This is a genomic window from Bhargavaea cecembensis, assembly GCF_001619585.1.
Taxonomy (GTDB): Bacteria; Bacillota; Bacilli; order Bacillales_A; family Planococcaceae; genus Bhargavaea; species Bhargavaea cecembensis_A.
Map to the genome: position 1 here is coordinate 690,332 of NZ_LQNT01000009.1, position 57,671 is coordinate 748,002.

At 54.6% G+C, this 57,671-nt stretch carries 53 protein-coding genes (2 of these 53 running past the window's edge); 18 read left to right on the plus strand and 35 right to left on the minus strand.

Annotation, left to right across the window (positions count from 1 at the left end; translation table 11 throughout):
- Positions 1-1,751: the 3' portion of a sigma-54 interaction domain-containing protein gene (locus AV656_RS07040; protein WP_197462216.1), read on the plus strand. Its footprint begins 232 nt before the window's first position; 1,751 of the gene's 1,983 nt are visible here — the last part of the coding sequence; its start codon lies beyond the left edge, outside the window; its stop codon occupies positions 1,749-1,751.
- A gap of 174 nt (positions 1,752-1,925) precedes the next feature.
- Here the strand turns inward: AV656_RS07040 and AV656_RS07045 are convergent, their stop codons facing one another.
- The 3 genes from AV656_RS07045 to AV656_RS07055 are packed head-to-tail and all read right to left on the minus strand — an operon-like array spanning position 1,926 to position 4,712.
- Complete coding sequence (locus AV656_RS07045) at positions 1,926-3,098, minus strand: bifunctional cystathionine gamma-lyase/homocysteine desulfhydrase (RefSeq protein ID WP_063180233.1); 1,173 nt, start codon at positions 3,096-3,098, stop codon at positions 1,926-1,928.
- Complete coding sequence (locus AV656_RS07050; RefSeq protein WP_063180235.1) at positions 3,061-4,023, minus strand: PLP-dependent cysteine synthase family protein; 963 nt, start codon at positions 4,021-4,023, stop codon at positions 3,061-3,063. Before AV656_RS07050 ends, AV656_RS07045 begins: the two co-directional genes overlap by 38 nt.
- A gap of 47 nt (positions 4,024-4,070) precedes the next feature.
- Positions 4,071-4,712, minus strand: coding sequence for a class I SAM-dependent DNA methyltransferase (locus AV656_RS07055; protein WP_063180237.1), 642 nt, complete (start codon positions 4,710-4,712; stop codon positions 4,071-4,073).
- Between the two features lie 175 nt (positions 4,713-4,887).
- On the opposite strand from AV656_RS07055, the gene AV656_RS07060 reads away from it, so the two are divergent.
- Positions 4,888-5,670: a 2-keto-4-pentenoate hydratase gene (locus AV656_RS07060; RefSeq protein ID WP_063180239.1), complete on the plus strand. Its 783-nt coding sequence runs from the start codon at positions 4,888-4,890 to the stop codon at positions 5,668-5,670.
- A gap of 108 nt (positions 5,671-5,778) precedes the next feature.
- On the opposite strand, the gene AV656_RS07065 is transcribed toward AV656_RS07060, so the two are convergent.
- Positions 5,779-6,222 carry a hypothetical protein gene (locus AV656_RS07065; RefSeq protein WP_063180241.1) on the minus strand — a complete coding sequence of 148 codons (444 nt, stop codon included), beginning with the start codon at positions 6,220-6,222 and terminating at the stop codon, positions 5,779-5,781.
- A gap of 118 nt (positions 6,223-6,340) precedes the next feature.
- On the opposite strand from AV656_RS07065, the gene hisC reads away from it, so the two are divergent.
- Positions 6,341-7,402, plus strand: a complete 1,062-nt coding sequence (gene hisC, locus AV656_RS07070; protein WP_063180243.1) for a histidinol-phosphate transaminase — start codon at positions 6,341-6,343, stop codon at positions 7,400-7,402.
- 40 nt (positions 7,403-7,442) lie between these two features.
- Here the strand turns inward: hisC and hisJ are convergent, their stop codons facing one another.
- Entirely contained in the window at positions 7,443-8,225 is a 783-nt protein-coding gene (gene hisJ / locus AV656_RS07075) for a histidinol-phosphatase HisJ (protein WP_063180245.1), read from the minus strand.
- A gap of 98 nt (positions 8,226-8,323) precedes the next feature.
- Between hisJ and AV656_RS07080 the strand changes: the two genes are divergently transcribed.
- The 12 genes from AV656_RS07080 to AV656_RS07135 all read left to right on the plus strand — a co-directional run bounded on the left by AV656_RS07080 (position 8,324) and on the right by AV656_RS07135 (position 19,535).
- Complete coding sequence (locus AV656_RS07080; RefSeq protein WP_063180247.1) at positions 8,324-9,148, plus strand: ATP phosphoribosyltransferase regulatory subunit; 825 nt, start codon at positions 8,324-8,326, stop codon at positions 9,146-9,148.
- Positions 9,149-9,208: 60 nt separating this feature from the next.
- Positions 9,209-9,811 (plus strand): ATP phosphoribosyltransferase, encoded by a 603-nt coding sequence (gene hisG, locus AV656_RS07085; protein WP_063180249.1) that lies wholly within the window; start codon positions 9,209-9,211, stop codon positions 9,809-9,811.
- Between the two features lies 1 nt (position 9,812).
- Positions 9,813-11,060 (plus strand): histidinol dehydrogenase, encoded by a 1,248-nt coding sequence (hisD, locus tag AV656_RS07090; protein ID WP_063180251.1) that lies wholly within the window; start codon positions 9,813-9,815, stop codon positions 11,058-11,060.
- The gene (hisB, locus tag AV656_RS07095) at positions 11,060-11,632 is read left to right on the plus strand and encodes an imidazoleglycerol-phosphate dehydratase HisB (protein ID WP_063180253.1); all 573 of its coding nucleotides are present in this window, start codon (positions 11,060-11,062) and stop codon (positions 11,630-11,632) included. The genes hisD and hisB overlap by 1 nt, the downstream gene beginning before the upstream one ends.
- Entirely contained in the window at positions 11,629-12,276 is a 648-nt protein-coding gene (gene hisH, locus AV656_RS07100; protein ID WP_063180255.1) for an imidazole glycerol phosphate synthase subunit HisH, read from the plus strand. Before hisB ends, hisH begins: the two co-directional genes overlap by 4 nt.
- Positions 12,273-12,977 carry a HisA/HisF-related TIM barrel protein gene (locus tag AV656_RS07105; protein WP_063180257.1) on the plus strand — a complete coding sequence of 235 codons (705 nt, stop codon included), beginning with the start codon at positions 12,273-12,275 and terminating at the stop codon, positions 12,975-12,977. The genes hisH and AV656_RS07105 overlap by 4 nt, the downstream gene beginning before the upstream one ends.
- A 78-nt stretch (positions 12,978-13,055) precedes the next feature.
- On the plus strand, positions 13,056-13,844 hold the full coding sequence (gene hisF / locus AV656_RS07110) for an imidazole glycerol phosphate synthase subunit HisF (RefSeq protein ID WP_063180260.1): 789 nt from the start codon (positions 13,056-13,058) through the stop codon (positions 13,842-13,844).
- A complete protein-coding gene (gene hisIE / locus AV656_RS07115) occupies positions 13,834-14,457 on the plus strand; it encodes a bifunctional phosphoribosyl-AMP cyclohydrolase/phosphoribosyl-ATP diphosphatase HisIE (protein ID WP_063180263.1) in 624 nt (207 codons plus the stop codon). The genes hisF and hisIE overlap by 11 nt, the downstream gene beginning before the upstream one ends.
- A gap of 138 nt (positions 14,458-14,595) precedes the next feature.
- Entirely contained in the window at positions 14,596-15,561 is a 966-nt protein-coding gene (locus tag AV656_RS07120) for an ABC transporter permease (protein WP_063180266.1), read from the plus strand.
- Positions 15,558-16,370 carry an ABC transporter permease gene (locus tag AV656_RS07125; RefSeq protein WP_063180270.1) on the plus strand — a complete coding sequence of 271 codons (813 nt, stop codon included), beginning with the start codon at positions 15,558-15,560 and terminating at the stop codon, positions 16,368-16,370. Before AV656_RS07120 ends, AV656_RS07125 begins: the two co-directional genes overlap by 4 nt.
- Positions 16,371-16,386: 16 nt before the next feature.
- On the plus strand, positions 16,387-17,961 hold the full coding sequence (locus AV656_RS07130; RefSeq protein ID WP_063180272.1) for an ATP-binding cassette domain-containing protein: 1,575 nt from the start codon (positions 16,387-16,389) through the stop codon (positions 17,959-17,961).
- The gene (locus AV656_RS07135) at positions 17,958-19,535 is read left to right on the plus strand and encodes an ABC transporter substrate-binding protein (RefSeq protein WP_063180274.1); all 1,578 of its coding nucleotides are present in this window, start codon (positions 17,958-17,960) and stop codon (positions 19,533-19,535) included. Before AV656_RS07130 ends, AV656_RS07135 begins: the two co-directional genes overlap by 4 nt.
- A gap of 152 nt (positions 19,536-19,687) precedes the next feature.
- Here AV656_RS07135 and AV656_RS07140 read toward each other — a convergent pair whose 3' ends face one another.
- From AV656_RS07140 to AV656_RS16675, 26 genes are all read right to left on the minus strand, one after another.
- Positions 19,688-20,182 (minus strand): hypothetical protein, encoded by a 495-nt coding sequence (locus AV656_RS07140; protein WP_063180276.1) that lies wholly within the window; start codon positions 20,180-20,182, stop codon positions 19,688-19,690.
- A 107-nt stretch (positions 20,183-20,289) separates the two neighbouring features.
- A complete protein-coding gene (locus tag AV656_RS07145; RefSeq protein WP_063180278.1) occupies positions 20,290-21,120 on the minus strand; it encodes an urease accessory protein UreD in 831 nt (276 codons plus the stop codon).
- Between the two features lie 2 nt (positions 21,121-21,122).
- Positions 21,123-21,734: an urease accessory protein UreG gene (gene ureG / locus AV656_RS07150; RefSeq protein ID WP_063180281.1), complete on the minus strand. Its 612-nt coding sequence runs from the start codon at positions 21,732-21,734 to the stop codon at positions 21,123-21,125.
- A 79-nt stretch (positions 21,735-21,813) separates the two neighbouring features.
- Entirely contained in the window at positions 21,814-22,500 is a 687-nt protein-coding gene (locus AV656_RS07155) for an urease accessory protein UreF (protein ID WP_063180283.1), read from the minus strand.
- A complete protein-coding gene (gene ureE, locus AV656_RS07160) occupies positions 22,493-22,948 on the minus strand; it encodes an urease accessory protein UreE (RefSeq protein WP_063180287.1) in 456 nt (151 codons plus the stop codon). Before ureE ends, AV656_RS07155 begins: the two co-directional genes overlap by 8 nt.
- 11 nt (positions 22,949-22,959) lie before the next feature.
- Positions 22,960-24,672 (minus strand): urease subunit alpha, encoded by a 1,713-nt coding sequence (ureC, locus tag AV656_RS07165; protein WP_063180289.1) that lies wholly within the window; start codon positions 24,670-24,672, stop codon positions 22,960-22,962.
- The gene (locus AV656_RS07170) at positions 24,669-24,992 is read right to left on the minus strand and encodes an urease subunit beta (RefSeq protein ID WP_063180292.1); all 324 of its coding nucleotides are present in this window, start codon (positions 24,990-24,992) and stop codon (positions 24,669-24,671) included. The genes ureC and AV656_RS07170 overlap by 4 nt, the downstream gene beginning before the upstream one ends.
- Before the next feature lie 22 nt (positions 24,993-25,014).
- Complete coding sequence (locus AV656_RS07175; RefSeq protein ID WP_008296439.1) at positions 25,015-25,317, minus strand: urease subunit gamma; 303 nt, start codon at positions 25,315-25,317, stop codon at positions 25,015-25,017.
- Positions 25,318-25,822: 505 nt separating this feature from the next.
- Positions 25,823-27,328, minus strand: coding sequence for a class I adenylate-forming enzyme family protein (locus tag AV656_RS07180; protein WP_063180294.1), 1,506 nt, complete (start codon positions 27,326-27,328; stop codon positions 25,823-25,825).
- Between the two features lie 154 nt (positions 27,329-27,482).
- Complete coding sequence (locus AV656_RS07185; RefSeq protein WP_063180296.1) at positions 27,483-28,559, minus strand: ABC transporter ATP-binding protein; 1,077 nt, start codon at positions 28,557-28,559, stop codon at positions 27,483-27,485.
- Positions 28,556-30,253 (minus strand): ABC transporter permease, encoded by a 1,698-nt coding sequence (locus AV656_RS07190; protein ID WP_063180298.1) that lies wholly within the window; start codon positions 30,251-30,253, stop codon positions 28,556-28,558. The genes AV656_RS07185 and AV656_RS07190 overlap by 4 nt, the downstream gene beginning before the upstream one ends.
- A gap of 13 nt (positions 30,254-30,266) precedes the next feature.
- Positions 30,267-31,298 carry an ABC transporter substrate-binding protein gene (locus tag AV656_RS07195; protein WP_156484812.1) on the minus strand — a complete coding sequence of 344 codons (1,032 nt, stop codon included), beginning with the start codon at positions 31,296-31,298 and terminating at the stop codon, positions 30,267-30,269.
- The gene (surE, locus tag AV656_RS07200) at positions 31,295-32,062 is read right to left on the minus strand and encodes a 5'/3'-nucleotidase SurE (RefSeq protein ID WP_063180300.1); all 768 of its coding nucleotides are present in this window, start codon (positions 32,060-32,062) and stop codon (positions 31,295-31,297) included. Before surE ends, AV656_RS07195 begins: the two co-directional genes overlap by 4 nt.
- On the minus strand, positions 32,040-32,861 hold the full coding sequence (locus AV656_RS07205) for a sugar phosphate isomerase/epimerase family protein (protein WP_063180302.1): 822 nt from the start codon (positions 32,859-32,861) through the stop codon (positions 32,040-32,042). Before AV656_RS07205 ends, surE begins: the two co-directional genes overlap by 23 nt.
- Complete coding sequence (locus AV656_RS07210) at positions 32,858-33,694, minus strand: PHP domain-containing protein (protein WP_063180305.1); 837 nt, start codon at positions 33,692-33,694, stop codon at positions 32,858-32,860. Before AV656_RS07210 ends, AV656_RS07205 begins: the two co-directional genes overlap by 4 nt.
- Positions 33,695-33,969: 275 nt before the next feature.
- Positions 33,970-35,481 carry an acyl-CoA synthetase gene (locus AV656_RS07215; RefSeq protein ID WP_063180308.1) on the minus strand — a complete coding sequence of 504 codons (1,512 nt, stop codon included), beginning with the start codon at positions 35,479-35,481 and terminating at the stop codon, positions 33,970-33,972.
- An 18-nt stretch (positions 35,482-35,499) separates the two neighbouring features.
- Positions 35,500-36,240, minus strand: coding sequence for a 3-oxoacyl-ACP reductase FabG (fabG, locus tag AV656_RS07220; protein WP_063180311.1), 741 nt, complete (start codon positions 36,238-36,240; stop codon positions 35,500-35,502).
- Positions 36,230-37,138, minus strand: coding sequence for an alpha/beta fold hydrolase (locus tag AV656_RS07225; RefSeq protein WP_063180315.1), 909 nt, complete (start codon positions 37,136-37,138; stop codon positions 36,230-36,232). Before AV656_RS07225 ends, fabG begins: the two co-directional genes overlap by 11 nt.
- Before the next feature lie 15 nt (positions 37,139-37,153).
- Positions 37,154-38,167 carry a 3-oxoacyl-ACP synthase gene (locus tag AV656_RS07230; RefSeq protein ID WP_063180317.1) on the minus strand — a complete coding sequence of 338 codons (1,014 nt, stop codon included), beginning with the start codon at positions 38,165-38,167 and terminating at the stop codon, positions 37,154-37,156.
- Positions 38,168-38,179: 12 nt separating this feature from the next.
- A complete protein-coding gene (locus AV656_RS07235) occupies positions 38,180-39,202 on the minus strand; it encodes a branched-chain amino acid ABC transporter permease (RefSeq protein WP_063180319.1) in 1,023 nt (340 codons plus the stop codon).
- A gap of 3 nt (positions 39,203-39,205) precedes the next feature.
- A complete protein-coding gene (locus AV656_RS07240; RefSeq protein WP_063180322.1) occupies positions 39,206-40,069 on the minus strand; it encodes a branched-chain amino acid ABC transporter permease in 864 nt (287 codons plus the stop codon).
- Between the two features lie 15 nt (positions 40,070-40,084).
- Entirely contained in the window at positions 40,085-40,792 is a 708-nt protein-coding gene (locus AV656_RS07245; protein WP_063180325.1) for an ABC transporter ATP-binding protein, read from the minus strand.
- Positions 40,770-41,543, minus strand: coding sequence for an ABC transporter ATP-binding protein (locus AV656_RS07250; protein ID WP_063180328.1), 774 nt, complete (start codon positions 41,541-41,543; stop codon positions 40,770-40,772). Before AV656_RS07250 ends, AV656_RS07245 begins: the two co-directional genes overlap by 23 nt.
- Positions 41,544-41,656: 113 nt before the next feature.
- Entirely contained in the window at positions 41,657-42,862 is a 1,206-nt protein-coding gene (locus AV656_RS07255) for a substrate-binding domain-containing protein (RefSeq protein WP_063180330.1), read from the minus strand.
- 522 nt (positions 42,863-43,384) lie between these two features.
- A complete protein-coding gene (locus tag AV656_RS07265; protein ID WP_063180336.1) occupies positions 43,385-46,600 on the minus strand; it encodes a BTAD domain-containing putative transcriptional regulator in 3,216 nt (1,071 codons plus the stop codon).
- A gap of 56 nt (positions 46,601-46,656) precedes the next feature.
- Positions 46,657-46,788 (minus strand): hypothetical protein, encoded by a 132-nt coding sequence (locus AV656_RS16675; RefSeq protein ID WP_269447381.1) that lies wholly within the window; start codon positions 46,786-46,788, stop codon positions 46,657-46,659.
- 187 nt (positions 46,789-46,975) lie between these two features.
- Here AV656_RS16675 and ggt point away from each other — a divergent pair, with 187 nt between their 5' ends.
- Entirely contained in the window at positions 46,976-48,718 is a 1,743-nt protein-coding gene (gene ggt, locus AV656_RS07270) for a gamma-glutamyltransferase (RefSeq protein ID WP_063181304.1), read from the plus strand.
- 57 nt (positions 48,719-48,775) lie between these two features.
- Here ggt and AV656_RS07275 read toward each other — a convergent pair whose 3' ends face one another.
- Both AV656_RS07275 and AV656_RS07280 read right to left on the minus strand, forming a co-directional pair.
- Positions 48,776-50,167: a YfcC family protein gene (locus tag AV656_RS07275; RefSeq protein WP_063180339.1), complete on the minus strand. Its 1,392-nt coding sequence runs from the start codon at positions 50,165-50,167 to the stop codon at positions 48,776-48,778.
- A gap of 155 nt (positions 50,168-50,322) precedes the next feature.
- Positions 50,323-51,243: a patatin-like phospholipase family protein gene (locus AV656_RS07280; RefSeq protein ID WP_063180342.1), complete on the minus strand. Its 921-nt coding sequence runs from the start codon at positions 51,241-51,243 to the stop codon at positions 50,323-50,325.
- Between the two features lie 141 nt (positions 51,244-51,384).
- Here AV656_RS07280 and AV656_RS07285 point away from each other — a divergent pair, with 141 nt between their 5' ends.
- Positions 51,385-51,861 (plus strand): GNAT family N-acetyltransferase, encoded by a 477-nt coding sequence (locus AV656_RS07285; protein ID WP_063180345.1) that lies wholly within the window; start codon positions 51,385-51,387, stop codon positions 51,859-51,861.
- Between the two features lie 71 nt (positions 51,862-51,932).
- On the opposite strand, the gene AV656_RS07290 is transcribed toward AV656_RS07285, so the two are convergent.
- The gene (locus AV656_RS07290; protein ID WP_197462217.1) at positions 51,933-54,200 is read right to left on the minus strand and encodes an SH3 domain-containing protein; all 2,268 of its coding nucleotides are present in this window, start codon (positions 54,198-54,200) and stop codon (positions 51,933-51,935) included.
- Between the two features lie 334 nt (positions 54,201-54,534).
- Between AV656_RS07290 and AV656_RS07295 the strand changes: the two genes are divergently transcribed.
- Positions 54,535-57,213, plus strand: a complete 2,679-nt coding sequence (locus AV656_RS07295) for a CDP-glycerol glycerophosphotransferase family protein (protein WP_063180350.1) — start codon at positions 54,535-54,537, stop codon at positions 57,211-57,213.
- 87 nt (positions 57,214-57,300) lie between these two features.
- Here the strand turns inward: AV656_RS07295 and AV656_RS07300 are convergent, their stop codons facing one another.
- Positions 57,301-57,671, minus strand: the 3' end of a protein-coding gene (locus AV656_RS07300; RefSeq protein WP_063180361.1) for an Ig-like domain-containing protein. The gene runs 1,105 nt beyond the window's last position; only the last 371 of its 1,476 coding nucleotides appear in the window; its start codon lies beyond the right edge, outside the window; it ends in the stop codon at positions 57,301-57,303.

Consider the following 57,671-nt stretch of genomic DNA (forward strand, 5'->3'; position numbering starts at 1 on the left):
CAGACTTTTCTGAAATTGATATGTATAATATCTTTGGAGTAATGAAGGGGGGATCAGTGGTGTTCGCACAAGCAATTGGATCATTAATTAGGAGTCTTGCAGATGGGGTTATTATCTTTGACAGTAGCCATTCCCTGTTATGGCATGATCTTTCTGAGCGGATACTAGTCAATGATGAAGCAGAAGAAGTGATATTGGATTTACTTTCGAATAGATCTGTTGCTTTTACCGACGGTGAGGAGTTTCTGTGGGAATTAAATGAAAGAAAGATTCTCGTTAGTATCAGAGAGTTGCCCGAACCCGAACCCTTGCTCCTTTTTTGCTTAAAATGTTGTCCTCTATCTTCAAAGGATGACAAATTGTACTGTCTGGAAAAGATTATTGAAACGATTGACGAAGGTGTAATGATGAGCAACGAAGAAGGACAAATCGTTCTATATAACGAAGCGCAAGAAAAAATGGAAGGCCTGCAGGCTAATGAAATATTAGGCAAACCATTATGGGAGGCATACAATTATAATCCCCAGTATTCCGAACACCGCCATGTATTCAATACTGGGAAGCCCATCTTTTCCCGCTATCGGGCCCATTCCAGAGTTGCGGGGGTGCCAAAATATGTGAGCTACTCCACCTTCCCAATTCAAAGGGACGGTAAGACAATTGGAGTTTTTTCAGTCAGTACAAACGAATCTAAGCTGAAGAATCAGTTATACGAAACCATTGAACTAAAGCGAAGTCTCACCCGACCAGAAGAAGAAAAGACTTTCGGGAAAAATGGCACCATATATACATTCTCAGACATTAAAGGACAGAGCACTTTGATCAAGGAGTTGCTCAAAGAGGCTCAGGCTGTTTCCGTCCACAACACGGATACTCTTATCGTAGGAGAAACAGGAACCGGCAAGGAACTTTTCGCGCAGAGCATGCACAATCACAGCTCCCGAAAAGACAAGCCATTTGTAGCAATCAATTGCGCGGCAATTCCTGAAAACCTGCTTGAAAGCACTCTATTCGGTACAGTCAAAGGAGCATATACAGGTGCTACAGATCAGATTGGGCTATTCGAATACGCACAAGCCGGGACATTGTTCCTGGATGAAATAAACTCGATGCCAATAGCCCTCCAAGCCAAACTGATGCGTGTCCTTCAGGAGCGGCTTGTCCGTAGGGTCGGCTCAAATGAAGTTACACCAGTCCGATGCACCGTAATCAGCGCTTCCAATGAAGATCCGGAGAAATTGATTAGAGAAGACAGAATGCGCCTCGACCTTTTCTATCGGATTGCAAATACAAGCCTTATCATTCCCCCTCTTCGGGATAGGCCAGATGATGTACTATACTTTATTGACCATTTTTTGGATTACTTCCAGGGAAGATTGGGAAAAGTGGTACCCCCTCTCTCTGCAACATTACGTGAGGCATTGCTTGCATATCAGTGGCCGGGAAATATTAGGGAATTGGAACATCTTATTCAGAATATCGTCATACGAGTTTCGGAAGATACCAATGAAATCACAGCAGATCATCTGCCTTCCTATATCAAAGGAAAACTACAAGTAGGCGTGTTCCAAGAACTCGATCATTCTAGGAGACGACCTCTAAAAAAAATGTTGAATCAATCTAAAAAGCATTTAATTGAATCAACTTTGGATAAAACAGACTGGAATATCTCGGCTGCCGCGAGGAAGCTAGGTATTACACGTCAGAGCTTGCAGTACCATATCAAAAAAAACGGGTTGTCTAGAACCTAATAACCTGTAAAAAATAGAAAGACAGACGGAGGTAGAATCACATCTCCATCTGTCTTTCTTTTTGCTTATCATTTTAGCAGTCAGATAACCCAGTCCTTATAAATGCATGAACTATACCTGCCCTCAGTAAATAAGGACCTCTCCCTAAAACAGGAAAGGTCCTTATTGTGCTATTTACTTGTCTAATTCGGCATTAATCCCAGCGAAAATTAAATTCGAAGTAAGTGCCTGCTCAAGATCTTCAATCAGATCCAGCGGGTCTTCCAGGCCTACAGAGATCCTGACAAGCCCGTCCTCGATGCCAAGCTCATGGCGGCGCTTCTCCGGAATCGAAGCATGCGTCATCAGGGCCGGGATGGATATCAGGCTTTCGACCGCACCCAGGCTTTCTGCAAGGGTGAAGTAACGGACTTTTTCGAGCAGTGACAGCGCCTTTTCCTGGTTCTTGACCGTGAACGAGACCATGCCGCCGAATCCGCCTGCCTGCTTTTGATGCACATCATGTCCCGGATGGTCCGCCAGCCCCGGATAGTACACTTTCCCGACGGCCTCATGTTCTGTCAGGAAACGGACAACCTGAGCTGTGTTCTGTTCGATTTCCTCCATTCGGATGCCAAGCGTTTTGATACCCCGGATGAGCAGCCAGCTGTCATTGGGTGCCAGCACCCCGCCCGTGGAGTTTTGGACAAAGTGCAGCTCTTCGCCAAGCTGCTCGTCTTTCGCTACGACCAGTCCTGCTACGACATCGCTGTGTCCGCCGAGATACTTGGTCGCGCTGTGCAGGACGATGTCTGCGCCGTGCGAGATTGGATTTTGCCAATATGGTGTGCTGAACGTGTTATCGACGATCAGCTTCAGCCCATGTTCTTTCGCGATTCCGGATACTGTCTCCAGATCGGTGACTTTCAGAAGCGGGTTGGTCGGCGTTTCTACAAAGATCGCCCTCGTTTCAGGACGAATCTCCTTCCGGATCGCTTCCGGATTGCTTGTATCAACGAACGATACCCCGATTCCGAACCGGCTGAAGATCTTGTCCATCACCCGGAATGTCCCGCCGTATACATCATCCGTCACAAGCAAGTGGTCCCCTGACTTAAACAGCTGGACTGTTGCCGTGATGGCGGCCATTCCCGATGCGAAAGCAAACCCACGTGCGCCGCCCTCGAGGTCCGCGATCAGCTGTTCCAGTGCTTCCCTTGTCGGATTACCCGTTCTTGCGTATTCGTATTTAAAGTTGCCGACTCCGTCCTGCTTGAACGTGCTGGCCTGATAAATCGGGATCGAGACTGCTCCGGTATACGGGTCACGGCTAACTCCGCCATGAATTAACTGTGTTTTCTTCCTCATGTTTAATCACCTCATCATAAATTCCGCTGCTGATATAGCGTTCGCTGCTGTCCGGGAAAATGGTGACGATATTCGTTCCGGGGCGGGCTATGGCCGCCTCTTTCAGGCTGGCGGCAAGAGCTGCGCCGGATGAACTGCCGACGAGAAGGCCTTCGTTTCTTGCGGCTTCCCTCAGACGGGCAAAAGCCTCGTCGTCCGAGATCGTATGGATGGCGTCAAACAGCCGTCTGTCGATGAACGGCGGAAGGAAATCCATCCCAATCCCTTCCGTCTTATGTGAATGCGACGGCCCCCCATTCAGAATGGAGCCTTCCGGTTCGACGATGACACATTTAACATCTTTCAGGCGGTCTTTCAGATACCGTGACGTGCCGGTGAACGTACCGCCGGATCCGGCACCCGCGACAAAAACATCGATTTTTCCGTCCAGGTCTTCCACCAGTTCCGGTCCGAGACTTTCGTAATACGTCTCAGGATTGGAGGCGTTTTGGAATTGTCCCGGACAATAGGATCCGGGAATTTCCCTCAGCAGTTCTTCGGTCTTGGCAATGGCTCCCTCCATCCCGAGCTCGGTGGGGGTATTGACCACTTCCGCCCCGAGTGCACGCATCAGCGTCTGCTTTTCCAGGCTGAACTTCTCGGGCACGACGAAGATGGCACGGACACCATACCGGATTGCGGCAATCGCGAGACCGATTCCGGTGTTTCCCGCGGTCGGTTCAATGACCGTTCCGCCCTTTTCCAGCTTTCCATCCCTGAAGGCCTGATGGAGCAGGAACTGTCCGAGGCGATCTTTGACGCTGCCGCCAGGATTCATGAATTCAAGCTTGGCAAACAGTCTCACCCCCTCCGGCAACGGGAACGAATTGATTTCTACCAGCGGGGTGTTCCCGATCAGATCATGAACATTTTTTGCAACGTTCATTGGAATCCTCCTTTCTCCAATGGCTCCTGCACATTATTTCGGACCCTTTAGCCCTTCTTTACCGCCTCAATCAGCCAGACAAAGTCATTTTTCCTGGTGAATTCAGCCTCAAAGCCAATTTCCTCGAAGAATTCCGTCAGGACCGGAATGGTCGTGTAGTATTCGGTCTTCAGGTCTTCGGCCAGGCGGTCGTAGTTCTTCTCCAGAGCATCTTGTATCATCTTTTCTTTAGCCTCTTTATTGGCAAATACCGTATCTGCAAACACAATCTTCCCCTGCGGACTCAGCAGTCCGTGATAGCGGGAGATTGCAACTTTCTTGTCCTCATCGGTCAGGTGATGGAATGCATAAGTGCTTACGATCGTATCGGGCGACCGTTCGGGAACCGGGAATTCAAGGAAGTCTCCATGGAAGAGTGTCAGTCCGGGCAGCTTCTTCGCTGCGATTTTCCGCATCTCCCCCGACGGCTCATAGCCGATCAGTTCCTTGCCCTGCCGGAGAATACGTTCCGTCAGATTGCCGGTCCCCACCCCGAATTCCAGGATCAGACCCTCTGCTTTATCCGCTACTGACTGCAGGATCTCTTCATAGTGGGCAAACACCTCCCGGTACTCCGGATCGGTGCCCGCCACTGTATCGTCATAGGTCTTGGACCAGTCATCAAACAGTTTGGTGAATTCGGATGCCATCCCCAAACCTCCTTTTCTGATTGTTTTACTCAGAATTATTGTATGGCAACAATTTAACCTTTGTTCCTGAAAATAGCAAGAGGTTGGAAAGATTTATTTGTTTGGACAATATCATCAGAGATGAAATTAATAGTCTGAATCGTGTATATTATTCGATAAAAGGAGGCTGTTCCAAATGACCAACGGCGGTACAACCATTGAAATTGCCGATCTGCTGCAGGAAGCCAGGGAACGCCAAGTACAGATTCCGTTTATCCGCCATGACCATGCCATCGACGAGGCTGCCGCCTATGCGGTGCAGGATGAACTCATCAGGCGGGCGGTGAACGCCGGTGAATGTTTTGCCGGCTACAAAGTGAGCATGACCAGTGCCGAAACCCAGGCAATTGCGGGCACGGATGAGCCGGCATATGGCACACTTCTCACTTCCCATCTGAAAAACTCCGGAACAGCGATTCCGCTGTCTACACTGTTCTCCCCGCTGATTGAGCCGGAAATCCTGTTCATCCTGGATGATGACCTATCACCCCGTGCGGATGCGGAGGAGATTCTCTCCAATAGCCGTATTGCGGCCGGCATCGAGATACCCGATGCCCGCTACAGGGACTGGTTTCCGAATTTCTCGCTGACCGACCTGATTTCGGACAACACTGCAACCGGCCTGGTTGTAACATCAGCCCCCGTCAAAGCCCCATCCTCGGATGAACTTGACAGGATTGAAATGGAACTTTTCCTGGACGGCCGGAAAGTCGGCATGGGCCTTTCCTCAGCTGTTCTCGGCAACCCGTTGAACGCCGTTGAATGGCTGTCCGATAAGCTCGCTCGCCGGAACCGGATTCTGAAGAAAGGCATGACGATTTCCTCCGGAACCTTTATTTCTCCGCTAGCTGCAAAGGAAGGACTTTGGGAAGCCCGTTTCATGGGCATCGGCAGTGTGAACGTGACATTGACCAAATGAAGGATCGAAGTGTGGAGGGAGAATTCGGGAACCGGAGCACAAAAAGCGGAGGCCGTTATTGGCCTCCGCTTTTGATAGATTTACGATTGGGAGTCTGGATGAGGCAACTCAGATCTTTGTCTCTCCGATCAGCCCTTCATCAGTGGAAATGATTTTTAGGAGTCCTTTGTTCTTGATCAGTACGGTTTTGTAGGCCGGCTGATCCCCGTCCATGAAGAGCAGCACCCGGTTCCCGGAATTGTCATTGGCGACCCGGACTTCATAATCATTCGGGATGAAGTGCTTCTTCGTATGCTCCAGTTCCTCATAGCCCGACGGATCGCTGACCGGTTGGGCATGCTCAACTTCCTGGGCATAGATTTTGTGTTTTCCCGGAACTTTGTCCTGATTCTCCGTGTTCTCCGTGCTGTCATCTGTTAGGCTCCTGACTTCGCCGTCTGCCGCCTTCTCTTCTGTGTAGTCCTGTACCGCAGCCTCTTCCGGGTTCTCCTGCCCGGTGCATCCCGAGAGCAACAAAGCCGCAGCACCGATGAGGAACAGATTCTTCTTCATCTTCAGGCATCCCCCTTTCACTAACTTATTTCCTTTACCCGGTTATGCCGTTGACAACACCATCAGTATCCGTTAACTTTATCGTAGTAAATCACTAAAGTGACAGGGAGCGATCGGTATGAGCAGATTCTGGAGTGAAATGGCTCGACGGACGGAACCTTATGTTCCCGGCGAGCAGTTGAACCGGATGGAAATCATTAAGCTGAATACAAATGAAAACCCCTACCCGCCGGCGCCGGGTGTCACGGAAGCAATCCGGGATGCGGCGGAGAACCTTCGCCTTTATCCGTCCCCCACTGCCGATTCTTTGAGGGAGGCTATCGCCGAAACAGAAAATTTAGTTCCGGACCAGGTCTTTGCGGCAAACGGTTCCGACGAAGTCCTGGCGTTTTCCTTTATGGCCTTTTTCAATCCCGGAAAAGTGATCCGCTTCCCCGACGTGTCCTACAGTTTCTACCCGGTCTATTCAAATCTGTTCGGCGTGCCGTTTGAAGAAGTGCCTCTCCGCGCGGATTTCACTTTGGATACGGAAGCTTTCTCGGAAGCCGAAGGCGGTGTTATCCTGCCGAACCCGAATGCCCCTACAGGCATTTACGAACCGCTTGACGGCATCCGCAGTATACTCGAAGGAAATCCCGACCGCGTCGTGATCATCGATGAAGCGTATATCGATTTTGCAGGCCCGTCGGCAGCCAAGCTGATCAGCGAATTCGATAATCTCCTCGTTATCAGGACGACCTCCAAATCACGGTCGCTCGCCGGCCTTCGTGTCGGCTACGCGCTCGGTCAGCCGGAACTGATCGAGGGGCTCGTCCGGATCAAGGACTCTTTTAATTCCTACACGACCGACCGGCTTGCACAAGCAGGCGCGGAAGCGGCTTTCAGGAATGTAGACTACTTTGAAGAGACAACCGGGAAAATCATCGCTGCGCGAGACCGCTCCGCGACGCACCTCGCAGAGCTTGGATTCACCGTTCTTCCTTCATCGGCGAACTTTCTTTTCTGCACACATCCGGAAGCGGACGCCGAACGGCTGTATACCGAGCTTAAGTCCCGCAACATTCTCGTCCGCCACTTCGGCAAGCCGAGGATCAAGGACTATCTCCGGATTACCGTCGGGACCGAAGAACAGATGGCCAAGCTGTTCGGGGCGCTGGAAGACATTCTGAATCAGAATTGACAAAAACGGCAAGGCCAGCTGGCCTTGCCGTTTTTCCATGTCATTCTGGTATAAATCCGCTGCCTACATCCTCCGGCGAATGGGCATCCGAGCCGGTCTGCAGCTTGAGCCCGAGCCGCTGCGCCTCCTCCACCATCCACGGTTCCGGATACGTCTCCCGGTATTCCGGCTTCCGGATACCGGCATGGTTAAAGTCGAGCACGTATCCGCTTTGTGCCGCCTTTTCCAGGATTGACGCCCAGTTGACCGGATCTGTCTCCGGCCGGATACGCCTCCTGAATTTGTGGATCAGATTGATGTGGCCGAGCACCGGCGGGTTCACCTCGCCAAACGGCTTTTCCGCAGCCTTCTCCATGGCCATGCCGTAGGCTTTGTACAGCTGATCCACACCGACTTCCCTTGCCTTTTCCTCGAAAGAATCAGCACTGTAATCGAGACAGAACCAGCTTCCTCCGGCCTTCACAAAATGCACGCTCAGGATGGAATGGGCGGCTGCCTCCCTGTGTTCCTCGAGAAAACGCCGTGTATCGTTTTCGAACCCTTCTATATAATCCACTTCAAATCCGCAGCGCACGTCCACCCGGCCGGCATACTTCTCCCGCAGCCTGGCGCCTTCATCCAGATAGGCCCTGACGTCTTCCCGCCTCATCGCACTGTCTTTTTCAGGCACCGGGTCTGTAAATCCCTCCGGCAGCGGCGCATGCTCTGTGAAGACAAGAGTGTTAATTCCCTTCCTCTCCGCTTCTTTTACATATTCCTCCATCGCCGCTCCCGTACCATGCGGGCAGTAAGGCGTATGGACATGTCCGTCGATGATTGTCATGCTCATCCCCCTATTGCAATTCTGAATTCTCTATGCTATTATTTCATCTATCTACTACTTTATCATGATAAAGCATTGAAGTGAAGAGGTGTTCAGGAATGACTTCATTCATCTATAATCCCGCATTGATCCGCCAAAAGCAGCTGGAAGTCGAGTTCCTGTCGTTTTTCCACGGACACGGCTTCGACATCATCGATCTGCCCGTTGTGGAAACGTTCGATTGGCAGGCCATGACGGAAGATGATCTCAAGCTCATGCCCCAGCGCGAATCCTGGGTGCAGAACGGCACCGTCCATGCACTACGCCATGATTGGACCAATGCGATTGTGCGCTATCTCCATAAATATAAGATTGACGCGGAGCGGGCAGTTTACTCCGGACCGGTGTTCCATTCCGGCTCAGAAACCCGCCAGCTCGGCATGGAAGTGTTTTCGGAAAGCACCGACCGGCAGCAGGAAGGCCTGTCACTCATGATCGGATTCATGAATGAGCGCATAGAGATGCCAAAGACCGCCGTCATCAGTCACTATGCACTTCTCCCGATGATCCTCGGGGAAGAAAAAGTTGCGGATCCTGCCATCCGCAGAGCGCTGTCCCAACGGAGCACATCAGCACTCCGGCAACTGCTCGGTGACCATCCTCTGCTTGACCTGATCGGCGATCAGCCGGAATCGCAGGTCCACAAGCTCCGTTCCGCCTTCCCGGAGATCCGGGAGGTACTGGGCGAACTGACCGGCTGGGAGGAAACCCTTCGCGAAGCCGGCATCGAGGCGGTCTATCCCGACATCACCGCCCTTCCGTCGCAGTCCTACTATGACGGCGTGTTCATCCGGCTCTATGGCTCGGGACGCACGACACCGGTCGCATCGGGCGGCCAGTACACCGCCCGCTCGAAAGCATTCGGAATGGGGATTTTCTATTAACTTCAAGGCTCGATCCGCAGAATCCTGCAGGAAGAAGCCGATCAGACAAAGGATGATTCCATGATTACAATCGCACTTTCAAAAGGCCGCCAATTAAAGGATTTTCTCGCTTACCTTGATGAAAATGGCCATCCCCGCTGGCACGGCGCACTAAAAGCGGCACAACGCGAACTGCTCGTCGAGACCAACGGCATCCGTTTCCTTCTTGTGAAGGGAGATGACGTGCCGATCTACGTTGAAGAAGGCATCGCAGACCTGGGTATCACGGGGAGCGATATCCTGGCCGAGTATGATGCAGACGTGAACGAGCTGCTGGAGCTGCCCTTCGGCTACTGTCACTTCGCGATTGCTTCAAAAGAAGAACTCCCGGAATACGGGACGATCGCCACAAAATACGTCAACTACTCGCGCTCCGTCTTTGAACGGTCCGAAAAACCCGTGAAGATCATCAAACTGAACGGATCGGTCGAACTCGCGGCCGTGATAGGCATGGCCGATGCAATCGTCGACATCGTCCAGTCCGGTGAAACCCTACGGATGAACGGCCTCAAAGAGCGAATCCGGCTCGATGAGATCAGTGCAAGACTGATTGCAAATAAGCACGCGTTCTTTACGAAATCAGCTGAGATCCGATCATTTATGAATGAATTGAAGGTGAACTGAGATGCAGACTGCACAGCAATTCAAACAATCCTACCGCCCCGCCGGCCAGGAAGACTATGACATTTCCGGCCGTGTCCTGGACATCATCCGGGACATCCGGAAAAACGGTGACGAGGCACTTTCCCGCTACACCAAGCAATTTGACGGTGAAGAGGCAGAAGTCCGGGAAATTCCGGCGCAGGAACTGAAAGCGGCATTTGAGTCCATCCCGGAAGAGCTCCGGAATGCCCTCATTGCCGCCAAGGAAAATATTGAAGCGTATCAGACCAAAATCAAATGGCAGCCGGCGGAACCCGAGGGCTTCTATCCCGTGCTTCACCCGATCGGCCGCGTCGGCATTTACGTGCCGGGCGGCAAGGCGAACTACCCGTCGACCGTCCTGATGACTGCGGTACCTGCCAGAGTCGCGGGCGTCCGGAGCATCACTGTCGTCACCCCCCCTCCGGGCAACCCGGCAACACTGGCCGCTTGCCACCTGTGCGGCATCAACCATGTCTACACGGTGGGGGGTGTCCAGGGCATTGCCGCTCTTGCCTACGGCACGGAAACGATCGAACGGGTCGACAAGATCTGCGGACCCGGGAATGCTTACGTCGCGATGGCCAAAAAGCTCGTATACGGTGACGTCGGCATTGATTCTGTCGCAGGACCGAGTGAACTCGCAATCGTCGTGGACAAAACGTCTAACGCTGAATGGGCGGCCCTCGACCTTCTCGCACAGGCCGAGCACGATGAACAGGCACGCACCTATCTGATTTCGCTGGACCGGGATAAGCTCGAAGAAGTCGGGCAGCTTGCCGCCCGCTTCGCCGAAGAGGCTCCCCGGAGCGGGATCATCAAAAAGAGCCTTGCGGACAACCACTGGGCAATCCTTGCGGAAAACCGGTCCGAATCGGTGGATCTTCTGAACTTTATCGCACCGGAGCATGCAGCCGTGCAGACCGAAGATGCCGAGAGCTATGCAGAAGACGTGACCAATGCCGGCGCCCTCTTTGTCGGCGGGTATTCCCCCGAGGCGGTCGGCGACTATTCCGCCGGGCCGAGCCACGTGCTCCCGACAGGCGGCAACGCCCGCTTCCAGTCTGGCCTGTCCGTGAACGATTTCCTGACGGCAAATGCAGTCATCCGTGTTGACCGGGAGGACTACCGCCATTATGCAGAAGCCGGCATCCCGATTGCCAAGGCCGAGGAACTGTATGCACATGCGGCTTCGATGGAAGCCCGACTGAACGGAGGAAATGATGACTGATGGCTAGTTATGAACGCAAGACCAAAGAAACCGAAATCCGCATGGAACTCAATAAAGGCACCGGTGATTCCAGCATCGCAACCGGCGTCGGGTTTCTCGACCATATGCTGACGCTGTTCGCTTTCCACTCCGGCCTTGAACTTGACGTAGAAGTAAACGGAGATATCCAGGTCGACGACCACCACACGACGGAAGACACGGGCATCGTGCTCGGTCAGCTGCTCCGGGAAGTGATGGGCGACAAAGCCGACATCCGCCGGTACGGCACGGCCTTTGTCCCAATGGACGAGACGCTCACCCGTACCGTCATCGATATCAGCGGACGCCCCTACCTGAGCTTTAATGCGGAAATCAGCCGTGAAAAAGTCGGCACATTCGATACCGAGCTGGCCGAAGAATTCTTCCGGGCACTCGTCATGAATGCCGGGCTCACCGTCCACATGGATCTGATCCGCGGCGGCAACGCCCACCACGAAATTGAGTCGTTCTTTAAATCGTTTGCCCGTGCACTCCGCGAAGCGATGCAGCCGGGCGACGGACGGCTCGCTTCGACGAAGGGACTCCTCGCATGAATACGCGGGAAACGGCGACTGCCGGCCTGACCGACGGACGGCGCATCGCCATCGTCGACTACGGCCTGGGCAATGTCGCAAACGTCCGCCGGGCACTGGAGTTTCTCGGCCACCGGGTGGAACTGACAAAGGATCCGCAGGTGCTTCGGAGAGCGGATGTCCTGATCCTTCCGGGTGTCGGCCACTTTGCCGATGCAATGAAGCGGCTGGAAGCAGACGGACTTGTCCCGCTGCTGAATGAACTCAAAGAAGAAAAGCCGCTTGTCGGCATTTGTCTCGGCATGCAGCTTTTGTTCGAGCACAGTGAGGAAGGCGATGCGGACGGACTAGGTTTCATCCCCGGTGCCATCACCCGGATTGAAACCCGCCTTCCCGTCCCCCACCTCGGCTGGAACGCCCTTGTAAGCGACAAGCCTGAGCTGGACGGCAAGGACATGTATTTTATCCATACCTATAAAGCGGCTCCCGGGCCGCACACAGTTGCAACCGCCGACTACGGCGGCGAGACCGTCACGGCGATTGTACAGCGCGGACAGCTGATCGGCATCCAGTTCCACCCCGAAAAAAGCGGGGATGCGGGACTCGTGCTGCTGCAGCAGGCCGTAACGAAAGGATTTTTGAATAACGAGGAGGCATCCGAATGATCGAAATCTGGCCGGCGATCGACATTATCGATTCACAGAACGTCCGCCTGACAGAAGGCGACTATGATACAAAAGCGGCAATGGGCCGCACCCCGCTTGAAGCGGTGGCCTTTTATTCCGAACAGCCGCATGTCGGACGCATCCATACAGTCGACCTGATCGGCGCAAAGGAGAAAAAGCCCGCAGAGATGAATCTGTTCCGGGACATCATCCAGGCAACGGAACTCCCCGTCGAAATCGGAGGCGGCATTCGTTCTGAAGAAACAATCCGCGATTATCTCGACATGGGCGCGGGTTATCTAATTATCGGCACCAAAGGTCTCACCGAACCGGACTGGCTGATGGAAATGAGCCGCAAATACCCGGGCAAACTGATGCTCGGACTGGACGCCCGCGGAGATAAAGTCGCCCTGAACGGCTGGCTTGAGACCGCCGAGACGACTGTCTTTGAAATGCTTGAACGCCTGGATGGCGCAGAGCTCGGCGGCGTCATCTATACTGACATTGCCCGGGATGGCCGCATGGAAGGACCAAATGTGGAAATGACCGGCAAGCTCGCGAAAGCCTCGAAATGGCCGGTCACCGCATCCGGCGGCGTCCGGAACGGCAGCGACCTTGCCGCGCTCGAAGCGGAAGGCGTCGCCGCGGCAATAGTCGGGAAAGCGGCGAATACCGATGAGTTCTGGGAAAGCATCCGGTGAATCCGGCCGGGCGAATGATGGAACCGGCTTCGAATCATTAAGGTATGTTCCAAAACACAGCTGAAAGGAGTGTCATACATGATCAAAAAGCGCATTATCCCCTGCCTGGACGTCAAAGACGGCCGGGTGGTGAAGGGAATCAACTTTAAGGGGCTCCGCGACATCGGCGATCCGGTGGAGCTTGCGGCACGATATAACGCAGCAGGCGCCGACGAACTCGTCTTCCTGGATGTCTCCGCAACAGACGAGGGCCACGACCTGATGCTCGACGTCATCAAGCGCACGGCGGAAGTACTGTTCATCCCACTAGCCATCGGCGGCGGCATCCGCACGGCGGACGATATCGGACGCCTGCTTAAGGCAGGCGCCGATAAAGTCAGCATCAACTCCGCGGCACTTGCCCGGCCGGAGCTGATCCGGGAAGCTGCAGAACGCTTCGGCAGCCAGTGCGTCTGCCTGTCCGTAGACGCCGGCTGGGACGAGGAAGCACAGGACTGGTTCTGCTTTACGCACGGCGGCAAGAAAAAGACAGATATCCGTGTCCTGGACTGGGTCACCGAAGGAGAAGAGCTCGGCGCCGGCGAAATTCTCCTGACGAGCATGGAAGCCGACGGCACAAAGGACGGTTTCGACTTCCCCCTTCTGAAAGCGGTGGAAAAAGCTGTTACTGTCCCGGTCATTGCGTCCGGCGGCGCCGGCAATGCAGATGACTTTGTCGAGCTGTTCCGTGAAACAGACGTTTCTGCAGGACTTGCCGCTTCCATCTTCCACAATGAAGAAACGACCGTCGGCGAGGTCAAAACCCTTCTCTCGGATGCCGGCATTCCGGTCCGCCTGACGGCCGGGGGTGTGCAGAATGAAGCCTGACTTTTCCAAGGGGCTCGTCCCGGCGGTGCTTCAGCACTGGACGGATCACACTGTCCTCATGCTCGGCTACATGAACGAGGAAGCCTATGAGAAAACACTTGAAGACGGCGTTGTCTGGTTCTACTCCCGCAGCAAAGAACGCCTTTGGAAAAAGGGCGAATCCAGCGGGCATGTCCAGCGCGTGAAAGGCCTTGCACTCGATTGCGACGAGGACACCCTCCTGATCCAAGTGGAGCCGGCGGGTCCTACCTGCCACACCGGGACGAAGAGCTGCTTCGGCGACGAATCCGCTTCCCCGCTTCTTTCGCTCGAAGCCATGATCCGCGACCGCCAGGCGGATGCCGATGAAGGATCGTATACCAACTATCTTCTCGGCAAGGGACTCGACAAGATAACGAAGAAATTCGGCGAAGAAAGCTTCGAAGTCGTCATCGCGGCGATGAAACGCGACCGCGAAGAGCTGAAAAACGAGACCGCCGACCTGCTCTATCACCTGTTCGTCCTGCTGCATGAACAGGGCATCGACTTCCGTGAAGTCGAGGAGGTTCTCCACGAACGCCACTCCAAGAAAAACAACTTCAAGGGAGAGCGGCAGGACGTGGAGAACTGGTGAGACGCTGACAAAATGCGATCCCATACCGATTAAAAAGGACCGGCAGCCGCCGGTCTTTTTCTTTGCGTCCCGGATGCCACCGGGTACCCCATATGGTAAAATAAATGAGTTACTTTTATTGTGGAAAGAAGGTCAGAAATGGCTTTGTTTTTATTAAAACGGGTGGCTGAATCGGTCCTAATGCTTGTCCTCGGAAGCCTGCTTTGCTTTGCATTTATCCGGCTGATCCCTGGCGATCCGGCGGCAGCCATGTACGGGGATCAGCTGCAGAAGCTGACCGAGGCCGACCGGCTGAGGATTTCCGAGAACCTTGGACTGGATGAGCAGCTGCCCGTTCAATATATCCATTGGGCTTCCCAGGTGCTTCAGGGCAACTGGGGAGCTTCCTATCTGACGGGGGAGCCTGCAGATGAAATCATTGTCCGCACTCTCATTCCCACCGCCGTTCTGCTTATGGCCTCCCAAGTCATCATGATCGGGCTGGCCCTGTTCTTCGGCCTGACATCAGCACTCCGGCGTAATGGCCTGTATGACCGGATTGTCCTTGCCGCTAGCGTCATGCTCATGGCAATCCCCCCTTTCTGGCTGGGGCTCATGATGATGCTGTTCTTCTCAATCCGACTGGGTGTCCTGCCGTCCTCCGGGATGGGTGAGGGACCTTTCTCCATCCCTCACCTTATCCTGCCTGCCCTTGTCATCGCACTGTCCCATGCCGGCTACTATATCCGGCTCTTCCGGAATCATTTCGCCGCTTCCTCTTCGGGTGGCCATCTTCTTGCACTACGCGCCCGCGGTGTCCCCCACCGCCGGATCATACTCGCCCATATCCTGCCCAACGCCGCTGCTCCGCTGATCGTTTATACCGGTGCATCGCTCGCCGTATCGCTGGCGGGCTCCGTTGTAGTGGAATCGATTTTCTCCTGGCCCGGACTGGGACGGCTCGCGCTGAAATCTGCACTTGCCCATGACTATCCGGTTCTGCTCGGAGTCATCCTTTTGAGCATGGCCTTTGTCATTCTGATCAACCTGCTTGCAAGCCTCCTGGCTGCTTGGACGGATCCGAGGCTTCGCGGATCCGGTGCAGAAGGGAGGGCCGGACGATGAAGATCAGACATGTGATTTTTTCTCCTGCTGCCTTGGGCCTATTCTTACTTGCCCTCCTTTCATCTGCCGCGCCGCTGCTTGCAGGTTCGGACCCGGCTGAAGTGAGGATGGATCAGATTCTCCAGCCTCCCGGCAGCGGACATCTGCTCGGCACGGACGAGCTCGGCCGGGATGTATGGTCGAGACTTCTCTACGGGGGCCGGGTCTCGCTTGCAGTCGGCTTCCTTGCAATGGTCCTTTCCATATCGGTCGGCGTAATCCTCGGCACAGTGAGCGCCCTCACCGGAGGGTTCGTCGACAGGCTAATCATGCGGACATCCGATATGCTGCTCAGTATCCCTTCGCTTCTCCTGATGATCGGACTGCAGGCCATCGCACCTGCCGGACTCTTGTCCGTGATCCTTGTTATCGGCCTTACCGGGTGGATGCTGATTGCCCGGGTCATCCGTACGGAAATGATGGCCACCCGCAATGAGACTTACGTACTTGCCGCGCAAAAGCTCGGGGCTGGTCCCGTGCGGCGTTTCATCAGCCACCTTCTCCCCCGCTGCATGCCGTCAATCATCGTGCTTGCCGCAGGCAGTGCAGGACATGCCATCCTTGCAGAAGCAACACTCAGCTTCCTCGGTCTCGGCATTCCACAGACCATCCCTTCATGGGGCAATATGCTGACCGGTGCGCAGGGTTACCTCATGTCAGGAGCATGGTGGCTCGCAGTTTTCCCTGGACTGTGCATCGCGCTGACCATCTACTTCATCCATGTTCTGGGAGACCGGCTTCAGGCTGCTCCCCGGCACCCATCGGCATGAAAGGAGCGTAATATGAATGGCCATTCTGGAACTTGACCGGCTCACGGTTGCCTGTAATCGGGGTGATATCCTCTCCGGCCTGACATTCAGCATCGAGGAAGGAGAAACCGCCGTCATAATCGGTGAGAGCGGATCAGGCAAAAGCATGACCGCACGAGCCGTGCTCGGCATTCTGCCCGATGGAATGCAGGCATCAGGAGCTGTCCGTTTTCGCGGAGAATCAGTCTTTCATATGCCGGCATCGCGGCGTCGGTCCTATCTCGGCCGCGATGCCGGAATTGTTTTCCAGGATTCATCCGGGACGTTCAATCCGATCCGGACGATCGGGCAGCATTTCACCGAACTGTTTTCCGTCCATTTCGGCCTCAAAGGAAAAGAGGCACACAGGCGTGCTCTGTACTGGATTGGCCGGGCAGGCATCACGGATCCGGCAAGGGTGGTCTCAGCTTTTCCGCACGAACTGTCTGGCGGAATGCGCCAACGGATCCAGATTGCGCTCGCAGCTTCACTGGAGCCTGAGCTGCTCATTGCAGATGAACCCACAACTGCGCTGGACCTGAACATTCAGGCAGCCATCCTCGGACTTCTGAAGGATTGGAAAAATGAAACTGGTGGCACGCTGCTCCTGATCACGCATGACCTCGGAGTGGCCAGAGAGATGGCGGACCGCATTCTCGTCATGGACAGCGGCAGGCTGGCGGAAGAAGGGCCTGCGCGCCAAATATTCACCGTCCCCCGCTCACGTGCGGCCATGCGGCTTGCGGATGACTGGCGGACGGTCGGATTAGCCCCGCCAGCCGAAAAACCGGGTACGCCACTCCCCCTGCTGGATGCATCCGGCCTGTCCATGTCCTACCGGACAGGCGGTCTGTTCAGAAAAAGAGAGGTTCAGGCACTGGATAAGGTGTCTCTCTCCATTGGTTCTGGGGAAATTGTCGGGCTGATCGGTGAGAGCGGTGGCGGGAAAAGCACGCTTGCCAGGCTGTTGACCGGCATCGAATCTCCACAGACCGGAACGATATCATGGCACGGTGCCAGCAATTTTCCAGAAGCAGTCCAATGGGTCCACCAGGATTCGGCCGCCTCTTTCAATCCTGGCTGGACGGCCGGTCGCCTGGTCGCAGAAGGACTGGAATATCGGGGAACCGGACGAACAGAACGGGAGCGGACGGCACGCCGTCTCTTATCAGAGGTTGGGCTCCCGCCCGAAGCCGCACATCAATATCCGGCCGAACTGTCCGGCGGCATGAACCAGCGGCTGGCACTGGCCAGGACCATCGCCGTCTCCGCTGAACTTGTTGTCCTCGACGAACCGTTTGCCAGCCTCGACATGAGCACCCAGGCTAAGATGATCCGCCTGCTCAGGTCACTCTGCGACCGGGAAGGCACTGCCTTCCTGTTCATCACCCATGATATCCGGGCCGCATTTGCGCTCTGCAGCAGAATTTATGTGATCCGGCAAGGGCGTATTGAGGACAGCGGATCACCTGAAGAACTGGCGGCATCCGAAAACTCCTACACGAAACGTCTACTCGAGCATGTACCGGGACGGGGAGTGGACTTGTGCAGCCATCAAGGAGGAGCACTATGAAGAAATACAAAATATCGTTCATCACCATGGCAGCCGTCATCATCGCCGGCCTGGCAGGCGCATGCAGTGCGGAAACTGCCGATTATGCCGCAGGTGGCAAGAAGCAGCTCATTTACGGTATGGAAGCCGAAATCGACCGGGTGAATCCGGTCCTTGATGAAAGCCAGGAAATCGATGCCCTGCTGTTCCGTGGCCTGACTAAGCCCGACGAACAAAACGAAGTGACCCCAGACCTCGCCGAGAGCTGGACAATCAGTGAAGACTTGCTCACCTATTCGTTCAAGCTGAGGGAAGATGCCGTCTGGCAGGACGGTGAACCGGTAACAGCCGATGATGTCGTCTTCACGCTTGATAAAATTCTGGACCCCAAGACCAACACCCCGATTACCGGGGAATTCCGCGAAATTGCGGATGTCCGGGCCGACGGCGATTATCAAGTCGAAATCAGGCTGCACCGCCCATATCCCCCGCTTCTCGACAAGCTGAAAGTCGGCATCGTGCCGGAACATATTCTCGATGGAGAAAATCTTGCGGAATCGGACTTCAACCGTAACCCTGTCGGAAATGGGCCGTTCCGCATGAAGGAATGGAAAGGCGACGGTACAATCGTGCTTCAACGGAATGAACAGTACTACGGAAAAAAACCGAAGTTGGATGAAGTCGTGTTCAAACCGGTGCCGGATGCCAACACCCGCCTCGTACAACTGAAGGCAGGCGAGATTGACCTGGCCCGTCTCACCCCGTCCCAGGTGAAGGCAGTGAACAAATCGGACCCCGTCAAAGTTCATGAGATGGACACGGCCGATTACCGCGCCATCATGTACAACTTTGACCATGAGATTTTCCGGGATCCGAAAGTCCGGCAGGCCATCAGCCTCGCTGTCGACCGTAAGGCAATGGTCGACGGGATTCTCGCGGGTAAAGGCGAACCGGCTTTCGGGCCGCTTCAGAAGTCATGGGCAGCGAACCCTGATGCAGGCCGCACAGAAAGTCCGGATTCCGGTCGCGCAGCGGAGCTGCTCGCAGTGGCCGGATGGGAGAAAAACGGCGACGGCATTCTTGAGAAGAACGGGAAACTTCTGAGCTTCGAGCTCGTCGCCCCTGCCCAGGACACGGTCCGTGTCGCACTCGCCAATGTAGTCTCCCAGCAGCTCAAACCCCTGGGCATTATTGCCGAGCCGAAGCCGGTCGACCAGAACGCGGTTAAATACGATGGTGAAGAAGCGCTCGTCATCGGCTGGGGAAGCGAGTTCGATCCCGACGACCATACGTACCGCCTGTTCCACAGCAGCGAAATCGGAGGCGGTCAATACAATTTCGGCAAGTACCGGAATGACGAGGTCGACCGCCTGCTGACCGAAGCCCGGACCGCAACGGTTCCGGATAAGCGGAAAGCGGCTTATGGCCGCTTCCAGGAAGTGCTGGCCGAAGACCCGCCTTATACCTTCCTTGTCTATCTGGACGCCTTGTACGGGGTGAATGAAAATGTCACCGGCATCAGTGACCGTACGCTCGGCCACCACGGATTCGGCATCCTCTGGAACATTGAGGACTGGGATAAGCAGGCGGACTGAACTTTGCCGTATTTGAGGCAGTTTGCCTTGGATAACAAAGATCTGACGAAACCTGGATAGAGTGAAAAACGGAAAACGGCATGACCGATCGCCAAAAAGGCGATGGCCATGCCGTTTTATTTATTTCTGCTGTAAATCCGTACTAGTGGCCTTCAGGCGTTGTCTCCGATTTCCGCTTGCGGTGTGCCGATTTCTTCATGCACGCGGTTTTCGAGTTCTTCCACATGCCCTTCTTCAAGCTTCTGATGGGGTTGCGGGTGGAACCACTGGATCTCCCCTTCATGAACCAGTCCCTTGAATTCTTCACCCTGCACCGTCAGGGCGAACTGGCGACGCTCATGCGGGCGGTCCTCAAAGGCAGGCTTAACCTCGATTTTCTCAATGTCACCGGCGGTATGACCGGCTTTGCTCATCAGCCTATGAATGACAATTTCAATCTCTGTCGCGGTTTCCTCACCGATGAGCTGCTTTGGATGGGGATGCATCCACTGAATTTCTTCCTTGTGGAAATGACCCTTGTACTCGTCCCCTTCTACCTTGAACGTGAACGCGAGACGTTCGTGCGGCCGGTCTTCAAACAGCGGCTCGACGGCGAATGTATCGACAACCTGTTCCTTTTGAGTTTTTCCCCGGTTATTCTCCTGCATGTCAGTCTCCTCCTTATGTTGGAGTTTCCCCCCACGATAACGAAATCAGCCCTCTTTTTCAACCCGCAAAAAAATCCGGAGCTGCAGAGGCTCCGGATTTCATCAACTTAATATTTTCTCAAGGAGGCAGGCGTCAGGCCAAGCCATTCTTCACTGATCCGTTTATGGCATGCATTCAGCATCTTCTCGATTTTTCCCGTAGAACGGGCCAGGATCCGGATGCTGAATCCCGGGACAGCCAACCGGGAAATCCCGAACTTCACTTGATCCCCCTCCGATGTTTCGGCAAGCAGGCCATGGAGGGCATCAACCAGGTTGTCGGTTGTCTGTTCACCGATGGCAATCATTGAACCAAGGTGTGTGTAACCTTCCATAAATCCGAGACCGCCGACACGCTGATCGGCCGGGGACAACCGGATATTGTCAAAGACCGCCGGTTCCCCGTCCACGTAAATCTCATTGATGAGCCTGACCGAATCAAAGGCGAATTGTCCGCCATCCGGTGACCAGCCCGGGGTCAGAATATCCGTATAGAGGAATGTGGCTCCTCTTTCCATGCGGACGATGTTTTTCTGGCGGTATGTCGCGTTCTTGTACGCGATCAGCGGGTCGGGCAGATACTCAAGGTAGCTGCCTGACTTCAGTGACATCGTCGTCTCCTGATAAGCATGGTCTTTTGGCGTCTTATAGACTTTCGTTGCGCCCTGTGTCGTCAGTGTGACTTGTGCGCCGGGTTCCGCTGTGATTTCCATGCGGTAACGGTCTCCGTCCAGATAACCCCCGCCCGGATTCAGGAGGTAGTAACAGACCTTGCCGGAGTCATCATGATAGATCGGGCGCATTACTTTGAAAGCACCCTGGAAATAGACGTTCCGGGCAACTGTCTTGCCCGCGCGGTCCTCGAGGGAGAGAATCAGCTCCCCCGTCCATTTCGTCATGGTCAAGCCAATCCTTTAAGAAGGACCTGCTTGTTGATCCAGTCGATCACTTGATCAAGTCCCTCTTCAGTTTTCAGGTTTGTAAAAACGAATGGCTTGTCTCCGCGGAATTTCTTCGTATCCTCCGCCATAACCTCCAGGCTTGCCCCGACATGAGGCGCAAGGTCTGTTTTGTTGATGATGAACAAGTCGGACTTGATCATTCCCTGCCCGCCCTTGCGCGGAATTTTTTCCCCCTGGGCCACATCTATGATGTAGATCGAGAAGTCCACGAGCTCCGGGCTGAAAGTGGCAGCTAGATTATCACCGCCGCTTTCGACAAAGATCAGCTCGACATCAGGGTGGCGTGACACGAGTTCATCGATTGCGGCAAAGTTCATGGAGGCGTCTTCACGGATAGCGGTGTGCGGGCACCCGCCCGTTTCCACACCGATGATCCGGTCATCCTCAAGTACACCGTGTGCAATAAGGAATTTGGCATCTTCCTTCGTATAGATGTCATTCGTTACAACAGCCATATCGACGTCGTCTTTCATGTGGCGCGTCAGCTTTTCGACGAGCATGGTTTTTCCCGCGCCTACCGGGCCGCCTATTCCAATTTTAATGGGTTCCATCTGACCAGTTCCTTTCTGTTTATTACTCTCTAAATTAAGGGTACAGCTGCCCTCGGGCAGCTTGGGGTACGCCTGTCTATCAGGACATGAAAATCCGGACGTTGACCCGCTCATGCTGCATCTGCGACAGTTCAAGTCCCGGTGCGACAAGACCGAAATCCTCGTCAGGCAGTGTGAGGGCCTTTTCCGCTGTCTGGCGGAGCAGCGGCCGGATACGATTGAGGAGCATCTGGCCGGCCGTCTGCCCCAGCGGTATTGCCCTTACGGCATTCTGGATCAGTCCCGAAACGGTGCCGTAGAAATGATACAGAACAGCTTCTTCGCGGCTGCACCCGAGTCCGTGGGCCGTGATGGCGAAAACAATGGCCGGATGCGGGACTGTCCGCTTTTCCTTTACCAGCCGGCCGTAGTCAGTCAGGAAGGGGAAATCATACAACCGGCTGAACAGTTTCAGCATGCCTTCCCCGATCATCCGGGTTCCCTGCCGCGTCTCCCTCGGAAGGTTCTGGACGTGAAGCTTGGCGCCGATTGCAGAGACCGCATCCAGATCACCGGCTTCCAGCGCATCATAAACCATCCGGCAGGCGATTCCGTCCGTATAAGCGAGCTGCTCTTCCAGGTAGCAGGACAGCCATTCCTCAAACGATTCACTGTCGGTTACGGTGTTGTCCTGGATATAGGTCTCCAGCCCAAACGAGTGACTGAACGATCCCGTCGGCAAGTTCGAGTCACAGAGCTGGAAGAGGGCCAGCAGCCGTTCAGTCATGGCTGTGCCCGATATGCCGGAAAGCTTCTTTTACTTTCCTGTCCTCTCGCACATATGGAATGCCCAGCTCTTTCAGAAGATCCTCAACGAGATAATCGTATTGAACGAGCATCTCATCCCCTTCGAATTGCGCGGGAAGATGCCGGTTGCCCAGCTGGTGCGCAATCGTCCCCATCTCCTGGATCGAGCGCGGGCGGATCACCAGCAGATCATCTGTCATGACATCGACGATAATCATATTGCGTTCATCCATATACAGGACATCGCCCGCCCGGAGGTCACGCGGCTCCTTCAGGCGGATTCCGATTTCTGTCCCGTGATCGGTTGTGACCCGCTGGATGCGCTTGACAAGTGCATCGCTTTCGAGGAGGATCTTCTCCTTATGGCGGTTACCAATCTCAACCGGATCCATTTCACCAAGATTGCCCAAGATCCGTTCAACAATCATGTCTATTCACCTCAGAATAAGAAATATCGTTGCCCCATCGGTACTCGCTCAACCGGTTCGCATGTCAGATGCTCTCCGTTTACATGAACCTCATAGGTTTGAGGGTCGACTTCGATTTCCGGTGTTTCAGCATTTAGCTTCATGTCCTTTTTCGTGAGGGTGCGGATGCCGCCTACCGGAAGAACCCGCTTCTGCAACCCCAGTTTCTCATGTACACCGTCTTCATAGGCGGCCTTCGAGATAAACGTTATTGAGCTTTCATGCAACGCTTTTCCGTACTGGGCATACATCGGCCGCATGATATACGGCTGCGGGGTAGGGATCGAAGCGTTCGCATCTCCCATCAGACCGCTCACAGCAAGACCCGTCTTCAGAACCATCTCCGGTTTTACCCCAAAGAAAGCCGGATCCCATAGGACAAGATCCGCAATTTTGCCGACCTCGACAGACCCTACATACTCTGAAATACCGTGGGTGATCGCCGGGTTGATCGTGTATTTCGCAATATAGCGTTTGGCACGGTTGTTATCGGCGTATTCGGAATCCCCCTTCAGGAGTCCCCGCTGCATCTTCATCTTGTCCGCAACCTGCCATGTACGGATCGCCACCTCTCCGACACGGCCCATCGCCTGGGAATCCGAGCTCACCATACTGAAGACGCCCATGTCCTGGAGTATATCCTCCGCGGCAATCGTTTCCCGGCGGATCCGGGAGTCCGCAAATGCGATATCCTCCGGCACGGACGGGTTCAGGTGATGGCAGACCATGACCATGTCCAGATGTTCGTCAATCGTATTGACCGTATACGGAAGCGTCGGGTTAGTGGATGAAGGAAGGATATTCATATAGCCGGCCGACTTAATCAAGTCCGGCGCGTGTCCCCCTCCTGCCCCTTCAGTGTGGTACATGTGGAGGACCCGGTCCCGGACAGCCGCCATCGTCTCTTCCATAAATCCACTTTCGTTCAGGGTATCGGCATGCAGCGCCACCTGGACGTCATACTCGTCCGCCACCGACAGCGCCATGTCCAGTGAGGAGCCAGTTGCCCCCCAGTCTTCGTGCACCTTCAGGCCGATGACACCCGCCCGCACTTGCTCGGCAAGCGGCTCTTTCGCTGCGGCATGCCCCTTTCCGGTAAAGCCGACGTTAATCGGAAGCCCTTCTGCCGCCATCAGCATTCGGTGAATATTCCATTCACCCGGTGTGACCGTGGTTGCCTTGGATCCCGTTGCAGGACCTGTCCCCCCGCCGATCAGTGTCGTGGTACCGGAAGAGAGGGCAACCTGCACTTGTCTCGGATTCATAAAGTGGACGTGAGTGTCGATCGCCCCGGCCGTCACGATACGCCCCTCACCCGCGATGATTTCCGTGGATGCACCAATGATAATGTCAACGTTATCCATGACGAGCGGGTTTCCGGCCTTTCCGATACCCGCGATGCGGCCGTCCTTGATGGCGATGTCCGCTTTCACGATGCCCGTATAGTCCAGGATGATGGCATTCGTAATCACGACATCGGCGGCGCCGTCAGCCCTTGTTGCGAGCGGGTGCTGGCCCATCCCGTCACGGATAACCTTGCCGCCGCCAAATACCACCTCATCGCCGTATGATGTATAGTCCTTCTCAATCCGGATAAACAAATTCGTATCAGCTAGGCGGATGGAATCTCCCGTAGTCGGGCCAAACATTTCCGCGTACTGTTTTCTTGTCATTCGGAACGTCATGATTCTGCCTCCCCATCAAGCGGGCCGTCTACTTCATTATGGAATCCATAGACGCGTCGCTCACCCGCAAAGTCAATCAGTTCAATCTCCTTCTCATCACCCGGCTCAAAGCGTACGGCGGCACCCGCCGGCACATTCAGCCGTTTCCCGTAAGCCCGCTTCCGGTCGAATTTCATCGCAGGATTCACTTCATAGAAATGATAATGCGAACCAACCTGTACGGGCCGGTCTCCCGTGTTTGTCACGGTGATGGTCATGATCTCCCTTCCCTCGTTACAGATGATGTCTCCTTCTTGAAGAACGTATTGTCCAGGATGCATGATCAGTTTCCTCCTGTCTTGATTATCGGATCGGGTTGTGGACAGTGACGAGCTTTGTCCCGTCCGGGAAAGTTGCTTCCACCTGGATGTCCGGAATCATCTCCGGCACGCCCTCCATGACATCCTCGCGGGAGAGGATATTCGCTCCATACTCCATCAGCTCGGCAACACTCTTTCCGTCACGAGCCCCCTCCAGCACCTCGTAGGTGATCAGCGAAACCGCTTCAGGATGGTTCAGCTTCAGTCCGCGATCTTTCCTGCGGCGGGCCAGATCGGCCGCCACAACGATTAATAGCTTATCCACTTCACGGGGCAGCAAATGCATCTCCTATTCCCTCCTTTACTCATTCCGTCCGAACTAAAAAAAGCCCGCAACGAGACTTTTTTAAGGGTTCTGAATATTTCGCCCGAATCTTCTTCAGCTTTCCCTTCGGAGCCGGACAGTAAACTACTTTCTAAACTATATTAGCAAAATCAATTCAGGAAGTAAATTTGGACACATTGGCCTTTAGCTGCTTTCTCAAACCCCTTTGAATTAGGTTTTTTCCATATAAAGACCAAACAAAAAATGAGGCAACTTATTATTATACTAATAGTAAAAACAAAGTTAAAGAACATACGTAACGCTACCCGATTTCATTGTTTTACGCTGTTGCAGACGTTCGTTTTTTAATAAGGAAGCTCTTCAAGCTGACCAGCTAAGTAAATTGGGGTTCCCGGAAGGATAAAGGCGGGCACCATAGCCGGGAGAAATGGTGAAACGTTGACAAAGAAATGCTCCACTTCAAATTAAAAAAGGACCGGCAGCCGCCGGTCCTTTTCATCATTCATCATGCTTTCGCTTCTTCCGCCTTCGGACGGAGGGTATGCTTCAGCACCTTGCCCGAAGCATTCCGTGGGAGCACATCCAGGAACTCCACTTCCGCCGGCAACTTGAACTTAGCAATATGCTGTGCGCAGTATTCAATAATCTGATCCTCAGAAAGAGTCTTTCCTTCCTTGACTACAACAAACGCTTTCGGCACCTCGCCGTAAACCGGATGCGGAATGCCGACTACAGCGGCTTCAAGCACTTCAGGAATCTGGAACAGCACCTCTTCCACTTCCAGCGGATAGATGTTTTCCCCGCCGCGGATAATCATATCCTTCTTGCGGTCGACGATATACAGCAGTCCGTCCTCGTCGGTGCGTCCGAGGTCACCCGAGTACATCCAGCCGTCCCGGATCGTGCGGGCGGTCTCTTCTTCGTTCTTCAGATAGCCCTTCATGACCTGCGGGCCCTTTACGACGATTTCCCCGACCTGGCCCGGCGGGAGTGTGCGCCCCTGTTCATCGACGACCCGCACTTCCGTCCTCGGAAGCGGCTCGCCGACCGATCCGATCTTATCGAGGGCATAATGGTCTTTCAGGGTTGTGGCGGCCGGCGTATTCTCCGTCTGGCCGTACAGGTTCTGGACCTTCACACCCGGGAAAATCTCCTTCAGCTTTTTAACGAGCTCGTACGGCATCGGTGCAGCGCCATAGCAGAACAACCGCAGATCCGGGACATTCAGCTCTCCGATGTCCGGCCGGTTCAGGAGGATTGCGAACATCGCCGGCACGCCGAAGAACATTGTTGCCCGGCTTTCCTCCAGTGTCCTGACCGTCCTTTCCGGTGAAAATGCCGTCTCAATCACGAGCGTGCCGCCGCTGACCGACACGGCGTTCATGAACACATGGCTTGCCGCGCAGTGGAACAGCGGTGTCGTGATCTGCATCCGGTCGTCTGAAGTGACGTCCATCGCCTCCGCCCAGATCTCCGCCGTCTCCAGGAGGTTCCGGTGTGTCAGCATGACGCCCTTCGGCTTGCCGGTCGTGCCGGAGGTGTACATGATAACCGCCGTATCATCCGATTTCAGTTTCACCGGATCGGGGACGAGCACCGTATCTTCCAGAATGGCATCGAACTCTCCGGTGCCGCCAATCTCAAGCACTTCATGGAAAACAGCACCCGTCTCATCCGCCGTCTTCCGGAGCGCTTCATCGACGATCAGCGACTTGGCTTCAGAGTGTTCGAAGATATATCCGATCTCCCGGGCTGTCAGCTTTGTATTGACCGGCATGAGGATGAATCCGCCGAGCTGCACGCCAAAATAAGCAGCAACAAACGAGTCAGAATTCCCGGCGAGGAGGGCGATCACATCACCCGGCTGGTAGCCCTGCTGTTGGAAATAAGCGGCGACCCGCTCCGCCTTCTCCCTAAATTCCCCGTACGTCCATTGTCTCCCCTCGAACGACGTATACATTTTCTCCGGTTGGGTCTTCCCGTACTCGACGACCACTTCGGGCATGAACATGGCACTCGCTCCCTTTATACTATTAGATAATTAAAACTATTCGATGTGTTCTCGTCAGATTCCTGCCTTTCATACCACACGTCAGGCAGTTCAGCCTTCTTTTCACTAGAACAAACAAAATAGGACTGTCCCGTTTACACGGAACAGCCCTTCTTCAACGATACTCCATTTCATTCATAGCCGGGGATGATCCTGCAGGGGTTGCACTGTACTGCAGAACGACCGGATCTCCGGCGGACAGACGGCCGGCAAGGCCCGTGACCAGGTCAACCGTTTGCTGGCCAACATCGATCGTATAATGGATCTCCCTTCCCAGATAAAGCACATTTCGCACCGTTCCTCTGATGCCTTCGCCGGTGCCGAATGCCAGCTGTTCCGGACGGAGCGGGCACAGTCCTGCGTCACGGAAGGCCGGTGCGACACCCGGAACGGCCCAGGCGATTTGCGGACTGCCGAACGGGTGGAAGCAGCCGTCCCTCCAGTTGCCGGGAATCAGGTTCGCCTTCCCGATGAATGTCGCTACAAACGGAGTTTCCGGCCGCAAATAGATCTCTTCCGGAGGCCCAGCCTGTTCGATCCTGCCGCTGTTCATGACGACGATCCGGTCTGCCATCGCCAGTGCCTCATCCTGGTCGTGCGTGACATAGACGATGGAGGTGCCTGTCTGGCGGTGGATCGTCTGGATCTCATTTCGCAGTTCGAGCCGGAGCCGGGCATCGAGGCTCGAGAGCGGCTCATCCATCAGCAAGAGTGACGGGTTCGGCGCCAGCGCGCGGGCGATGGCGACCCGCTGTTTCTGGCCGCCGGACAGTTCCGAGGGCATACGGCTGCCGTATTGGGCGAGGCCGACCATCGAAAGCATCTGCCGGACCCGTCCGGCCGCATCGTGTTTCAACGCGGGATCAATGAACCGGTGATGGCGGAGCGGGAAAGCAACCTGCTCGCTGACCGTCATATGCGGCCAGAGCGCGAACGACTGGAACACCATTCCGAGATCTCGCTTTTCGGGCGGAACGGCAATACCAACGCCGGCGACCGTGCGTCCGCCCATCCGGATCTCGCCCTCGGACGGGATCTCGAATCCGGCAATCAGCCGAAGGAGAGTCGTCTTGCCGCAGCCCGATGGCCCGACAATGGCAACAAACTCCCCTTCGCCGATTTCCAGGTCGATCCCTTTTAGTGCATCCGTCTCCCCGAATGTCTTCAGGATACCGGTCAGTTCTGTTTTCATGGTGTATGGAGCCTCCTCTTCCAAATCCCGAGCATCAGATAGGCCAGTCCCGCAATCGCTCCCATCAGGAAGAGCACGACGGCCGAGTAGGCGGTCGAATGGGTTGTGTAGCCTGCCTGCTCAAAGTTGAAGATGACGATGCCGATCGTCTCGGATCCGCTCGACCAGAGCAGAGACGAGACGGTCAATTCGGTCAGTGACGTAAGCAAAACCAGCAGTGCCCCGCTCAGGATGCCGCCCGACAAAAGCGGAAGCAGGATATTCCGCCACCTTGAAATTGTACCGGCGCCCGAGATGCGGGCCGCTTCCTCCATGTCCGGCGATACTTGGGCCATCGCTGTCATGCTGCCGCGGACCTGCAGCACCATGAACCGCGTGACATAGGCAATCAGCAGGATCCAGGCGGTACCGTAAATGCCCGGGTTCCACCCGGGAACTGGCTCCATCCAGGCGAAAATCATTGCCAGTCCGAGCACGATGCCCGGCAGCGCATACGGCAGGCCCACTGAAAGCTCGATATAGCGCATGACCCCACCCGGCCGCCGTGTCCGGAAATAGGCGATTACTGTCCCGAAAACCAGGCAGATCAGAGAAGCGCACACCGCAAGCTTCAGGCTGGTGCCGATGGCTTCAAATGATTTGCCGTAGTCGAACAGGACATAACGGTAATGGTCAAACGTCAGGTTGTCAGGCATGAACGGCAAGCCGTACGCCCGAATGACCGACGTCTTCAGCATGGACAAGAGCGGCACGATTCCGGTGCCGAGCACGAACAGCCAGAGCACCGTCTCTGCAAACGGCCGCTTTCGTCCGAGCCGGATCCTCGGCTCGGTGTCTGGAGCCGCCGTCCCGTCCGTTGCCGATTTCCTGAGAAGCAGCCATTGAAATAGCGTCCCGGCGAGCGCGACAATCGCCAGGATGACAGACAGTGCCGCTGCCCGAGAAAATGCTCCGGGACCGAACCCGATGACCTCCTGGTAGATTGCAGTGCTCAGGACAGTGATGTTCGCCGGGATTCCGAGAAATGCCGGAATGCCAAAGTTGTCGAGGTTCGACAGGAACGCGATCATCGCACCGCCGACGATTCCCGGAAGCGCGAGAGGCAGTGTTACGCGGCGGAGCACGGTGAGGCGGCCGCCCCCTCCCGCCCGGGCCGCCCATTCCTGTTCTTTCGGGATGCGCCGGAGAACATTCGCCGTGAACAGGTGAACGAGCGGATAATGGGTAATGCCGAGGACGAATATAATGCCGCCCATGCTGTACAGGTTGATATCCGCGAACGGGATATCCGATGCCAGCTGCGTCCAGGCAATCGTGACGATATAGCTCGGAATGATAAACGGCAGCAAAATAAACACCTGCAGCGCCTTTTTCATCCGGATGTCCGTGTAGGCGGTGAGCCACGCCGTTGTCACGCCCAGCACAAGAGAAAGTACAGTCGATCCCGCCGTGACAATCAGGGTATTCATAAGCATCGTCCACGTGCCGGATTCGCTCAGCAGCGTGCGGTAATGCGCAAGTGACATTCCTCCGTCTTCTAAGAAGCTCATATAAAACAGGCGGAGGACCGGGAGGACGAAAAGCAGCGTGACGAGCATCACCGAAAGCCATACCGGAACGCCCCGCAACAGAGAAGAGCGGCGTCCGGCACCAGCCGCCTGCCGCCCTCCATCATTCAGGGTGATCTGTATCATCGGACCGCCCCCATTATTCCCCGAACAGTTCCTTGAACTCGCGCTTATCGTCTTCACGGCCGCTGCTCAGCTCGTCAAGCGGTGCGGACAGGACGTTCATCTCATCGATGGATTTGAGTCCCTCTGGTGCTTCGACACCTGTGCGGATCGGCGTGTAGCCCAGGTCCGAGGCAAGTTTTTGTCCCTCTTCCGACAGGACGAAATCGATGAATGCCTTCGCCGCTTCTTCGTTATCCGTGTCCTTGATCATGCCGATCGGCTCCGTGATGACCGGGACGCCCTCTTCCGGATAAACGAGATCCACCGGTGATCCTTCGGCTTTGGCATTGGCGACAATGTAGTCAACAACCATCCCGTATGTCTTTTCACCGGCCTGGACGGCCTTCAGGGCCGCGCCGTTCCCCTGAACGACAGATGTGCCGTTATCCTTCAGCAATTGATAGAAATCCCATCCGAAGCTGTCCTGGCGGGTAAACACCCCGGCGTTGTAGGCAGCTGCCCCGCTGTATAGAGGACTCGGCATAATCGCCTCATCTTTCGAATCGGCGTCCGTCAGTGCATTCCAGGAATCCGGCAGCTGTTCCGCTTTGTCCGTATTGACGGCAAGGACGGTTGCCATCACTTTTGTTCCCGCGTATGTATGGTCCGGATCAATGAAATCTTCAGGAATTGCATCGAGTTCTTCCGATTCGTACGGTTCCAGAAGATCCTGCTCCTTCAGGCCCTCGAAAGTGACGCTGTCGGCGACAAGGAGGACATCTGCCTGCACATCGCCCGCCTGCTCCTCTGCCAGAACCTTGCCGATGACTTCTTCCGTACCGGACCGGAAGACGTTCACTTCCACTTTCGGATGCTGCTCATTAAATGCATTCACCAGCGCCGTCGCATCGGTATCCGGCTGGGAAGTGTAAAAGTCGAGCGTGCCGCTTAGGCCGCCTTCTTCCCCTGAGCTACCCGCCTCTGATTCCGCATCCGTTCCCGAGCACGCAGCCAGCATCAGGCTCGCCGCAACCCCCATCGTCAGCATCGTCTTTTTCATCTTCATCTTTGTTTTCCCCCTATCGCTGTGATCTGATTTTCATATTGGCCGGCGATTAGACCGATCTTCGATACCGTGATGTATCCTTCCCGGAGCAGGTGATAATCACCGTCCGGCCGTGATGATTCAAGCCATGCCTGCCGGTCGCGCAGCCAATAGAGAACCCCGCCCTCGGGCTGGTCTGCCGTCATATGGCGGTACCGGTCGAGTGAAAAGTCCGGTACCGCCTCCACGATTCCGGGACAGGCCGATTCCGGGATCGCCGGAAGGTTAATGTTCAGGATGCCCTCGAGCGCTTCCTCTTTTCTGAGGCTCGACAGTGCCGTATAGAACAAGCCTTTCGCCGCACCAAAGTCAGGCTCCGCCGCATCCGTGCGATCCAGTGAAACCGCCACACCCGGGATGCCGGACAGATTGCCTTCCCTCGCCCCACCGATCGTTCCGGAGTAATGAATGTCCCTGCCGATGTTCGCCCCTGCATTGATGCCCGAAACCACACAGTCCGGCTTTTCTTCAAACAGGACATCCAGCGCCAGCTTCACGCAGTCCGCCGGCGTTCCGCCGATTATTGCGTAGGCCGGGACATTGCCTCCGAAAATCGTCAGCCTTTCCGCCTTCAGCGGTTTCCGGAGCGTAATGGAATGACTTGCCGCACTCCGTTCACCATCCGGGGCGACGACCGCGACTTTTCCGAAATGCTGAAGCACGTCAACGGCAGCGGCCAGGCCGGGAGCAAAGATTCCGTCGTCATTCGTCACGAGAAATCTCATAGGTGATTTCCTCCATTCCGAACAACCCGTTCTTTTTCAGGTACCTCATGTTTTCTTCGAGCATTTTAGTTTCACCAAGGTAATCAAATCCTTCGATCACCCGAATGATTCCTCGTTCGGCCGCTGCCCGTATGGCCGGCTTGGTGTCCACCTTCCCCTTGCCGAGCGGGACATGGAACCGGTTGGCCGTCGCATCGCTGACATGGAGCTTGCCGACGCGGCAGAGCGCGTTCATCTCGATAAATGGGGAGCGTGAGAACGGCACATGTGCGGTGTCGACTGTCACCGTGATAAACGGCGAGCGATGACGGACGAGACGGTTCATCGTCTCCGGGCCTGTGACCAGTTCCCCGTCCCTGTCTTCCATCATCTCGACAGACAGAGGGATGCCTTCCCGGATCGCAATCCGCTCCAGCCGGTCAAGCGACTGCTGCATCTTCTCGAGATGCCATTCCGTCCAGCGTTCATTCACCGTAATCCGTCCCGGATGAATGGTCACATCCTCCGCACCGAGATCGGCGGCGAGTGCGACCGAGCGCTCGATCTCAGACAAGGACTGCTCTCGGATCCCCTCATTCAAGGAGCACATATTCAGATCCCAGCTTGGCGCATGAAGCGTCAGCCCGAGACCGGCATCACCGAGCACTTCCTTCACCGCGCTCACCCTGAATCCGGAAAATCTGAACTGCTCCGCCCACAGCTCGACACCCCCGAGACCCGCAGCGCTGAACTTATCCGCGATCTGGCGGATGGTCCCGCCCCAGAATAGAGTGGAGGAACCGTACCATTTTTTGCTCATCGGGCCACCTCCTCACCATGCAAAATTTGCATCAGCCAGCCGTGTACGTCCTCATGATCGTAATCGACGGAACCCGGCAACTGCGGACTTCTCGAGGATTCTCCGTGAAAATCACTGCCGACACTCTTCAAAAGGCCCAGCCGCTCCGACTCCGCCCACCACTGGACCGTCTCCAGTTCGGAGTGGCCGGGATAATACACTTCGATGCCGTCAAGACCCTCATCCGATACGCGGTCGATGCTGAAACCGAACCGGTAGGCCCCCGGATGCGCGAGGAAGGTGAAACCGCCGCAATCATGAATCAGAGCGATCGCCTCTTCGGATGAAAACGTTTCGCGCTCGACATAGCCGGGGCTTCCGGATGAAAGGAGCCGGTCGAATGCTTCTTCCACGTCGTGGAAATACCGGTGTTCGACGAGGACTTTTGCAATATGTGTCCGGACGATCACGCCGCCTTCCGCTTTTGCGCGGCAGTCTTCCCAAGGAATCTCGTAGCCCATCCTGTTCAACCGGCGGACGATCTTTCGGCTCCAAGACTCCCGCTCCTGTCGGCGCCACTCGCAGTGTGCCTTCATCAGCGGATGATCCGGATCAAAACCGTAACCCAGGATGTGCAACTCCCCGTTGGGTCCGTACGTGTTCAGTTCGATTCCGGGGATTACCCGGACGCCGGTCCGCCCTTCATGGGCCTTTGCTTCCGCATAGGCGCCAACCGAGTCATGGTCTGTAATCGCAATGCAGGAGAGCCCCCTTATCGCCGCCAGATCCATCAGTCCGCGCGGCGTCCGTTCCCCGTCCGAAAACACCGAGTGCATATGCAGGTCCACTTTCATCCGAAGCACCTCCTGTGATTGAAACTCCGCTTTCATCGTAACGCCCAAATGTTTCCGGAATGTTAAGCTGTTGTTGAAGTTCGTAAAGGCATGGTTAAGATGAAAACCGGATCGGGCATCACCTTTTTCGGATTGACTTGTGAGTTTGAAGATTAGCTACCTGAGTTTGAAGAATAGCCACCTGAGTTTGAAATTTAGGACGCCGAGATTGAAGATTAAAGGCGCGAGTGTGAAGAATAGCCAGCCGACCAATATTCACACATCAAAAACCCGGGTCATCCGCTTTGACCCGGGTGCTGCATCTCTTCTTTTTTTAAATCCTCCGCCATCGCGGCAAGTTTCTTTTTGTCGATCTTGCCGATATCGGTCTTCGGCAGCTCCTGAATGAAAAAGAAGTCTTTCGGAACTTTATAGCTGCCGAGCGTCCGGGAGCAATGCCGCAGCAGGTCCTCAGTTTTCGGCACGTTCCCCGGTTTTGCGGCGACAAAGGCCACGACGCGCTCTCCCCATTTACGGTCGGGAATACCGATGACCGCGATCTCCTTGACTCCATCATGGCCGACCAGGCACTGCTCGACTTCTTGCGGATAGATGTTCTCCCCGCCGGAAATGATCATCTCCTTTTTCCTGCCGACGATAAAATGATCTCCGTCTTCATCCCGGCTGGCAAGGTCGCCTGTACTGAACCAGCCGTCCTTCAGCGCTTCACGGGTCGCCTCTTCGTTGTTCCAGTAATGGGAGAACAGGTGTCGGCCCCGGAGATGGAGCTCTCCCACCTCTCCGGCCCTGCATGGCCGCCCCTTTGCATCCACGATTCGGACTTCGTTGAACTGCATGCTTTTTCCTACTGCGCCCCGCTTTTTCATCGCCGTATCCGGGTCGATGACAAAGTTATTCGGCCCCGCTTCTGTCATGCCGTATCCTTCCTTGAAGCGTACCCCTTTTCGCCGGTAGGCGTCATACACTGTCTGCGGGCATGGTGCGCCCCCGGACAGGAAAACGTCCACGGAGGAAAACTCGGTATCCCAGAACAGATCGGTGTCGAGCATCGCCTGGTGCATCGTCGGTACAAAGAGGGAGATCGTCGTGTTGTAGTCATTCAGGGCATGGATCGCCTCTTCCGGATGAAACTTCCGGCCGATGACGACAGTGCCCCCTGCCATGAGGATCGGAAGACTGAGCGCATTCAGACCGCCGGTGTGAAACAGTGGCATGTAGTTCAGCGTGCAGTCGCGTCCCGACAGGTTCCAGCTGATGATCGTGTTGATGGCGTTCCAGTTAACAGATTCAAAGGTCAGGACGACACCTTTAGGACGACCGGTCGTCCCTCCCGTATAAATCATCATCCACGGATCGTCCGGGTCGCTCGCAACCTGCTCTGTACGGGGGTTCACGGATGCCGGAACGGGATCAATAGGTGATGCCGGAACGCCCAGACCGGCTGCCCGGCCGGCGTGCTCGTCATCATGCAGCAATAGGGACGGGCCGCTGTCATCAACGATATACCGGAGCTCGCTTTCGCTGAGCCGCCAGTTCATCGGGACATAGATCAGCCCCCTGCCTGCACAGGCAAACAGGACAGCGAACAGATCAATCCGGTTATGCGATAGTACAGCGACCCGCTCTCCTTTTTGGAGTCCGGCTAAACGGAACCGCTCCGCATAGGCAGCTGTTCGGCCTGCCAGTTCCCCGTATGACCAGCGCTGCCCGGTATGTACATCGATCAGTGCCGTGTTGCCCGGCGTAATTTCAGCCCGCTTCATGATCCATCCGTGATCCGTGTACATTCTGCTCTCCTCCTTTTGTTACATCATGATGCCGCCATCCACCTGAAGAACATGGCCGTGCACATACGCAGATTCGTCCGATGCGAGGAACAGGTAAGCATTGGCGATATCCTCCGGCTGGCCGAGACGCCTGAGCGAAATGCCGCCTTTCATCTGCTCGATCACCTTTTCCGGCATTTTTGCCACCATTGCCGTCATCGTGAATCCCGGGGCAACGGCATTGACATTGATGCCCTTTCTGCCGAGCTCTTTTGCCCATGTCTTCGTCATGCCGACAACTGCTGCCTTGGCTGCGGCATAGTTTGTCTGCCCGAAGTTGCCGTAGACACCGCTCACCGAAGAAGTATTAATGATTTTGCCGCTTCCCCGCTCCGTCATATGCGCAGCGACTGCCTGGGTGCAGTTGAAGACCCCGGTCAGGTTGACATCGAGCACCTGCTGCCACTGTTCTGCCGTCATCTTCATGAGTGTCGCGTCCCTTGTGATGCCCGCGTTGTTGACGAGCACATCAATCCGGCCGGAGTCGTTCAGCGCCTCCTCCACCATCCGGTCGACGCTTTCCCTGTCCGCGACATTCACACGGATAAACCGGATGTCCAAGCTGTCCGCCTTCAGTTGTTCTTCCGCTTTACGGCCCGCCTGTTCATCAAAGTCGGCCAGGATGACCCTGGCCCCTTCTTCCGCAAATCGCCTGCCGGCAGCGAGCCCGATTCCGTTTGCGCCGCCCGTGATAATGGCCGTCTTTCCCTCAAGCCTCATGCTGCTTCACCTTCTCCGTCAAAAAAGTTTCGATTGATTCCTTCAGTCCATCCAGATCATCAATCAGCGGGGAGTGCCCGTTGTCTTCCAGGGAGACGAACACCGCGTTGTTCCCGAGGTCCGCTATTATTTCATCTGTCATTTCCCTGGTGACGACCAGGTCGCGGTCACCGCGCAGGACCAGAACCGGCACCCGGATATCCTTCGCCTGATCCGTCCCTTGCGTCACACCGTTATGGACAGCGCTGATGTTGAATGTGTTCAGCGCATGGTAGACGTCCGCCAGGTTCTGCTGCGTGAGCATGTCATCGACATAGGCTTCATAGCGTTCCGGATCCGGCTGCCGCTTTGTATAGATTGCCGCATTCCATACGGCTTTCAGCCCTTCCCGGTTGCCCGAATCATACAGCCCCTGCATCGGCTTTGTCTTGCCCGCATCCTGCTCAATTTCACCGATGGTCCGGAGACGATTTTCCGGATCCGGGGTTCCGTCCGCTTTCAAGCCATAAAACGGATATCCTCTTGTCGAGGCAGAAGCCAAAAGGACCAGTTTTCGGACCGGTTCCGGATGGTCTGCCGTAAACTGCATCGCCACCGCCCCGCCCGTAGACCACCCGACCAGACTAAACGAATCGAGGCCGAGCTGCTCAGTGAAGTCATGCAGATCCTCGGAGAAATCCCGGATCGACGTGATTCTCTTGTTGTAGGTGGATCCGCCGAACCCCCTCAGGTCCGGTGCAATGATTGTATAGTCCTGGTCGAGCGTATCCATCATGATGTCCCAGTGCTTTGAGGAAGTCATGTTGCCGTGGACCAGCACAATGACTTGTTCACCGCCCGGACGTTCTCTGTACGTGATCGTCTCCCCGTTTTTGAGCTTCACTTCTTTTAACGCCATCTTATTTTCTCCTCCTCATCTTTCCGGTCCCCACCTGACCGTCATGGCGCCCCAGGCATAACCGATTCCGGCACTGACCAGGACAGCGACATCCCCATCCTTGAGCCTGCCCTGCTGCTCGGCGAGTTCAAGAGACAGGATCTGGTCAAACTGTCCGATATGGCCGTAGTCATCCAGATAGACCGATTGCTCCTCGCTCAGCCCGAGCTGCCCGAGGACATAGTCGTGGGCGGACCGTTTCATATGGAGGATGCCGAGATAGTCGATATCGGCATCCGTATAGCCGCTCTTCGCCAGCGACCCCCGGATCACCTTCAGGAAGTTCTCCATCGACCGTTGTTCAAGCCGCATCTTCATTCCTTCCGGATCCAGTACGTCAAGGCGGTACAGACCGTCACGGAGCGATTCTTCCGTCAGTGGCTGCATCGTTCCCCCGACCGGCACGACGACATCCTCTGAAAATGAGCCGTCAGTGATGATTTCCCCCTGCAGAACGGTGTTGCGCCCCAGGTCCTTCCTCAGGATCATCGCCCCGCCGCCCGCAGCGAGATTGAACATGAACCGTGTCCGCTCATTGCGATAGTCGATAAAATCACCGTTGCGGTACCCTCCGGCAAGCAAAACCGTCCGGATATCGGGATCCGTCTCCATGAGCGCGGTTGCCACCTTCATCGCCATGATGGTCGTCCCGCAGCGCATCGCCGCGTCAAACCCCCACGCGTGATGGGCCCCGAGCTCTTCCTGCATCTTGATTGCTGCGGTCCAGAGCGGGTATTCCTTATGTTCTTCGCCGATATAGATGATGAGGTCAATCTCCTTCGGGTCGATCCCCGCTTTGCGGATCGCCTCCCGTGCCGCCCGGATGCCCATGGCCGCCGTATGGTCGTCCCTTCCCGGAACCGGGATCCGGTTGATGCCGAGTTTGGTCCGGACCACCTCTACAGGGAGCCCCGTCATTTCCGCCAACTGTTCCGCATCAAAGTAGGTATCCGGGATATACATGCCCGTGCTTAAGATTCCGACTGCCATGGCTCTGCTCCTTTATCCATTCTCTTCCGTTTTCGCCTTCAGGACCGGCTGCTTTGCCTTCAGTGCAGCAGCCCGCCTCCCGCTGCGCTTCGCCCGGACCTGACGGAACCAGCCGACGATTCCCTGCGGGAAGAAGACCACCGCCAGGATGTAGACGATTCCAAAGAAGATGATCCAGCGCTCAAATATCGGATAATCCCGTGCAAGTCCGGACAGATAATGCTGGGCAAACTCGATAACTGTGGCCCCGAGAATCGGACCGATCAGGGTGCCCACTCCTCCGATGATTGTCATGAGAAGCGCATCCAGCGTGATGTCCATCGTCATCACACTCGTATTGACGAAGCGGAGGGAAACCGCGTAAAGAGAGCCGGCAAGACTTGCAAAGACACCAGCTACAACAGATGCCGTCACTTTATAATGAAGGGTCTTGTAACCGAGCGAAGCGGTCCGCTGCTCATTCTCCCTTACCGCGATGAGCACGCGGCCCATCGGTGAGGCGACAAAGCGGGACAAAAGCAGATAGACAATGATCAGGCAGCCTAGCGCCGCCAGATAAAACATCGTCCTGTCCTGGAAAAACTCAGGAGCCCGGAACGTGAATCCGTCATTGCCGTTCGTGATCGCCCGCCATTTCTCGGCAGCGACCAGGAACAGGCCTGAAAGCGCCAACGTGAACATGGCGTAGAAATGACTTTTCAGCCTGAGTGTGAGCAGCCCCGCAATGAAGCTGATGACACCCGCAATCACCATGCCTGCCATAATCGACAGGAAGAACATGCCGAGCGTCGGCTCCATCCGGTCGAGAATAACGGCGGTCGTATAGGCGCCTACCCCGAAGAACATCGCGTGCCCGAATGACACGATTCCCGTGTAGCCGAGTAGAATGTCATAGCTCATCGCAAGAATGGCGAAGATGAAGATCTGTGTCAGCAGGATCGTCATCGTCCTGGAATCCGAGAAAAACGGGAAAGCGGCAAGCACCGCGGCAATGACGATCAGCCAGAAGTTCTTTCCTTGAAGTTTGGATATCATCGGTCATGCCTCCTTTGCCGTAAAGAGTCCCTGTGGTCTGAAAATGAGCACGACCGCCATCAGGATCATGTTCACCGCGAGAGACAGCGACGGGACGAAGTAAGCCATATAACTACCGGCCAATCCGACGAGGATAGCCGCGAGAAGCGAGCCCGGGAAGCTTCCCATCCCGCCGATCACAACGACGATAAAGGCGAGTATTGCGAATTCAAGTCCCATTTCCGCGTACACAACCCCTGAATACGGAGCCATCAGCGCGCCGGCCAGTGCCGCAAGTCCTGCGCCGGCCATGAACACATAAAGAAAGACTTTATTGATGTCGATGCCGAGTGCCTGCACCATTTCCTTATTCAGAACGCCCGCCCTGACGATCAGCCCGATTTTCGTCCGCTTCAGGATAAACTGGACGACGGCGAAAACGAGAATTCCGACGAGAATGATGAACAGGCGATATTTGATCAGGATGACACCGCCCGCCTCCCAGCTTCCGGCAAGGTAATCAGGCGTTTTTGCCGCGATCTGGTTCGGTCCGAAAACAACTTTCAGCATTTCGGACAACACCAGCATGAAGCCGAGCGTGATCAGGATCTGCTGCACATGGTTACCGTACACCGGCTTGATGATCAGCTTTTCCGTGATAAAGCCGAGGACGATACCCGTCAGCACCGCTCCAATGACGGAGATGAGGAAGCTTCCTGTCACGCCGTAGAAGAATACGCCGCTGAAGGCCCCCCAGGCGAACAGCCCGCCGTGGGCAAAGTTCAGGACGCTCATCAGACCGAAAATCAGTGTCAGGCCCGCTGCAAGCAGGAAGATGAGCATGCCCGTGGCCAGCCCGTTGACTGTAAGATTCAATAATAGATCCATTTACATGGCCTCCCTTCAGGCGATTCCCAGATAGGTCCGCTTCAGTTCTTCGTCGCGCATCAGGTCTTCCATCCGCCCGCTCTGGACGGTCTCCCCGTCATCGATCAATGTGTAGGTGTCCCCGACTCCCGCAGCCATCGAGAAGTTCTGTTCGACCAGGATGATCGTCGTCTGCTTTTTCATCTCCCGGATCGCCTCCATCACAGATTCGATCACGATCGGGGCAAGCCCCTTGGACGGTTCGTCGATCAGCATGAGCCTGTTGTCATTTACAAATGCCCTTGCCATCGCAAGCATCTGCTTCTGGCCGCCGGACAGGTGTCCGCCTTCCTTCTTCCAGAACTTCTTCAGGTCCGGAAAAAGCGTCAGCACATAATCCTGGCGCGCCATCGCAGCCTCGTCTTCTTTGCGCATGGCGACTTTCAGGTTCTCCTCGACGGTGAGTGTCGTGAAGACCGCCTGGTCCTCGGGCACGTAGCCGATGCCGCCGTTGGCAATGGAGAAGGTCGGAAGTTTCGTGATGTCTTGTCCGTCATAGTGGATCGTACCGGACGTAGCCGGCGACAACCCCATGATCGTGCGGAGTGTCGTCGTTTTTCCGGCGCCGTTGCGGCCGAGGAGTACGGTCACTTCCCCTTCTTCCGCCTCCAGCGAGACACCCTGAAGGATGTGATACTGGCCGATATGGGTGTGGACGTTCTCAAGCGTGAGCAGTCTGCTCATGGGGCATCCCTCCCAGGTACGCATTTTGTACGGTCTCGTTCTGCATGATCTCCTCGGGTGTCCCGTCCGCAAGGAGCTTTCCGTTGAACAGCACCATGATCGAATCGGACAGATCGAGGATCATGTCCATTTTGTGCTCGATCAGCAGGACGGTCTTATTCCCGCCTTCCTTGATTTTCCTGATGACATTCAGGATGGATGGCACCTCTTCCAGTGACATTCCGGCGGTCGGTTCATCCAGAAGAAGCACTTCGGTATCAAGCGCCAGCAGCATGGCGATTTCAAGCTTCCGCTTCTCCCCGTGGGAAATCTGGCTCGCAATGGCGTCCGCCTTGCCGTCAAGCAGGACGGTCGACAAAATCTCCACCGACTCCTCCGTGAACTTCTTATAGGAGCTGAAGTGCCGGATCGGGTTGTACCGAACCCCTTCCCTCGACTGCACGGCGAGACGGACGTTCTCCAGAACGGTCAGATTCGGGAAGACGTTCGTAATCTGGAAGGACCGCCCGAGGCCGAGCCGTGTCCTTTCCACCGGCGACAAGCCGTCGAGCAACTGCCCCTTGAAATAGACACTGCCTTCTGTCGGCTTGAGTTCGCCGCTGATCAGATTAAAGAAAGTGGTCTTGCCCGCGCCATTCGGACCGATCACCGACTTGAATTCATTCGGCGGCAGGGTGAAGTTCACATGGTCCACAGCGGTATGTCCGCCAAATCGGATCGTCAGGTTTTCCGTCTTTAAGATTGGTTCCATATCGGGATCCTCCCCTCATTTTTTCCGCCCTTCCGGATGCACGCCCGGCTGGTGTGCATCCGGAAAGGCGGGACGGCATTGCCGTCTGTCTTTCCGTCTTGCTTTTCATCCGATCAGTTCATGATTGGAGGCTCAGTCTCCTCAGGCGACAGTTCCCGGATCAGCACCGGCACCGGATACGGAACGCCTTCCTGCTCTTCCAGTTTGATTGCATAGAGTGATTGCATCGCCTGGTGATCTTCTTCACGGAACGTCATCGTGCCCTTAGGCGTCTCGAAGGACATGCCTTCCATGACCTCAATCAGCTGGTCTGCATCCGCCTCGCCTTCGGTCTGCTTCAGCGCTTCGACGATGGCGATCGCAGCCGACATGCCGCCCGGCGTGAACAGGTCCGGAACTTCTCCGTCAAACCGGTCCGTATGTTCCTTTACGAGCCAGTCGTTTACTTCATTGTCAGGCAGGGTGTGGTAGTAGACCGAGAACCCTTCCATGCCGACAAGCGGTTCCATGACAGACAGTGCGGGGATATCCGGAGCACCTGTAGAAATCTTGATTCCTTTTTCCTGAAGCTTCATATCCGCAATCTGGTTCCACGGGGAGTTGGCTCCCGCCCAGACGACGAACAGGTAGTCCGGATCCGACTCGATGATCTTCTGGAGGTTCGCCGTGAAATCGGTTGCTGCAGGATCTGCATATTCTTCAAGAACGATCTCCGCGCCGAGGTCTTCGGCAGCGTTCTTGAATGCCTCCACCCCGTCCCATCCGAATGAATAGTCCGGTGCGAATGTCGCGATTTTCACACCTTCACCAGCGATCGAAGCCGCTCCGGCCACCGCATCCTGCGAAGAATTCCGTGCGGTACGGAACAGGTACTTGTTGAATTCGGAACCGGTGATGCTGTCAGCGACCGCCGGTTCGACGATCATGATTTTCTCGTATTCTTCTGCAAGCGGCAGAACCGCCAGCGTGTCACCGGAGCTGGATGAGCCGACAAGGAAGTCCACGCCGTCTTCTTCAAGAAGCTTGGTTGCCTTCTGGACCGCCACTTCCGGTTTTGTTTCCGTATCTTCGTAGACCACTTCAATTTTCTTGCCATTCACTTCCATCGATCCGTCGGTCGCATATTCCAGACCAAGGTCAAACCCCCGCTGTGTCTGCTTGCCGTACGATTCGAGTGCACCGGTCAATGAGGCCAGGACACCCACCTTGATTGTTTCATCGCTGCCGCTTCCTTCCACTTCATCGGCCCCGCTGTCCGAACAGGCCGCTGAAAACACCAGGACAAAAGCGAGACTGAGCAAACCTGTAACTCTCTTCAACTTGCACTCCTCCTCTGCTGTTTTGTAAACGCTTTCTGAACTGTCTCTATCATAGTTCGGAAGAGTTGCAAATGAGTTGCAACTCCAGTACGGAGACTGGCGTCTGCGAGCAAAAGCGTAGCGTTGCGGAGCACCAGCCAATACAAAGATTGGCTGCTGCTGCTGCGCTCAAAAGCGAAGCGGACGATCTTCTGCGAGCATAAGCGCCAGCGTTGCGGAGCATTGAGCAGCACCTCCGCCAGTACGAAGTCTGGCGTCTGTGCTCAAAACATTCACCCTTCCGGTTTCGTCATTCATGGGCTCAATTTCGTCATTCACACTTCCGATTTCGTCATTCACACTTCCGATTTCGTCATTCGCGGCCGGAATTTCAGCGAATGACGAAACTGCAAGAGTCACCCACGCACTACTAGGCCAAAATATAAATTCCATAGAAAGAGCCGTCACTCACATATTTGTGAGTGACGGCTCTTTCCAGCAATTTAATACTCCTCAGGCTTTCGATAGTCTCGTTGATGACCTTCAGCTTTCCTGTATAAATTCCTCTGCCGCCTCGGTTGCTTCAAGGACCATTTCGTACATTCGGATGGTCGATTCCATCGGTTCAATGCCGAGTTCACGGTCGAAGATGTCGCGGCACGTTTCGTACCATCGGATGGCCCGGAAGCGCCTTCCCAGCCGGTAGTTGGCGTAAATCAGCAGGCGATAGGCCTCTTCTCGCGTTTCGTCGGCTTCCAGAAGTTTTTCGGCCCATTTGATCACCTCATCATATTCCTCGAGCCGGGTGCATGTCTGCGCCATCCGTTCCATCACGTTCATCTGAAGACGGGCATGAGCTTCCCGTTCTGTGCGGATCCAGTCTGTCGCCGGTTTTTCCGCGAACAAGGTACCGCCGTACCGGTTTAGCGCTTTTTGCAGTTTTTCTTTGGCGTCTTCCGCCCGCCTCTCCCGGATGCCCGATTCTGCATATTTCCTGAACAGCTCGGCGTCCGTCACCAGCCTGCTTTCGGGGTTGAGCCGGTACATCGTCTTGCGGCGGCTGATGAAGAAAGGCTCCTCCCGCGCATTCCGTTCCGGTTCCAATACTTTCAGAAGGGCATTCAGCGCGACCTTAAAGTCCCGGTCCGCCGACTTCTCATCCGCTTCCGGCCAAAGCGCCTGGAGAAGTTCCTCCTTCGGGATATACCGGTCCCGGTTCAGGCACAGATAAGCCAGAAGTTCCTTCGATTTATCCCTTTTCCACTCCCTGTCCGGCACTTCCCTGCCATCCCTATAAAGGATGAATGGACCTGAGAGCCGGACAAACAGACTGTAGGCAGGGTACCTGACACCGGTCTCGGCCCCGATGATTTCCGCAAGCCGTACCGCACTCTCCGAAACTCCCGATTCCCGGGCATGGACAATCATCGCCCGGACGGCTTCCATTCCGATCGGAGCCATCAGCGTCCTGCTCCGGATGAAAAAGTCGTAGCCATGACCGGTCAGCAGACTTCCAAACTCCTCAAATGCCGGGAGGAACCGTACATCATCCCCGGCATGGTATGCCGCGTGCGCCAGCCAGAATGCCGTTGCCATCCTGCCGAACGAATCCCCGCTCCTCATAAACAGCGAACGGGCCTTTTCTGCCGCCTCCCGGGACTTTTCCCACGCTTCCATGCGGGCACGGATCACTGAGATGCCCGTTAGGATGACAGCCGAAAGCCACTGGTCATCGACCGATCCGGTTTCCGCAAGCCCCTTTTCTGCACAGGAAAGCGCCTCGTCAAACCGTCCTTCCGCAGCTCTGAGGATTGCCAGCCCCAGATAGGCTTCGGCTGTTCCGCGGGTGACGTTCAGCTCTTCCATGATTCCAATTGCATCGAGATACAGCCGCTCCGGGGTGCGGAGGTCGTACGGATCCTCCAAAAATTCTGCATGCCCTTTCCGGATCCGGGCCACCGCACCGACAAATGCCGACTGCCCGCCCCGTATTCCCTTGCCGGCGGCCTCCTTCGCCCGTGTCGCCTCTCCATTCAGTGAGTAGATGAAGGAAAGGAGCAGATCAGTTTCCCGGTGGGAGTCCGGAAGATGAATGGTATTGCCTGAGCGGCGCTCCAGAAGTTGGAGCGCTTCATCGAGAAGCCCCCGCCGGAGGAAAATCCGGACATCCAGATTCCCTTCCGACAGTACCTCTGCATCGAGCCGCGCTTCGGCCGCCCAGCGATCTGCTTCAGCCGCTCTGCCGAGGTTGACGAGGTTCTCCGCATATTGCCTCTTCAGCCGGGACATCACCTTCTGGTCCGTCCCTTCCCCGCTCTCTGCTTCCACGATGGCTTTGCGGAGATATGGTTCAGCACGGCCCGGTTGAATGGTGTCCAGATAAATATGCGCGATTCCCGCGTGGGCCCGGCTCACCATGAGACGGTCACCTTCTTGGTCAGCCAGCGCGGCGCAGCGCATATACGACTGCTTTGCCTTTTCGTAAAACGCGCGGTACCGGAAGCATTCCCCCTCATGGTAATAAAGGCCGTACCACGCCTCCTTCACCTGGCCGGGCAGGTTTTTTAGCCTGTCCAGCAGCCAATCGAATTTTCCTTCCTTCACCACTTCGTGGGCATGAGCGTCAAGAAAGCGCGCGAAGAAAATCGGATCTCCCGACTTTTCAGCATGGTTCAGCGCCTGTGTCGTTTCACCGCGATCCGCACAGAAATGGGCCGCTTTTTTCTGCAGTTCTTCAAACCTGCCCGGCCGGATATCATCCCATTTCTCCTCCAGGAACTGCTGGAACAGTGCGTGGAACCGATACGAACCGGAACCGAGCGGCTGGATGAAAACATGACGGCCTGACAGCTGTTCCAACTTCTCCGCCCGCGCCTTTCCGTAAAACGCCCGGACGAGTGAATCCGAAAATGCGGGGAAGATACTGAATTCCAGGAGAGCCTCCTGATCATCGGCCGGCATCCAATTGAAAACATCCTCGGACAGATAGGAAAACAGATCGGCCAGAGCCGGTTTCAGGACAGGCTCCTCCCGCTCCTGCCCGTCCCTGATCTGATCCGCCATGAGCCGGACGGCAATTGCCCACCCTTCCGTAAGCGTCAGGATTTGGTCCGCCACCGCTGCATCGAGCCTGCGACCGAAGTAATCTTCAAAATATACTTCGATCTCATCCCGCGAGAAACGGAATATCTCCTCTCCCACTTCGTAAAGACGTCCGGACAGCTTGAGCCTCGGCAGAACCGACCATTTTGGTTTCATCCGGGAGGCAACGACAATCCGGATCTGTGGAGGGAGAAACTCCAGCACTTTCTCCATGAAGAAGTCAATTTCAAACACATGGTCGACATGGTGGAAGTCATCGATGACGATAGCGAACGGTTCCCGGATCTTCATCAGCTCATTGACGAACGCTCCCGGAATGCCGGCCACAGCCCTGCCCGGCGCAGGCTCGTTGCCGCCAAATGCCGCTTCAGGGTCAAATGCCGGGTTGGCCAGCTGGATGCTTCGGAACAGATGCCGCAGGAAAGGAAGCAGATCATCGTCCTCGGCAGAGACCGTGTACCAGGAATACCGGATCGGATGGTCCGCAAAAAACCTGGCCAGCCCCGAGCTTTTCCCGTATCCCGCCCCGCTGTGGACAATCATCGTTTGCGCATCCAGTCCCCGCCGGAATGCGCGGTTCAGCCCGGCCCGCGGCATATAGGATGACGGTGGCACCGGAGCAAACAGCTTGGTCATGATCAGTTCCTGCTCCGACATTCCGCTCCTCCCCCTTTCGTCTTGGTCCCTTCATCGTACCACAAGAATTATTTGAATTAAATGACATCTTTACCGATTGACCAATGATGAGACAGCCCTTTAGAGGGAACCGCCTGAATCGGATGTCCCGAAATGTAAAGCTCTCCTTCTTTTTCTCTTGCCATTTTATTTCTTGTTCCTTGGTTCATTGTCCCCCTGCCGGCAGGGACGAAAGCTTCAGAAAGGCATACCGGCCGCATGACGGATGATTCAATTTTCTGATATCTAATTGCAGGTCCCTTCTCCCTTTTCTATAGTGGATGAGAACGACCAATTTTAGTTTAGGGGGAGGGGTTAGTAGTGCTGAAGAAGAAATGGCCGGCATTTGTTCTGGGGATGACCCTGATCGCCGGGAGTTTCCCGGTGACGGCCAGTGCAAAGCCGCAGGGGGAAATCGATTACGACAGCTTTCCGGAAGTCGCGGAAGCGAACGGCGGGATGGTGGCGACCGCCCACCCGCTGGCAACCGAGATCGGCCGGGATGTACTGAAAAAGGGCGGTAACGCGATTGATGCCGCAGTGGCCATCCAATTCGCATTGAATGTCACCGAGCCAATGATGTCCGGCATCGGGGGCGGCGGATTCATGATGGTCCATGACGGGGCGACCGGCGATACGACAATCGTGAACAGCCGCGAACGTGCGCCGGGCGGTGCAACACCGGATATGTTCCTGGATGAGAACGGTAAGCCGGTCCCGTTTTCCGAACGGGTGATGCACGGAACATCCGTCGGTGTGCCGGGCACGCTGAAAGGTCTTGAGGAAGCACTTGACCGGTGGGGTTCCCGTCCGCTTGAGACGCTGATCGGTCCGGCAATCAAACTCGCCGATCACGGCTTCGCAATCGATCCGGTCCTGGCAGATGCAATCGAGGACAATGAAGAGAAACTGAAGCGCTCCGCAGCACAGGAAGTGTTCTTCGATGAAAACGGCGAACCGCTTGGTGAGGGTGAACTGCTCGTGCAGGATGACCTCGCCAACACACTGAAAATCATCCGCGCCAAGGGAACGGATGCCTTCTATGAAGGGCCGATTGCCGATGCCATCGCCGAAACCGTGCAGGAATTCGGTGGCTCGATGACACGGGATGACCTCGCCCGATACGACGTAACGATCGATGAGCCGATTTGGGGCAAGTACAAAGGCTACGACATCGCCAGCATGCCGCCGCCAAGCTCCGGCGGGGTGTTCCTGCTCCAGATGCTCGGCATCCTGGATGGCTTTGACCTTTCTCAGTATGACGTGAAGGCTTGGGAGAAGTACCACCTCCTTGCTGAGACGATGCACCTGGCCTATGCCGACCGGGCAGTTTATGCCGGTGATCCGGAGTTCGTGGATGTTCCGGTGAACGGCCTGCTGGACCCCCGCTATATTGAAGAGCGGCGTGCACTGATCTCATTGGATAAGGTGAATCAGTCACCTGCTGCAGGCGACCCTTGGAAATATGAAACCGGCGGCACGGCGACCGCTGCAGTCTCCCAGCCGGAGAACACACAATACGGCGAGACGACCCACTTTACCGTCGCAGACAAGTACGGCAATGTTGTTTCTTACACGACAACAATCGAGCAGCTTTTCGGCTCGGGAATCATGGTGCCGGGCTACGGCATCGTCCTGAACAACGAACTCACCGACTTTGATGCGGTTCCGGGCGGAGCCAACGAAGTCCAGCCGTACAAGCGCCCGCTCAGCTCGATGACCCCGACAATCGTCTACGAGGACGGCAAACCGGTCCTCACCGTCGGCTCGCCGGGCGGCCCGACCATCATCACTTCGGTGCTCCAGACAATTCTGTATGCCATCGAGTATGACATGGACCTGAAAACGGCCGTCGAGGAGCCGCGCATCTACACGAACAGCCTCACTTCGTACCGCTATGAAGATGGCGTCCCTGCGGATGTACGGGCTCATCTCAACGGCATGGGCCACCGATTCGGACAAGCTCCGGTCACAATCGGCAATGTCCAGAGCATCCAGATCGACCATGAGACTGGCAGCTTCCTCGGCGTCGCGGACTCCAGCCGCAGCGGATCCGCCGCAGGGATTGAGCTAAAAGGGAAAAAGAAAGGCCAGCACTAAAAGATAAAGCCGGACCGCCTGATGAGGCGGTCCGGCTTTGATGTTCTTTCCTGCTATTCAGATTGGCCCCCAGTTCATGAGGACAGCTCCACTGAGCATGACAACGGCAATCAGAACCCAGATGCCGAACAGCGGTAACATCCATTTAAACCACTTGACCCAGGCGACACCCGCGACAGCCAGACTGGCCATGAGCGGTCCGGAAGTCGGGAAGATACTGTTGGTAAACCCATCTCCGAACTGAAATGCCTGGACCGCGACCTGGCGGGTGATGCCCAGCATGTCGGCAAGCGGTGTCAGGATCGGCATGGCAATCATGGCCTGTCCGCTTCCGGAGGGCACGAGGAAATTCAGGGCCCCATTCGCTGCGAACATCCCGAGCGCGGCCATGACCGGAGGCAGTGTTTCCAGCGGAACCGACAGTGCATGGACAAGGGTGTCCAGTATGTATGCATTCTCCATGACGATCAGGATCGCCCTGGCCACCCCGATGATCAGGGCACCGTACACAAGGTTTTTGCAGCCTTCCATAAATGCCATGGTCAACTGATTATAGTTCATCCCGGCAATGATTCCTGAAACCAGTCCGATGAAGATAAAGAATGCGGCCATATGATTGATCGTCCAGCCCATCTTGATCGTCGCAAAGACGAAGAACGCCATCGCGACTCCTGCGAACGACAGGATCAATTTATGTCTAGATGTGAAAGGTGCATCCAATGCCCCATCCTGCTTCTGATCCTCCAGGACGCCGATCAGGCTTTTCGACGGGTCATCCAAAACGCGTTTTGCATACCGCCATGTATACCAGATTGTCACCCCGACGATCAGGACAAATGCCACGATCCTCAACCCCATCCCCGAAAACAGCGGGACATCGGCAATCGTCTGTGCCACCCCGACTGTATAGGGGTTCAGGAAGCCGACGTTGAATCCGGCGAACGTCGCACCGAACGTGATTGCAACGGCGACCAGCGCATCCAGCTTCAGAGCGCGTGCGATAATCAGTCCGATTGCGACAAACGGAATGACCGAGTTTGCGACTGCGCCGACTGCCCCGCCAAGTGCGAACAAGATGGAAATGATGGCAATGAGCCAGAACTCCTTCCCTCTCGTCACGTTGACCGCGCGTAGGATTCCTCCTCGGATGGCTCCGCTCCGTTCAATGACTTCAAAGGCCCCGCCCGCAAACAGCACCAGGAAGATCAGGTCACCCGACTCGACCATCCCCTGCTGCAGGGCCAGGAAAAGATCCATAAAGCCCGCAGGGTTCCCTTCCGTCTGGCTGTAAGTTCCCGAAACGACCCGCTCAACGCCTTCCACAGTCTCCCGCTCGAATGAACCGGCCGGTACGATATAAGTCAAAACCACTGCCAACAATAAAACTGCGAACAGAATTACATATGTATCAGGCATTTCCCAACGTTTTTTCTTATTACCCTCTTCCATTTCCCCTTTTGTCTCCTCTCCGATGTTAACAAATGAATATTTATGAGTATAAACTTATTCCTTATTCATTTCAAACTAGTTTCTAAATTTGTGCTTCAAAACGAATAAGCCGTTCCGCATGGTGGTTGCGGTCCGGCTTTGTTGGATATGTTCTTTTACACCACCCGTATGGACGCCCTGCCCGGACCGGATGTCTGACGCCAGGTTTTGAGAAACAGCCGTGTCCTGTCCCTTCCCCGTTCCATCAGAATCTCCATCTGTTCACGGTCCATGTCAAAGTCGGTCGCCTTCACATCGTCCATCGGGATGAATACGACATCACGCGCAAGTTCCTTCGAGATGTACCGCTCATCATGCGCGTTTTTCATCGTCGAGAAGAGCGCTTCAAACAGGTCAAGGGAATTATGAATCTGATGCGGCCGCCGCTCCTCCTGACTGCGGCTCAGTTTCAATCCGATGACCGGACGTTCACGCTTTCCTTTTTCATCGTCAAAAATCCACATCGGGAAGTTGCTCAGAACTCCGCCGTCGACGACAATCGCCTCGCCGCCGGAAGTAAACAGCCTGACCGGCTCGAAAAAGTACGGAATCCCGCAGCTCATCCGCAACGCACGGCCAATAGGAAACGTCTCTGCCGGTATCCCATACTTCTCCAGATCGTCCGGCAGCACGAGCATCTTGCCATTTGTCAGATCCGAGGCAACCAGCTTCAGCCTGCCCGGTTCCAGGTCACCGAACGTATACACCTGCTTCTCAAGGAGCTTCTCCGTGAACCAATCCTCAAGCGCCTTCCCCTGGTAAAGCCCCATACGCCAGTACAGATTCAGCCACTTCATCAAACGCGTCGGCACAAGCGAAGCCCGTTTATCAAGCAGTTCACTGAAATCCTGTTCGGCAAGCAGCTCCGCGATTTCACGTGATGTAAATCCGGCCGCAATGAACGCGGCAAGGATTGATCCCGCGCTCGTACCTGCAATTCTCCGGAACGTCAGACCTTGCTTCTCAAGCTCCTCATATGCGCCAACCAGCGCGAGCCCCTTTAGCCCGCCTCCCGAGAACACGCCATCCACCCTCACTTCTCCCGCCCCTTTCCCGGAAGTCTTTCTTATAAGGTAAGTATGCGGAGGCGGGATTAGAACTGAACCGGAAACCGCCTTGCATGTTGGCGAAGAAGGAGATAGATTGGAAACACGACGAGGAAAATGAGGGATGAACCAATGAATATCCGCGAAATCAAAGAAAAGGACAACCCGGCCATTGAGCAGATCATCAAGCGCTCGCTCGAGTCATTCAAGCTGGATATACCCGGCACCGCCTACTTCGATCCTCAACTGAGCAGTTTGTCGGATTATTACCGGCAGTTGCCGAATGCGAAGTACTGGGTAGTTGCAGATGAACGGGATGAAGTCGTGGGCGGCGTCGGAATCGCACCGTTTGAGAATCATGATGGCGTCTGTGAGCTGCAGAAACTATATGTTAAACCGGAAGCACAGGGACTGGGATTGTCTAAACAACTGATGGAGGCTGCACTCAGCTTTGCCAAGGAACATTATGCGAACTGCTACCTGGAAACGATGGCAAAACTCAGGGTGGCCAACCGGCTCTATGAACGGCTCGGCTTCCGGAAGCTGGACAGGCCGCTGGACGGATCCGAGCACGGAACGATGGATACCTGGTATATAAAAGAGCTTTAAACACAGCAAAGAGGCTGCGCAGGAATGATCCTGTGCAGCCTCTTTTGGGTTTACGACTCCCCATTTAAAATTTACTTAATGACCTTCACATATGAAGTGCCTTGCGGTCCGCCGCTAACCCATGCCAACTTGCCGTTGTAATACACCTGATACCATTCATTGCTACGGATCATTGCGCCTCCCTCTTCAAGGGCGACAGCGATCTGGGTACCGGCTGCAAATTGACCGATTCTCGGCTGTGCCGTATTTGAATCCGGTCGGACGTTCAAGGTCACCGTTGCTTCAATCAGATTGAGAAGCTCGACGTAATCAGAGGTCATCCATCCCGTGTCGGAACCTGCCTTCACTTTGTACCAGCCGCCGGTTGTTTCAAGAACGCTGACGCGTGTGCCCGCACTGACGGTCCGGATCACACTGGCAGACCCTTTTTCAGTGCTTGGCTCCGTCCTGATATTCACATTGGCTGTTGTCTTTCCTTCGGTGTTTGCAGGGAAAGCTGATGACTTCACTGTCAATTCTTTCGGATCACCGGGGCGTGTTGAGTCGCCAGGCTGATTTTGATATTTAGGGATTTCAAACTCAAGGATGAAATTACTCATCTCCTGATAGATTTGAGCGATTTTGTTGGCCTGGATTTCAGCCCATCTGACATGGGTTGCATACTGGTGCGTCGCCGGTGCATCAGGATTCCAACGCATTTTATAGAGTGTATCCTGTCCCCTGGCAATGTAATTCACACCGACTTGTTGCGCTCCGCCTATAATTGCAGCGGATGGGGTAAACCAATTTTGGTCAAATGCGTATTTCGCTCCGCAATCAATTGGGCATTCATCCCTCGCACCATAGCCGTACATATTATAAACTTTACCAATCGTCGCTGCAGTTTCAGTAATCTTACCGGCCGCATCCCTCGTAATATTCCCTTTGTTGTCTACCGGGATCCCGTTGGCCAGCACAGAGGTGCCGTTTCCGGTCTCGTGAAGAGTATGGGCAATCAGATAGGCTTCGTTTAGGCCGGCGGATATGCTGGCATCTACGAACGCCTGTCCTTCCCCTTCCAGAATCCCCTTACCCGAAAGCAGCTTTGCATTGATTTCTCTTGCGCTCAGACCGGCAGGAGACTTCAGGTTGAGGAATTGATAGTAGGCAGCGGTGCCTGCCGGGAAGTTGGAAGGGTTCGAATAATAGGCAACTTGTTCACGCGTAGCCGGAACTTTTCCGGCACCGTCACTCTTCGGGTCCACCTTCACTTGTTTATCCACAAAACTATCGAACGTGTATGAGTAAGATTTTGTTTTCACCACGTCCTTTGTCGTGATCTGTTCAGCGCGAATGAAGCCGCTATAGGTCCTTCCATTCAGGTTGACAGTTGCCTGGAACCAGTTTTTCGTATATGTCTTCAACTTAACAGGATAGCCTTTGGGCACCGTCACCATTACACTGGATTTGTCAGAAGCGAGCTTATATAATCTGGAGTCGCTGAGGGTTCGGCCGTCCGCACTCTGTGTGTGGTCCAGCAACTGTTCCGTCTGATCCGTCTTAATATAACCGGTTCTCGCACGGCCATCCACGTATACAGTCGCCTGATACCAGCCGCTAGTGAACGTACGGTAAGTGAGTTTTTTTCCTGCAGGATAAGTCTTTAATGGGGTCGTAGAAGTTGATGCCTTCGGATAGACTCCCGTCGGGCTGGCTGTTCCGATTCCGGAAAGCGTCACTTGATCCTTCACGGCATTCTCAACGTCACTGATATGTATGAAGCCCCTTCTTTTAACGCCTCCCACATATACATACGCCTCATGCCAGTTTGGAGAAAACGTATCATAGACGAGGATGGAACCCTCAGAATACGATTTCCAGACAGAACCCCGGGAACCATATCGGTAGACATTCGTCGGTCCCTTAAGGGCGACACCTTTCATCCGTTCCTGAGTCTCGAATGCTGTTTCGACATCATCCTTATGGATATACCCTTTCCGCTGTTTGCCATTCAGCCATACAGTAGCCTCATACCAATTGGCGGAGAAAGTACGATAAAGCAAGACTCGGCCCTGCCCGTAAGATTTCAGGGTTGAACTGCCCCGATAGGCGGAAGAATAGACACGGGTAGGATCTGCGACCGAAAGTCCTTTAAGTGCTGATTGTTCATTTGTAATTTCTTCAACATCCGCAGAGTGAATATACCCCGCCCGTGCTTTCCCGCCAACATAGACTGTTGCTTTGTGCCAACCGGTTGCAGACGGTTCATAGATGAGGACGCGCCCGGCGGAATAAGACTTCCAGATCGAAGATTCCCTTGATGTATCCGAGTACACATTCGTGGGATTTTTGAGTGCCACCCCGCGTACATTCCCGGAAGCTGCAACCTCGTCAGCCGGCATCATCATCGGCAAGATTAAAACTAAACATAAAAACATAAGAAGCCACGACCGTCGGCCGGATGGATACCCGGGCTGAACCGCATAATCCATATGAAACTAGTAACCTCCTTTATCGTGATTAACAAGAATAGTATCACACGAAAAGAAGAAAAAACTAAATTTCTGAAAATTTGTTTTTATGACCTATACAACTCACGGTCCCAGTTTGACAATTCTTTTAGTGAACCCTGATATGTTATGATATTCCTCATAAAACATTGATTTAAATCAAACCAATATAGGAGAAATAAATATGTCACCCATCCGAAAAAGAATACGAAAACAGCTAAGGAACATCAAGAAACGTTTTGTCAAAAAAGTTACTGTATCGGACGTTAAACAAAAAGGAGACGGGCTCGTTTTCCATCTTGATTTGAAAAACTTCTGGACACCTTTAAAAAACATCTCTGTGACAGTAACGGAAGGTGAGCTGGAGAAGCCGGTTCCATATAAGCTGATCGACAAGCATCACCTCACCATTCATGTGCCCGAGTCCGCCCTCCAGGAACTCGACAACCGGTTAAAGGTGCAGCTATTTATCAATGGGCAGCGAATGTGGATCACCGTCTCAGACGATTTCTCGATGAATGCCGCTTCCGGTATTCTGCTGGGCGGAAAATACATCATCACCCGAGTAGACCGTTCAATCCTGCTTTACAGGAAATTCGCCGAGCTGGAATTCCATGCCGAACCCCTTTCTGTGACAGAACAGTCCTCCGGTTACAGCCGGCTTGTCCTGCAAAGCAGCAAGCCCCTATCTTCGCGCTTACCGGACAATTCCATTGAATTATACGCATTCCAGAATCATAAGCTCAGGATTCTTGATTGCCGCCTGATCGGTGATGATTGCATTGAAATCAATGACTTTACCGCCCTCTCACTTGGAACGTGGAGATTGTTTATACAATGGGACGGTCGGCTTCAGCCGCTTGAGACAGATGGTACCAAGCAGGCAAAGCTTGAATCGTTCAACCATGCGATCACCCTCATGAATCAGAACGGCTATGCCTGTTTATCCATGTCCGCCCATTCATTTAAGCCAGATACGATTCTGTTCAAGCAGGACGAAGAGTCCATCCACATCAATATCTCAGCTGACCAAACGGAGGATGGCCTGATCCTGCAAATGGAAGATACACTTACACAAGAAACTTCGGCCTATCCATTAAGAAAGAACAGTGATCAAAACTTTGCAGTTCTTCCTATAAAAGAGCTTGCGGACAACTTCTCCATCAAGCGCTTTTTTGTAGTATCCGACGGAGAGAAGCCCGTCAAAAAACAGTTCATCCTGGATCCCAAAATACTGGCCGGTGAATTTAGTTTTGAGCATATTATTGATTCACAGCTAATTCGTTTCAGATTCTACGTCCGGAAAGATGGATCTCTGGGGTTGAGGGTCAAGCGTCCCGGAATCCGAAAGCAGATTACGTCAATCTCGGATTTCAAGTTATCCGGATATGTCGGCAACTTGTCTGAATTCGTCAACTGCAGGGCCAATCTTCTATTTGAGGAACGGGAGTCACTTGAATCGACGCGGGTACCGGTTGAGGGTACTTTTGATATTGATCTCAAGAAATTGGATCTCACGTCTCTGAAAAGCAAGGATAAGACCATCATCGACCTGTACATTGAAATCACGGACATTGACGGACACACAGTCCGAAAAGAGAAAATCCGTTACAGCGGTTCCGACTACCATAAAGACAATTATTACGATTCCCACGTTGTTCAGGATTCTGAAGGAAACCTGCACTATTACCTGATTACGACGACACCATTCAACAACACAAAAATTGAGACATTCGCCGTCCCTTCTCACATTGAGCTGAAAGATGAAGGTGCAGTGAAGGACCGGCATATATGGCTGATCGGTGAGCGCTATGACACTGCACAGGACAACGGGATCGTCCTGTATCAATGGCTTCGGGACAATACAGATATTGAGGCGTACTATGTCATTGAAAAGGATTCAAAGGACTATAAGAACGTCTCTGACGATCCGCATGTTCTGGAGTTCGGTTCACAGGAACATTACGACATTTCTCTAAAGGCCGGAGTCCTGCTCGGAACCCATGACCTGGAGAATATTCTGCCGTTTAAAACAGCCAGGGGATTCTTCCATTACGAGGATACGTACAAAGTATTTCTCCAGCATGGTGTCCTGGGCCGTAAGAACGTCGAGTATCATAAGAAGTTTTATGATGTTCCATTCGATTTGTTTATCGTGAGCAGTGACGAGGAGAAGGAAGAGATTGTCATGGAGGAAATGGGATATGAATCTGACGAGGTAGCAGTCACCGGCCTTGCCCGATTTGATCGCCTCATACAGAACGAGCCGCCAAAGGACATTCTCCTCATGCCGACATGGCGTGACTGGATCAATACCGACCAGCAATTCCTCGAGAGCGAATACTTCAGTACGTACGTCAATCTCATCAACAACCAGGAGTTGAATAACCTCCTCCGTGAACATAACGTCCGGCTCAACTTCTATCCACATTACCGGGCGCAGGATTTCTTCGAGAGGAATATTGACCTCGAAGACAGCCAAGTGAACTTCATCCCCTTCGGTTCCCGGAAGGTGCAGGACCTGCTTATCGAACATGCTTTGCTCATCACTGACTACAGCACAGTGAGTTTTGATTTTATCAAGATGAAAAAACCGGTAATCCACTATCATTTCGATGTCGAACGCTTTTTCCGGAGAGGGATTCTTCGCCCGGTTGAAGACACCTTCATTGGCCGGATCGCCCAATCTGAACAGGAGATTGTCGATCTGATTAAGGATCGGGTTCTCCACGATTTCGAGAACTATGAGGTGGATATCACGGGTGTAATTAAATATCCTGACTACCGGAACTGTGAACGGATCTATCAGGCTGTACTTAAGGGCCTGGAACAGAAACCAGCCACTGCTATCCAACAATATTAATAAACCAAAACCCGAACCATGGACTGTTAAACAGTCCCGGTTCGGGTTTTTTGTGTTGATATTCAGTCAAAACGAAGAAGACTTAAATCATTTAACCTTCTTGGTAACAGTCTTTGTGTTTTTCGCTTTATCTGAAGCTGATATCGTTATAGTTGTGTTTTTCTTTTGAGCCTTAATTTTAATTGTAAACTCACCCTTGCTATTCGCGGTTCCGGAGCCCAACGATTTCTTGCCGACCTTCACCGTTACCTTTGCTCCTGCTTCCGTTTTTCCGGAAACCGATTTGCTGTTGGAATAGATGTCTTTCACGCTCAAAGACGGGGCAGTTTTATCCAATACTGTCACAGAAGTGGCTTTGCTGACATTGCCTGCAGAGTCCTTTGCGGTAAAGGTTAACTTCGTACCTGCTTTGACAGGTTTAATGCTGAGCTTAAAATTCCCTGACTTGTCGGCCTTAG

What these genes read in the sequence shown, in the direction of transcription:
- AV656_RS07190 (WP_063180298.1), bottom strand. Translation starts at nt 30,253, where the DNA reads ATGATACAGATCACCCTGAATGATGGAGGGCGGCAGGCGGCTGGTGCC.
- hisD (WP_063180251.1), top strand. Translation starts at nt 9,813, where the DNA reads ATGCAGACTGCACAGCAATTCAAACAATCCTACCGCCCCGCCGGCCAG.
- hisH (WP_063180255.1), top strand. Translation starts at nt 11,629, where the DNA reads ATGAATACGCGGGAAACGGCGACTGCCGGCCTGACCGACGGACGGCGC.
- AV656_RS16675 (WP_269447381.1), bottom strand. Translation starts at nt 46,788, where the DNA reads ATGAACCAAGGAACAAGAAATAAAATGGCAAGAGAAAAAGAAGGAGAG.
- AV656_RS07185 (WP_063180296.1), bottom strand. Translation starts at nt 28,559, where the DNA reads ATGAAAACAGAACTGACCGGTATCCTGAAGACATTCGGGGAGACGGAT.
- AV656_RS07155 (WP_063180283.1), bottom strand. Translation starts at nt 22,500, where the DNA reads ATGACTGAACGGCTGCTGGCCCTCTTCCAGCTCTGTGACTCGAACTTG.
- AV656_RS07250 (WP_063180328.1), bottom strand. Translation starts at nt 41,543, where the DNA reads ATGGAACCAATCTTAAAGACGGAAAACCTGACGATCCGATTTGGCGGA.
- AV656_RS07170 (WP_063180292.1), bottom strand. Translation starts at nt 24,992, where the DNA reads ATGCATCCTGGACAATACGTTCTTCAAGAAGGAGACATCATCTGTAAC.
- AV656_RS07135 (WP_063180274.1), top strand. Translation starts at nt 17,958, where the DNA reads ATGAAGAAATACAAAATATCGTTCATCACCATGGCAGCCGTCATCATC.
- surE (WP_063180300.1), bottom strand. Translation starts at nt 32,062, where the DNA reads ATGAGATTTCTCGTGACGAATGACGACGGAATCTTTGCTCCCGGCCTG.
- AV656_RS07105 (WP_063180257.1), top strand. Translation starts at nt 12,273, where the DNA reads ATGATCGAAATCTGGCCGGCGATCGACATTATCGATTCACAGAACGTC.
- AV656_RS07045 (WP_063180233.1), bottom strand. Translation starts at nt 3,098, where the DNA reads ATGAGGAAGAAAACACAGTTAATTCATGGCGGAGTTAGCCGTGACCCG.
- ureE (WP_063180287.1), bottom strand. Translation starts at nt 22,948, where the DNA reads ATGATTGTTGAACGGATCTTGGGCAATCTTGGTGAAATGGATCCGGTT.
- AV656_RS07215 (WP_063180308.1), bottom strand. Translation starts at nt 35,481, where the DNA reads ATGTACACGGATCACGGATGGATCATGAAGCGGGCTGAAATTACGCCG.
- AV656_RS07080 (WP_063180247.1), top strand. Translation starts at nt 8,324, where the DNA reads ATGACTTCATTCATCTATAATCCCGCATTGATCCGCCAAAAGCAGCTG.
- ggt (WP_063181304.1), top strand. Translation starts at nt 46,976, where the DNA reads ATGACCCTGATCGCCGGGAGTTTCCCGGTGACGGCCAGTGCAAAGCCG.
- AV656_RS07235 (WP_063180319.1), bottom strand. Translation starts at nt 39,202, where the DNA reads ATGATATCCAAACTTCAAGGAAAGAACTTCTGGCTGATCGTCATTGCC.
- AV656_RS07230 (WP_063180317.1), bottom strand. Translation starts at nt 38,167, where the DNA reads ATGGCAGTCGGAATCTTAAGCACGGGCATGTATATCCCGGATACCTAC.
- hisG (WP_063180249.1), top strand. Translation starts at nt 9,209, where the DNA reads ATGATTACAATCGCACTTTCAAAAGGCCGCCAATTAAAGGATTTTCTC.
- AV656_RS07055 (WP_063180237.1), bottom strand. Translation starts at nt 4,712, where the DNA reads ATGGCATCCGAATTCACCAAACTGTTTGATGACTGGTCCAAGACCTAT.
- AV656_RS07245 (WP_063180325.1), bottom strand. Translation starts at nt 40,792, where the DNA reads ATGAGCAGACTGCTCACGCTTGAGAACGTCCACACCCATATCGGCCAG.
- AV656_RS07125 (WP_063180270.1), top strand. Translation starts at nt 15,558, where the DNA reads ATGAAGATCAGACATGTGATTTTTTCTCCTGCTGCCTTGGGCCTATTC.
- AV656_RS07285 (WP_063180345.1), top strand. Translation starts at nt 51,385, where the DNA reads ATGAATATCCGCGAAATCAAAGAAAAGGACAACCCGGCCATTGAGCAG.
- hisJ (WP_063180245.1), bottom strand. Translation starts at nt 8,225, where the DNA reads ATGACAATCATCGACGGACATGTCCATACGCCTTACTGCCCGCATGGT.
- hisC (WP_063180243.1), top strand. Translation starts at nt 6,341, where the DNA reads ATGAGCAGATTCTGGAGTGAAATGGCTCGACGGACGGAACCTTATGTT.
- AV656_RS07175 (WP_008296439.1), bottom strand. Translation starts at nt 25,317, where the DNA reads ATGCATTTGCTGCCCCGTGAAGTGGATAAGCTATTAATCGTTGTGGCG.
- AV656_RS07195 (WP_156484812.1), bottom strand. Translation starts at nt 31,298, where the DNA reads ATGAAGATGAAAAAGACGATGCTGACGATGGGGGTTGCGGCGAGCCTG.
- AV656_RS07060 (WP_063180239.1), top strand. Translation starts at nt 4,888, where the DNA reads ATGACCAACGGCGGTACAACCATTGAAATTGCCGATCTGCTGCAGGAA.
- AV656_RS07140 (WP_063180276.1), bottom strand. Translation starts at nt 20,182, where the DNA reads ATGCAGGAGAATAACCGGGGAAAAACTCAAAAGGAACAGGTTGTCGAT.
- hisF (WP_063180260.1), top strand. Translation starts at nt 13,056, where the DNA reads ATGATCAAAAAGCGCATTATCCCCTGCCTGGACGTCAAAGACGGCCGG.
- AV656_RS07240 (WP_063180322.1), bottom strand. Translation starts at nt 40,069, where the DNA reads ATGGATCTATTATTGAATCTTACAGTCAACGGGCTGGCCACGGGCATG.
- AV656_RS07265 (WP_063180336.1), bottom strand. Translation starts at nt 46,600, where the DNA reads ATGTCGGAGCAGGAACTGATCATGACCAAGCTGTTTGCTCCGGTGCCA.
- AV656_RS07295 (WP_063180350.1), top strand. Translation starts at nt 54,535, where the DNA reads ATGTCACCCATCCGAAAAAGAATACGAAAACAGCTAAGGAACATCAAG.
- AV656_RS07145 (WP_063180278.1), bottom strand. Translation starts at nt 21,120, where the DNA reads ATGACGAAATGGACGGGGGAGCTGATTCTCTCCCTCGAGGACCGCGCG.
- ureC (WP_063180289.1), bottom strand. Translation starts at nt 24,672, where the DNA reads ATGACGTTCCGAATGACAAGAAAACAGTACGCGGAAATGTTTGGCCCG.
- AV656_RS07275 (WP_063180339.1), bottom strand. Translation starts at nt 50,167, where the DNA reads ATGGAAGAGGGTAATAAGAAAAAACGTTGGGAAATGCCTGATACATAT.
- AV656_RS07210 (WP_063180305.1), bottom strand. Translation starts at nt 33,694, where the DNA reads ATGAAAGTGGACCTGCATATGCACTCGGTGTTTTCGGACGGGGAACGG.
- ureG (WP_063180281.1), bottom strand. Translation starts at nt 21,734, where the DNA reads ATGGAACCCATTAAAATTGGAATAGGCGGCCCGGTAGGCGCGGGAAAA.
- AV656_RS07130 (WP_063180272.1), top strand. Translation starts at nt 16,387, where the DNA reads ATGGCCATTCTGGAACTTGACCGGCTCACGGTTGCCTGTAATCGGGGT.
- AV656_RS07225 (WP_063180315.1), bottom strand. Translation starts at nt 37,138, where the DNA reads ATGGCGTTAAAAGAAGTGAAGCTCAAAAACGGGGAGACGATCACGTAC.
- hisB (WP_063180253.1), top strand. Translation starts at nt 11,060, where the DNA reads ATGGCTAGTTATGAACGCAAGACCAAAGAAACCGAAATCCGCATGGAA.
- AV656_RS07180 (WP_063180294.1), bottom strand. Translation starts at nt 27,328, where the DNA reads ATGTTCATGCCCGAAGTGGTCGTCGAGTACGGGAAGACCCAACCGGAG.
- AV656_RS07205 (WP_063180302.1), bottom strand. Translation starts at nt 32,861, where the DNA reads ATGAGCAAAAAATGGTACGGTTCCTCCACTCTATTCTGGGGCGGGACC.
- fabG (WP_063180311.1), bottom strand. Translation starts at nt 36,240, where the DNA reads ATGAGGCTTGAGGGAAAGACGGCCATTATCACGGGCGGCGCAAACGGA.
- AV656_RS07120 (WP_063180266.1), top strand. Translation starts at nt 14,596, where the DNA reads ATGGCTTTGTTTTTATTAAAACGGGTGGCTGAATCGGTCCTAATGCTT.
- AV656_RS07050 (WP_063180235.1), bottom strand. Translation starts at nt 4,023, where the DNA reads ATGAACGTTGCAAAAAATGTTCATGATCTGATCGGGAACACCCCGCTG.
- AV656_RS07065 (WP_063180241.1), bottom strand. Translation starts at nt 6,222, where the DNA reads ATGAAGAAGAATCTGTTCCTCATCGGTGCTGCGGCTTTGTTGCTCTCG.
- hisIE (WP_063180263.1), top strand. Translation starts at nt 13,834, where the DNA reads ATGAAGCCTGACTTTTCCAAGGGGCTCGTCCCGGCGGTGCTTCAGCAC.